Source organism: Streptomyces sp. 2A115 (genome assembly GCF_052245575.1).
Lineage (GTDB): Bacteria > Actinomycetota > Actinomycetes > Streptomycetales > Streptomycetaceae > Streptomyces.
Map to the genome: position 1 here is coordinate 1 of NZ_JBQQCG010000079.1, position 55,840 is coordinate 55,840.

The window sequence follows — 55,840 nt, forward strand, 5'->3', positions numbered from 1 at the left end:
GCCCTCTCGGCACAGGCTTCTGCGCCCCGGAGGCGAACCGAACCCCAAAAAAGAGGCGGCAAAAAAGAGGCGGCCCCGGCACTGGATCGATGCCGGGGCCCCGCTCTGGTACGACAAACGTCAGACGCGTGACGCGCCGACCTCCACGCCGTGCTCGGCGGCGAGGCGGTGCAGGTCGTCGAGCTCGGCCTGCTCGACCTCCGCGAGGAAGTCGTCGCCGGTCTCGCGAGCCATCGTCAGGTCGGACTCGGTCGCCCTTATGCGCTGCAGAAGTCCTGCGGTGAATGCGTCCATGCTGCGCCCCCTCGTCCTGGGTCGTGGGTCGGTGGCACGGGGGTGTGCCGTTCGGAAGGGGCGATCACGTCTCAAGGTGCCCGCCCAGCGCTGCCCGGGCTGGGCGGCGACGGTGCCGGACACCCACGCCCGCCCTGCGGAAAGCGGATCGTGGCGTACCGCATGGTGGTGCGGCACAAGCAGAGCGTGATCGCGGGGTGTAAAGCCGTCCTCCCCGCGCTCCCTTCCACGGAAACCTCAACCGTTCGAGAAAATCTCGCGTCCCTGAGCCCCAGCACCCGTCTTACAGCCGACTTATGGCCGAAAAGGGCAGGATGGAGGTCTCACCTCCCCACTCTCGGCTGCGCCCGAGCGGGGGGACCCCCATCAGCTCCTGCCCGCATGCGCTGAGAAAGCGCTACGCGGGTGGACAGAGGAAGGACAAGCGACGTGCGCGTACTCGTCGTCGAGGACGAGCAGCTGCTCGCCGATGCGGTGGCCACCGGACTGCGCCGGGAGGCCATGGCCGTCGACGTCGTGTACGACGGCGCGGCCGCCCTGGAGCGCATCGGCGTCAACGACTACGACGTGGTCGTGCTGGACCGTGACCTCCCGCTGGTGCACGGTGACGACGTCTGCCGCAAGATCGTCGAGCTCGGCGTGCCCACGCGCGTGCTGATGCTGACCGCCTCCGGAGACGTCAGCGACCGGGTCGAGGGCCTGGAGATCGGCGCCGACGACTACCTCCCCAAGCCTTTCGCGTTCAGTGAACTGACGGCACGCGTGCGTGCCCTCGGCCGGCGTACGAGCCTGCCGCTGCCGCCCGTCCTGGAGCGGGCCGGGATCAAGCTCGACCCCAACCGCCGCGAGGTCTTCAGGGACGGCAAGGAGGTCCAGCTCGCGCCCAAGGAGTTCGCCGTCCTTGAGGTGCTGCTGCGCAGCGAGGGTGCCGTCGTCTCGGCCGAGCAGCTCCTGGAGAAGGCCTGGGACGAGAACACCGACCCGTTCACCAACGTCGTACGCGTCACCGTGATGACCCTGCGCCGCAAGCTCGGCGAGCCGCCGGTCATCGTCACCGTGCCCGGCTCCGGCTACCGGATCTGATCGTGGTGGCCACGACACCCGCGCCGCCCAAGGCGCCCCCGAAGCCCACCTGGGATCCGAGGAAGCCGGAACCGCCGTTCCCCTGGCTGCGCCCGACCATCCGGATACGACTCACCCTGCTGTACGGCGGCATGTTCCTGATCGCCGGGATCCTGCTGCTGTCGATCATCTACCTGCTGGCGGCCCAGGCCCTCCGCGAGGGCAGCGGCCAGACCTTCCAGGTGACCGGCACAAACCTCAATATAACCAGCGACACCTGCCCGCAGCTGAACACAGCCGCGAGCAACGACGAGCTCAACGCGATGCTCAAGGCGTGCAACGCCACCCAGCGCCAGCACGCCCTGGACGGGCTGCTCAGCCGCTCCCTCCTCGCCCTCCTCGGCCTCGCCGTGATCGCGTTCGCCTTCGGCTACGCGATGGCGGGCCGCGTTCTGTCGCCGCTCGGCCGGATCACCCGCACCGCGCGCTCGGTGGCGGGTTCCGACCTGTCCCGGCGGATCGAGCTGGACGGCCCGGACGACGAGTTCAAGGAGCTGGCGGACACTTTCGACGACATGCTGGAGCGGCTGCAGCGGGCCTTCACGGCCCAGCAGAGGTTCGTGGGGAACGCCTCGCACGAGCTGCGGACCCCCTTGGCGATCAACCGCACGCTCCTGGAGGTGCACCTGTCGGATCCCGGGGCACCCGTGGAGCTCCAGCAGCTCGGCAAGACCCTGCTCGCCACGAACGAACGCAGCGAGCAGCTCGTAGAGGGTCTGCTGTTGCTCGCCCGCAGCGACAACCAGATCGTCGAGCGCAAGCCGGTCGACCTCGCCGAGGTCGCCTCGCAGGCTGTCGACCAGGTGCGCGCCGAGGCGGACGTGAAGGGCGTGGAGATCCGCGGAGAGCAGGCTGTCGCGGTTGTCCAGGGCAATGGCGTCCTGTTGGAGCGGATCGCCCTGAACCTCGTCCAGAACGGCGTGCGGTACAACGTGGCGGAGGGGGGCTGGGTCGAGGTCACGACGGAGGTCCAGCACGGGCAGGCGGTCCTCGTGGTGTCCAACACCGGGCCCGTGGTCCCCGCGTACGAGATCGACAACCTTTTCGAGCCGTTCCGGCGGCTGCGTACGGAGCGGACGGGCAGCGACAAGGGCGTGGGCCTCGGCCTGTCGATCGCCCGGTCGGTGGCCCGTGCCCACGGCGGTCATATCTCCGCCGAACCGCGCGAGGGAGGTGGGCTGGTGATGCGAGTCGCCCTACCTATCTGAGACCATGTCGCCGACACGCGGGGATGTTCGCTTTGCGCGGAATTTTCTGGGCATCCAGCCGACGAACCCGTGTGTGATCGATCACAAGGGCGATTTTCTGGCCATCTACTCTCCGTGATCAAGAAGGCTGTCGGAAAGCCGGGAAAATCCGGGTTTTCGGGGGTCGAGATCACGGGAAGTACACCGTGAGACGCCTTTGAAGTGCGGCATTCGGACCGTGTACGGTCCCGTTCGCCATCCAAGCCGATCACTCTTGAGGGATCCGGTTGGGTGTCGATTGAGTAACAGACCTTGATGTGAGGCAAAATCTCCGCCTCGGGTCGGGCACAAGTCCGGCCTCTCACGCGTTACGTGCGCTGAGACACCGCAGACACCCAGAGGGGGAGAGTGACATGGCAACGGATTACGACACCCCACGCAAGACCGACGACGACGTCGACTCGGACAGCCTTGAAGAACTGAAGGCTCGCCGGAACGACAAGTCGACTTCGGCGGTCGACGTGGACGAGTTCGAGGCCGCCGAAGGCCTGGAACTGCCCGGCGCGGACCTCTCGAACGAGGAGCTGGCCGTCCGGGTCCTGCCGAAGCAGCAGGACGAGTTCACCTGCATGAGCTGCTTCCTGGTCCACCACCGCAGCCAGCTGGCCCGCGAGAAGAACGGTCAGCCGATCTGCCGCGACTGCGACTGAGGCAGGGTCGGCCGTGACTGGCTCGACCCCGCCCTGGAAGCGCCGTTTCCGCGACCGGGGAGCGGCCGGTCCGTCTTCGGACGGCATGCACGACGAGCGGGGCCGCCCGGCCTCGCTCGAAGCAGTGGACGCGACAGGCGCCTCCGGTGCGCTGGCGGTGCCGGATTCGAAGGCGCCTGTCGCCAAACGCCGGGTGGCCGCCGTCGGCCACGGAGTCAGGGAAGGTGTCCGCAAGGGCGGCAGCCGGGCCAGGGCGGGCCTGGCGTACCTGACTGACCGGATCATCGAGAACGCCCCGCGCATCCCCGTCCGCGACCTCGCGACACTGCGGAAGCAGTTCCCGGGCCTCGGTCCCGAGCAGCTGGCGGACAAGCTCGTCGCGGGCGCGTGCAACGCGACGGCCACGGTGGGCGCGGGAATCGGCGCCGCCGCGATGATGCCCGTACCCCCGGCGATGCCCACGGAGCTGGCCGCCGAGATCACCGGCGTCGCCGCGATCGAGCTGAAGCTGATCGCCGAGCTGTACGAGGTCTACGGCCTGCGGCCGCCGGGCAACGTGAAAGAGCGCTCCACCGTGTACCTGCACTCGTGGTCGGACGAGCGCGGCATTGACGTGACCAAGCCGTCGACGTTCAACGTGGCCCTCGGGGGCCAGATGAAGCGCGAGCTGCGTCAGCAGATCATGAAGCGCATGGTCAGAAACCTGCCGAACCTGATGCCGTTCATGGTCGGAGCCGCCGTCGGGGCGGTCATGAACCGCCGTGACACGAGAAAGCTCGCTGAGCGAGTCCGCAAGGACCTCCGCAAGGCGCAGGTGCCGTGGGACGCTCTGCCGGCGCTGCCGCCGTTGGAGAAGCCCGCGGACCCGCTGCGCATCGGGGAGATCCCCAAGGAGCTGGGGCCCTGAACCCCCGGGCCCGGAATCCCCGCCGGGCCCGCGAAGCCCGCCAACGCCGCACACCGCGACGGAGACCGACCTCTTCAGGAAGCGCGCGCCTTACGCGGCGCGCACCGCGTCCAGCGCCGCCGCCAGGCCCTCCGGGTCCCGGGTCGACAGGTACACGTACGGGGTCGGGTCCGACGGGTCGGTGATCTCCACTCGGAGGGCCGTGGGGACGTAGGCGCGAAGGAGCATGAAGGCGCGCGGGTCGGCCTTGAACGTGCGCCAGGCGCGGGTCTCTTCGGGGTCGAGGACATGGGCCTCGCCGAGGGCGGAGACAGGGATCTTCGCGTCGCCCGCGATCAACGAGCCGCCCACCACACGGATCCGCACCGAGCCGTACGAGCTGGCCGCCACCGCCGCGACCGCCGTGCCGCCGACCAGGCCGCCCAGCAGAGGCAGCGTGCCGAACGGCAGCAGGATCAGGGCCATCGAGACGCCCACCAGGAGGCTGATGAACCACCAGGAGCGGGGCGCGGTCAGACGTTCTTCGTACGGCGAGGCGGAGGGGTGCATGGAGCCAAGCCTGCCACGGTGCGTACGGGCCGCTGACGCGGAGGTAAGGTCTGCGCCTGTGAGTGGTACATCTTCAGCTCTGCGGCCCCCGGCCGACGCCGTGGCGCCGGTGCGGCACCCCGACGCGCCCGCCCCGGGCGAACTGCTCGGCGCGCACTACGACCAGTGTTTCGGCTGTGGCGGCGAGCAGCCGCACGGGCTGCACCTGGAGGCCCGCGCCGGTGAAGGGGTAAAGATCACCGCCGAGTTCACCGTGAAGGCGGCCCACCAGGGCGCTCCCGGCCTCGCGCACGGCGGAGTCCTCGCGAGTGCCCTCGACGAGACCCTCGGCTCGCTGAACTGGCTGCTGCGCAGCATCGCCGTGACCGGACGGCTGGAGACCGACTTCGTCCGGCCCGTGCCCGTCGGCACCGTGCTGCACCTGGAGGCAGAGGTCACGGCGGTGGCGGGACGCAAGATCTACTCGACCGCCACGGGACGGATCGGGGGCCCCGACGGGCCCGTCGCCGTCCGTGCGGACGCCCTCTTCATCGAGGTGAAGGTCGACCACTTCATCGACAACGGCCGCCCGGAGGAGATCCAGGCGGCCATGAACGAACCGGACCAGGTGCGGCGTGCCCGCGCCTTCGAGGTGAACCCGTGACCCGTAGCCCCGTGGACGTGCTGATCCGGCGCGTCGACCCGGACGTTCCGCTTCCGCAGTACGCGCATCCCGGCGACGCCGGAGCGGATCTGCGGACGACGGAGAGCTGTGAACTCAAGCCCGGTGAGCGGGCCGTTCTGCCCACGGGAGTGTCCATCGCGCTCCCCGAGGGGTACGCGGCCTTCGTGCACCCGCGCTCCGGGCTCGCCGCCCGCTGCGGCGTCGCCCTCGTGAATGCCCCGGGGACTGTTGATGCCGGGTACCGTGGGGAGATCAAGGTGATCGTGGTGAATCTCGACCCGCGCGAGTCCGTGCGGTTCGAGCGCTTCGACCGGATTGCCCAACTGATCGTCCAGCAGGTCGAGAAGGTGCGCTTCCAGGAGGTGGCGGAGCTTCCCGACTCGGCGCGAGCCGCAGGGGGCTTCGGGTCCACCGGCGGGCATGCCGCCGTGGGCCGGACAACGGGTGGGAATCGATACGCTTCGGCCGTATCCGACCGGGAAGGACAGTGACGTGTTCGGACGTCGCAAGAAGGGCAGTGCCGCCGAGGACGCGGCGGGCGAGGCCGAGCAGGTCGTCGACAGTGTCGACACTGAGGCGGACGAGGCGGAGCGCGAGCGCGTGAGGCTCGAGCCGGAGCCGCGCCCCGATGGTCCCTGGGACAGCACCGAGGTCCGTGATCCGGCCGAGGGCCGGGTCGACCTGGGTGGCCTCTTCGTGCCCGGGGTCGACGGCATGGAGCTCCGTGTGGAGGTCGCGGGCGACGCGATCGTGGCGGCGACCGTGGTGCTGAAGGACAGCGCCGTCCAGCTGCAGGCCTTCGCCGCCCCCAAGCGCGAGGGCATCTGGGGCGAGGTACGCGAGGAGATCGCCTCCGGCATCACCCAGCAGGGCGGTGTCATCGACGAGGTCGAGGGCCCGCTGGGCTGGGAGCTGCGCGCGCAGGTGCCGGTGCAGCTGCCGGACGGGACGGGCGGTTTCCAGGTCGTCCGGTTCGTCGGGGTGGACGGTCCCCGCTGGTTCCTGCGCGGAGTGATCTCCGGCCAGGGCGCGGTGCAGCCGCAGGCCGCCGGTCTGCTGGAGCAGATCTTCCGGGACACCGTGGTGGTCCGTGGCGAGGGTCCGATGGCCCCGCGCGACCCGATCGTCCTGAAGCTGCCGGACGACGCGCAGATGGTCGCCGAGAACGTCCAGCAGGAGGAGCAGGCTGGGTCCCGCTTCTCCGGCGGCATGGGCCAGTTGCAGCGTGGGCCGGAGATCACCGAGGTCCGCTAGCCGGGTCGGCGAATTCGGAAGCGGAATCGACCGATGGGCCGCGCTCCCTTGGGGGAGTGCGGCCCATCGGCGTTCTCGGCGTCTCTCGTCGCGTCTCCGGTCAGGCGGCGTCCGGGATCCACGAGCCGTGGATCATCGCCGGTACCCGGCGCGGCAGATGAACCGTGGCGATCGGCGGGACAGACAGGTCGGAGGCGTCCAGGACGAGCAGCCTGGAGGCGTCGGCGTTCAGGTCGCTCACGACGGTCAGCAGATAGCCGGCGTCCTCGTCGGTGGCGTCGGCCGCAAGTACGAACAGGGCCTCGCTGGGCAGCCGGCCGTTGCCCACCGGCAGGAGCTGGCGAGTGCCCTTCGCGCGGTCGTACTTGACCAGCGTGTGGTTGCCGATGCCCAGGTCGTCGGGGAACGAGAGCGCGTACTGGTAGCGGTGCTCGCGGCCGAGGAAAGCGTCGTTGATCGTGGGGAACTCGACGGTGAGGTCGTCGATCTGCTCCTCCTTCACGCGGCCCGCCGCCAGGTCGACCGTCCAGCGCTTCGTACGGGACCCCGAGTTGGGCTCCGCTCCGCGGTCCGGGGCGCCGACCCACCAGTTCCCGGAGCGCTGCCAGCCCTTGCGGCCCACGGTCGGACCCTCGACGACGATCCGGCCGTACGCGTCCTCGTAGGCGTTGGCGAAGTGCATCCCGTACCCCTGGTCGATCTCGAACCAGCGGATGCGGGCCGCACCTTCGGCACCGCGAGGCATGACGCCGATACGCGACTGCTGGGCGTCGCTCCAGCCGTACGGGATGCCCGAGTGCTCGTTCGGGTCGAAGGTGACCGAGCCCTCCAGGAACACGACGTGGTTCTCGGTGATGGCGAAGTCGTGCTTCAGCGCCGCGCTCGCGCCCGGGACCTCCTGGCTGTCGAGGACCTTCCCGTCCGGCGAGGCCACGTGGTGGATGAGGAAGGGCGGGGGAGCGGGGACGAGGCGAAGAAGTGGAGTTCGCCGGTGACCGGGTCCTCTTTGGGGTGAGCGGTCATCGCCCAGGTCAGCTTGCCGCCGAGGTCGTACGCGCCCACGGTCTCCAGGTCGGTCGTCAGCTCGAAGGGCAGGTTCGCCTCGCACAGCGTCAGGAGCCGTCCGGCGTGCGGGCTGAGCACGGGCGGCGCGTACGCCCAGCGCATCAGGGTTCCGTCAAAGACCTCCGCGCTCCCGCTACCCGCCTGATTTGCCGGGATTGTTGGCCGTAAGGTCGACGCAGGGTTCACAGGGCGTTTGAGAAGACAATGGGGCCATGGGACGCGGCAGGCTACGGATCTACCTCGGCGCGGCACCGGGCGTCGGCAAGACGTACGCGATGCTGTCCGAGGCGCACCGCCGTGTCGAGCGCGGCACCGACTGCGTGGTGGCCTTCGTGGAGCACCACAACCGGCCGCGTACGGAGGTGATGCTGCACGGCCTGGAGCAGCTCGCCCGCACGGAGGTCGCCTACCGTGGCACCCTCTTCACCGAGATGGACGTCGACGCCGTGCTGGAGCGGGCCCCGGCCGTCGCCCTGGTGGACGAACTGGCCCACACGAACATCCCCGGCTCGCGGAACGCCAAGCGCTGGCAGGACGTCGAGGAGCTGCTCGCGGCCGGGATCGACGTCGTCTCGACGGTCAACATCCAGCACCTGGAGTCGCTCGGTGACGTCGTCGAGTCGATAACCGGAGTACGGCAGCGGGAAACCGTCCCGGACGAAGTGGTGCGGCGGGCCGGTCAGATCGAGCTGGTCGACATGTCGCCGCAGTCGCTGCGCCGCCGCATGGCGCACGGCAACATCTACAAGCCGGACAAGGTGGACGCGGCCCTCTCCAACTACTTCCGGCCCGGCAACCTCACCGCCCTGCGCGAGCTGGCCCTGCTCTGGGTCGCCGACCGGGTCGACGAGTACCTCCAGCAGTACCGGGGCGAGCACGGCATCCGCTCCACCTGGCAGGCCCGCGAGCGCATCGTCGTCGGCCTGACCGGCGGCCCCGAGGGCCGTACGCTGATCCGCCGCGCAGCCCGGCTCGCCGAGAAGGGCGCCGGCGGTGAGGTCCTCGCCGTCTACATCGCCCGCAGCGACGGTCTGACCTCCGCCTCCCCGAAGGAACTGGCCGTCCAGCGCACTCTCGTCGAGGACCTCGGCGGCACCTTCCATCACGTCGTCGGGGACGACATCCCGTCCGCGCTGCTGGACTTCGCGCGCGGCGTCAACGCCACCCAGATCGTCCTCGGCGCGTCCCGGCGCAAGGGATGGCAGTACGTTTTCGGGCCCGGCGTCGGCGCCACGGTCGCCCGTGACTCCGGGCCGGACCTCGATGTCCACCTGATAACGCACGACGAGGTGGGCAAGGGGCGCGGCCTGCCGGTGGCCCGGGGTGCGCGGCTCGGCAGGTCCCGGACCGTCGCGGGCTGGCTGACCGGTATCGGCGGCCCCGCCCTGCTCACGCTGCTGCTGACCCACGTCGACGCGAATCTCGGCCTCACCAACGACATGCTGCTGTTCCTGACGCTGACGGTGGCCGCCGCCCTGCTCGGCGGACTGCTCCCGGCGCTCGCCTCGGCGGCGGTCGGCTCGATGCTCCTCAACTGGTTCTTCACGCAACCCCTGCACCGCATCACCATCGCCGACCCCAAGAACCTACTCGCGCTGATGATCTTCGTGCTGGTCGCGGCCTCGGTGGCCTCCGTGGTGGACCTGGCGGCCCGCCGCACGCACCAGGCGGCCCGGCTGCGCGCCGAGTCGGAGATCCTCTCCTTCCTCGCGGGCAGCGTGCTGCGCGGCGAGACCAGCCTGGACGCCCTCCTGGAGCGGGTCCGTGAGACCTTCGTGATGGAGTCGGTGGCCCTGCTGGAGCGGGAGAGCGACGTGGACCCGTGGACCTGCGCGGGCAGCGTGGGTCCGCATCCGCCGTCGCTCCCCGAGGACGCGGACGTGGACATGCCGGTCGGGGACAAGCTGGCGCTGGCGCTGTCCGGCCGGGTGCTGCCCGCCGAGGACCGCCGGGTGCTCGCCGCCTTCGCCGCCCAGGCCGTCGTCGTCCTGGACCGACGGCGCCTTCAGGAGGAGGCCGAGCAGGCCCGCGCGCTCGCCGAGGGCAACCGCATCCGTACGGCCCTGCTTGCCGCCGTCAGCCATGACCTGCGGACGCCTCTGGCCGCCATCAAGGCCGCCGTGTCGTCCCTGCGGTCCGACGACGTGGCCTGGTCCGAGGAGGACGAGGCCGAGCTCCTGGAGGGCATCGAGGAGGGGGCCGACCGCCTCGACCACCTGGTGGGCAACCTGCTCGACATGTCCCGCCTCCAGACCGGCACGGTCACCCCGCTGATCCGCGAGATCGACCTCGACGAGGTGGTCCCGATGGCCCTGGGCGGCGTACCCGAGGACAGCGTCGAACTGGAGATCCCCGAGACCCTGCCCATGGTCGCCGTCGATCCCGGCCTGCTGGAGCGCTCGGTCGCCAACATCGTCGAGAACGCCGTCAAATACAGCCCCGCCGGACAGCCGGTCCTGGTCTCCGCGAGCGCGCTCGGCGACCGGGTCGAGGTGCGGGTGGTGGACCGCGGCCGCGGTGTCCCGGACGAGGCCAAGGACCGTATATTCGCGCCCTTCCAGCGCTTCGGAGACGCCCCGCGCGGCGCCGGTGTGGGCCTCGGTCTCGCGGTCGCCCGCGGATTCGCCGAGGCCATGGGCGGCACCCTCGATGCCGAGGACACCCCCGGCGGCGGCCTCACCATGGTCCTCACCCTGCGAGCGGGCCCGGCCCACCCGGAGGGACTCGGAGAAGTCGTGGAACTCGTTCAACCGGAAAGGCAGGCTTCATGACCCGCGTCCTCGTGGTCGACGACGAGCCGCAGATCACCAGAGCCCTCGTGATCAACCTCAAGGCGCGCAAGTACGAGGTGGACGCGGCCTCCGACGGCGCGAGCGCGCTCCAGCTCGCGGCCGCCCGCCACCCCGATGTGATCGTGCTCGACCTGGGCCTGCCCGACATGGACGGCGTCGAGGTGATCAAGGGACTGCGCGGCTGGACCCGCGTACCGATCCTGGTGCTGTCCGCCCGGCATTCGTCCGACGAGAAGGTCGAAGCCCTCGACGCGGGCGCCGACGACTACGTCACCAAGCCCTTCGGCATGGACGAGCTGCTCGCCCGGTTGCGTGCCGCCGTCCGAAGGGCCGAGCCCACCGGGGCCGGTGAGGACGACGTGATCGTGGAGACCGAGGGCTTCACCGTCGACCTGGCCGCCAAGAAGGTCAACCGGGACGGCCGCGATGTGCGCCTCACTCCGACCGAATGGCACCTCCTGGAGGTGCTGGTGCGCAACACCGGCCGCCTGGTCAGCCAGAGACAGCTGCTCCAGGAGGTCTGGGGCCCCTCCTACGGCACCGAGACGAACTACCTGCGGGTGTACATGGCCCAGCTGCGCCGCAAGCTGGAGGCGGACCCGTCGCATCCCCGGCACTTCGTCACGGAACCCGGGATGGGGTACCGGTTCGAGCGGTAGCACGGGGGGTACGTAGCTGTCAGCGCTCCCCGGTACGCTTCAGATATGAGTGCTGTTCCTCGTTCCGAAAAGTCGGCGGGCCGGTTCCGGCGCATGATCGACCGGCTCTCCTCCTCGCAGGGGGACCTGGAGTCGGAGGAGCTGCGCGAGGACGCCGACACCGCGGGATGCACGCGCATCGGGGACTGCCGCGACCGACAGGTGGTCACCGTTACTGGTACCTTGCGCACGGTCACTCTGCGCCCGAGGGCCGGTGTCCCGGCCCTGGAGGCCGAGCTGTTCGACGGTTCGGCCGCCCTGGACGTGGTGTGGCTCGGCAGGCGCTCCATAGTGGGGATAGAACCGGGGCGCAAGCTGATCGCATCGGGCCGGATCTCGATGAGTCGAGGCCGCCGGGTGCTGTTCAATCCCAAATATGAACTCAGACCCCTCGGACGGGAGTAGCCGGTGACGTCGCTCGACAAGCCGACCGAAGACGCCCAGCGGGATTCGCGGGCGGTGACCGAGGCCGCGCTCTTCGAGGCGTTCGGCGGTCTGCGGGGCATGATCGAGACGGTCCTGCCAGGCCTGCTCTTCGTCACGATCTACACGATCAACAAGGATCTGCACTCGGCGGCCATCGCGGCCCTCGGTGTCTCCATCCTGCTCGTCGTGGTCCGCCTGGTCATGAAGGACACCGTCAAGCACGCCTTCAGCGGCGTCTTCGGGGTCGGCTTCGGCGTGGTCTTCGCGATGATGACGGGCAACGCGAAGGACTTCTACCTGCCGGGCATGCTCTACACGCTCGGCCTCGCCCTCGCCTACATCATCACGACCCTCGCCGGAGTCCCCCTGCTGGGCCTGATCCTCGGCCCGGTCTTCAAGGAGAACCTCTCCTGGCGCACCCGCAACCCGGGCCGCAAGAAGGCGTACGCGAAAGCCAGTTACGCCTGGGGCCTGATCCTGCTCGCCAAGTGCGCGATCCTCTTCCCGCTCTACTGGTGGGCCGACACCACCCAGTTCGGCTGGGTTTTGATCGCCCTGAAGATCCCGCCCTTCCTGCTCGCGGTCTGGCTCACCTGGGTCTTCCTCGCGAAGGCGCCCGCGCCCATCGACGTCTTCGCCGAGATGGAGGCCGAGGAAAAGGCGGAGGAGGCGCGCAAGGCCGCCCTCTCCCAGGAGCACGACGAGGCCACGGCCGGCCGTCACCGCCGAGACGCCTAGCTGTCTGTACGCCCGATCGCCTGTACGAGGATGGGTCGCCCGGAGATCTCCGGGCGACCCATCCTCGTACAGGCGGGAACACGCGAAAGAACTAGGTCGCCGCGTCCTCGCGCCGGACCGACAGCAGGTCCTCCAACTGCTCCTCCCGGGCCTGGGCCGCCACGAACAGCAGTTCGTCGCCGGCCTCCAGGGAGTCCTCCCGGGTAGGGGTCAGCACGCGGGTGCCGCGGATGATCGTGACGAGGGACGTGTCCTCGGGCCATTCCACGTCGCCGACCTGCGTGCCGGCGAGGGCCGACTCCGGGGGCAGGGTCAGCTCGACCAGGTTGGCGTCGCCGTGGCTGAAGCGGAGCAGCCGGACCAGGTCGCCGACGCTCACCGCCTCCTCGACCAGGGCCGACATCAGACGCGGGGTGGAGACGGCCACGTCCACGCCCCAGGCCTCGTTGAACAGCCACTCGTTCTTGGGGTTGTTGACTCGGGCGACGACCCGCGGGACTCCGTACTCGGTCTTCGCGAGCAGGGAGACGACGAGGTTGACCTTGTCGTCTCCGGTGGCCGCGATGACCACGTTGCAGCGCTGGAGCGCCGCCTCGTCCAGGGACGTGATCTCGCACGCGTCGGCCAGCAGCCACTCCGCCTGCGGGACGCGCTCGACCGAGATCGCGGTCGGCGCCTTGTCGATCAGCAGGATCTCGTGCCCGTTCTCCAGGAGCTCGCCCGCGATCGAGCGGCCCACCGCACCGGCACCGGCAATGGCGACCCTCATCAGTGACCGCCCTCCTCAGGCCCGTCGGCGAACGCCGCCTCGACCTTCTCGACATCGTCCGTACGCATCATCACGTGCACCAGGTCGCCCTCCTGCAGCACTGTCTGCGAAGTGGGCAGAACCGCCTCGCCCAGCCGGGTGAGGAAGGCCACGCGCACGCCGGTCTCCTCCTGGAGCCGGCTGATCCGCTGGCCCACCCAGGTCTCCGACGCGTGCACCTCGGCAAGCTGCACACCGCCGGTGGGGTCGCGCCACAGCGGCTCGGCGCCCGAGGGCAGCAGCCTGCGCAGCATCTGGTCGGCCGTCCAGCGGACCGTGGCGACGGTCGGGATGCCCAGGCGCTGGTAGACCTCGGCGCGGCGCGGGTCGTAGATACGCGCCGCGACGTTCTCGATGCCGAACATCTCGCGGGCCACACGGGCGGCGATGATGTTCGAGTTGTCACCGCTGGAGACCGCGGCGAACGCGCCGGCCTCCTCGATGCCCGCCTCGCGCAGGGTGTCCTGGTCGAAGCCGACTCCGGTGACGCGGCGGCCGCCGAACCCGGAGCCCAGCCGTCGGAAGGCGGTGGGGTCCTGGTCGACCACGGCGACCGTGTGTCCCTGTTGCTCCAGTGTCTGGGCGAGAGCGGAACCCACTCGCCCGCAGCCCATGATGACGACGTGCACTCGCCCTACCCCGCAGTCCTGGTCAACTCACTGACCTGCGCAAACACCCTGCTCACTTCTCTCTCTCAGTCTGCCGGGCAACGACGAGGCAACAGCAAGCGGCGTTGCCGGAAACGAGCTTATGCCGCAACCGCGGTCTTGCTCTCATCGGCGTAGCCATTGGCGGTGCCGTGCGGGGTGCAGGCGGCACGTCACGGCCTGATCGGAGCGGCCCGGTTTCCGTACGCGGGTTCGGCATGGCCGGTGCGCACGCGAGGATGGTCCGCATGTGTGTGACAAGCGAAGCGAGATGGGGGTCCCCCCGCCCGAAGGGTGGGGGAGGGCGGACTCGATGCGCCGAGGGCCGGTCGATACGGCTGTTCCGCCCCGTGGGGGAGGGGAGGCCGGCATGAGTACGCCGCTGTACCAACTGAAGGCCGAGTTCTTCAAGACGCTCGCGCATCCGGCGCGCATCCGGGTGCTCGAGCTGCTGAGCGAGCGGGAGCACGCGGTCGCGGAGATGCTGCCCGAGGTGGGCATCGAGCCCGCGCACCTCTCCCAGCAACTGGCCGTACTGCGGCGGGCGAACCTGGTCGCGACCCGCAAGGAGGGCTCGACCGTGTACTACTCGCTGACCAGCCCGCACGTGGTGGAGCTGCTGCGGGTCGCGCGGACCATTCTGTCCGGTGTGCTCGCCGGACAGGCCGAGCTGCTCGCCGACCTGCGCGCCGCGCAGACGGGCAACCAACCGCCGTCCTAGCGGCGGCCCTCGACAGGCGGCCGCCTCGCTGTGACTCCGGTCAGCCGGAAGGCGAACAGGCGCCGGAGGCAAGGGAGTCCGGTGGGCGGCGAGGAGCCGGAGCCGTGGTCATCGGAGGGATCCCTCGGCGGCCGTTCGGCCGGACTCGACCCGGGCCGACTGCTGGGCGGGCACGGCGGGCAGTACCCCGGCGCCCTCCAGGTACGTACGGGCGCCCGCGATGGCCTCGGGCGTGGTGGCGTACTCCCGGCCCTCGCTGCACACCAGCCGGAGCGCGCCGACCGATTCGAGGACCTGGCGCTGCCCGGGGCGTACCCCGGACACCATGACGACGATGCCGCGCCGGTTCAGCTTCTCCACCGCGTCCTTGAGGACCAGCGCGCCGGTCGCGTCCATGGTCGTGACGCGGGACAGGCGCAGGATGACGACGCGTACGTCGGCGACCTCGCTCAGTTCCAGGAGGAAGCGGTGGGCGGCGGCGAAGAAGAGCGGGCCGTCGATGCGGTAGGCGACGATGTGCTCGGCCATCAGCGCGTGTTCCTCGGCGGAGTGGTCGCCGTCGTCGAGCGGCACCTGCTCCACGCGGACCTGCTCGGCCACCGCGCGCAGCGCCAGCGCGCCGGCGACGACCAGGCCGATGATCACCGCGTACACCAGGTCCAGGGCGAGCGTGGCGACGGCCGTCAGGACGAGGATCAGCGCGTCCGAGCGGGTGGCCTTCGCCATCGCGCGGAGCGAGCCGACCTCGACCATGCGGATCGCGGTCGCGATGAGCACCCCGGCGAGCGCCGCCAGGGGGATCTTCGACACCAGCGGGGCGGCCGCGAACACGATGGCCGCGAGGATCGCCGCGTGGGTGAGCGCGGCGAGCCGGGAACTGGCGCCGGTGCGGACATTGACCGCGGTCCGCGCGATCGCACCGGTCGCCGGTACGCCGCCGAACAGCGGCGCGGCGATGTTCGCCAAACCCTGGCCGAACAACTCCTTGTCCGGGTCGTGTTTCTGACCCACCGTCATACCGTCCGCGACCGAGGCAGACAGCAGCGACTCCAGGGCCGCGAGGGCCGCCACCGCCACGGCGGGCGCGAGCAGCGAACCGAGCGCCGACGGATCGAGGAAGGCCAGGGACGGGGCGGGCAGACCGGCGGGCAGTTGCCCGATGGGGGCGGCTGCGTCGAGGTCGAGGAACTGCGCGACGAGGGTCGCCGCGACGACGGCGACGATGGAGAAGGGGATGGTGGGCCGCCAGCGCGCCCCGACCAGCATGACCGCGGCCACGGCTCCCGCGAAGGCGACCGCGGTCCAGTTCGGCGTCCTCGCGAACTCCTCGACCGCCTGCCAGGTCACCACCAGCACCTTGTCGCCCTCGGGCTTGGGCACGCCGAGCGCCTGGGGGACCTGTTGGAGACCGATCACACACGCGATGCCCAGCGTGAAGCCCTCGACCACCGGCGCGGGCACGTACTGCATGTACTTCCCGGCCCTCAGCAACGCGAGGGCGACCAGCATGAACCCCGCGATCAGTCCCACGGTGAGCACACCGCCCGGCCCGTACCGCGCGACGATCGGCACCAGGACCACCGTCATCGCACCGGTCGGCCCCGACACCTGGAGATTGGAACCGCCGAACACCGCGGCGAGCGCTCCCGCCACGACGGCGGTCGCCAGCCCCGCCTCGGCTCCGAGCCCCGACGAGACACCGAAGCCCAGCGCGAGCGGCAGCGCCACGATCGCCACGGTCAGGCCCGCGAGCAGGTCCCGGCGTGGGCTGCGCCGCAGCTCCGCCAGGTCGGCACGGGCGGGCAGCAGGGTACGTACCGGGCTCCACGCCCGGTCGATGAGGGAGCTCACTGGGGCGCGACCTCGGCTTCCCGCAACTGGGCGAGCAGTTCGTTCTGTCCGGCGAGCATCTCGGTCAGGATCCGCCGCGCGGCTCGCATCAGGTCGGCGACATCGCCGCCGGCCAGCGCGTAGACGACGGTCGAGCCTTCACGCTTCGAGGTCACGATGGCCGACCGGCGCAACACCGCGAGCTGCTGCGACAGCGCGGCGGGCTCCACCTCGATCGCGGCCAGCAGGTCGCGCACCGGCGTCGGCCCGTCCTGCAGCAGCTCGAGGACCCTTATCCGTACGGGATGGCCCAGCATCCGGAAGAACTCGGCCTTGGCCTGGTACAGCGGAACCGACACAACCCCTCGACTTTCCCGTCGGACGCTCCACCCCACCCCGGGGCACAGCCACCACACCATCTAACGAATTGCAAAATTTCGCAATTAAGCTAGTCGACATCACTTGGCGACGGGGACCGCATGACGCCGGCCAAGTTCCTGAGGAAGACGTGGGGCCGAGCCGCCGGCGTGGCTGTGCGGCGGCCGTGAGGGGTAAGGACCCGGGCAGGACCCGAGGTGAGGACGGATGCGATGACCAGGATTCCCCGCTGGGTTGTCCGGGCGACCGGCCTGCTCGCCGCGCTGGCGATACTGCTGTGGCTGGCGACCCGGCTCGTGGAGAACTTCTGAGCGTTCAGCGGCGGCTGATGCTCCGGACGCTGACGAGAGTCAGGATACCGAGGCCGACGAGTCCGGCGGCGGCGCCGATGAGTTCCGCGGTGGCGTGCATGGGACCTCCAGGAAGGGGTGAGGAACGAGTGAACGAGGGCAGGGGAGGAAGGTTGGACGGGAGTAGGGATTCGGCTTTTTTCATATAGGCATGCGGACCTGGTCAGCCGCGTAATCCGCAACCGCGGGCGCCCTGATTTCACTCGGAGAGCAGACGGCGGGACGGGGCTTCTCCCGCTCGGGACGGTCCGACGGCGGGGGAGGGTGGGCGTGGCCGTGTTCGACCGCTTACGATCCTCTGCGTGTCCAAATTGACCGACGTGCCCAAACGGATCTTGATCGGGCGCGCACTGCGCAGTGACCGGCTCGGAGAGACACTCCTGCCGAAGCGCATCGCACTCCCCGTCTTCGCTTCCGACCCGCTCTCCTCCGTGGCGTACGCACCCGGAGAAGTGCTCCTGGTCCTGTCCATCGCGGGCGTGTCGGCCTACCACTTCAGCCCCTGGATCGCCGTGGCGGTCGTGGTGCTGATGTTCACCGTCGTGGCCTCGTACCGGCAGAACGTGCGCGCCTACCCCAGCGGGGGCGGCGACTACGAGGTGGCCAACACCAACCTCGGACCCAAGTCCGGCCTCACCGTCGCCAGCGCGCTGCTCGTCGACTACGTCCTCACCGTCGCCGTGTCGATCTCGTCCGGCATCGAGAACCTCGGCTCGGCCGTCCCGTTCGTCATCGAGAACAAGGTGCTCTGCGCGATCGCCGTCATCGTGCTGCTGACGCTGATGAACCTGCGCGGGGTCAGGGAGTCCGGAAAGCTCTTCGCGATCCCGACGTACGTCTTCGTGGCGGGCGTCTTCCTGATGATCGCGTGGGGTGCGTTCCGCGGTGTGGTCCTCGACGAGACCATGAAGGCGCCGACCGCCGACTTCGAGATCAGGGCCGAGCACGAGGGTCTCGCGGGCTTCGCTCTCGTCTTCCTGCTGCTGCGCGCCTTCTCGTCCGGCTGTGCCGCGCTCACCGGCGTCGAGGCGATCTCCAACGGCGTCCCGGCCTTTCGCAAGCCCAAGTCCAAGAACGCGGCGACGACGCTCGCGATGATGGGCCTGCTCGCCGTCACCATGTTCTGCGGCATCATCGCCCTGGCCATGACGGCGAAGGTGCGCATGGCCGAGAACCCGGCGCACGACCTGCTCGAGAACGGCGTCGCGGTCGGCGCCGACTACGTCCAGAACCCGGTGATCTCACAGGTCGCCGAGGCCGTGTTCGGCGACGGCAGCTTCATGTTCATCGTGCTCGCCGCGGCCACCGCGCTCGTCCTCTTCCTGGCAGCCAACACCGCCTACAACGGCTTCCCGCTGCTCGGCTCGATCCTCGCGCAGGACCGTTATCTGCCCCGTCAGCTGCACACGCGCGGCGACCGCCTCGCCTTCTCGAACGGCATCGTGCTGCTCGCCGGCGCGGCCATCCTGCTGGTGTGGATCTACGGCGCCGACTCGACGCGCCTCATCCAGCTCTACATCGTCGGCGTGTTCGTGTCCTTCACGCTCAGCCAGACCGGCATGGTCCGGCACTGGAACCGTCACCTGGCCACCGAGAAGGACCAGGCCAAGCGCCGCCAGATGATGCGCTCCCGGGCGATCAACACGTTCGGCGCCTTCTTCACGGGGCTGGTGCTGGTCGTCGTCCTCGTCACCAAGTTCACGCACGGCGCCTGGGTCGCGCTGCTCGGCATGGTGATCTTCTACGCGACGATGTCCGCGATCCGTAAGCACTACGACCGGGTCGCCGAGGAGATCGCCGCGCCCGAGGGTCCCTCCGACGACATCGTGCGCCCCTCCCGTGTCCACTCCATCGTCCTGATCTCCAAGCTCCACCGCCCGACGCTGCGCGCCCTCGCGTACGCCAAGCTGATGCGCTCCGACACCCTGGAGGCGCTCAGCGTCAACGTCGACCCGGCCGAGACGAAGGCCCTGCGCGAGGAGTGGGAGCGGCGCGGCATCGACGTGCCGCTGAAGGTCCTCGACTCGCCCTACCGCGAGATCACGCGGCCGATCATCGAGTACGTGAAGAGCCTGCGCAAGGAGTCTCCGCGCGACGCGGTCTCCGTGATCATCCCCGAGTACGTGGTCGGCCACTGGTACGAGCAGCTGCTGCACAACCAGAGCGCGCTGCGGCTCAAGGGGCGGCTGCTGTTCACGCCCGGCGTGATGGTGACCTCCGTGCCGTACCAGCTGGAGTCCTCCGAGGTCGCGCGGAAGCGGGCCCGCAAGCGGCAGGAGTGGAACGCGCCGGGTGCGGTGCGGCGCGGTCCGGCGGAGGAGCGGTCGAAGGAGTCCGGCCCGCGCAAGGGCTGACGGACTTGTGGTAAGCGGTCGGGTGGCGTCCACGTAGACTGGTGGGCTGTTGTCCGGCCGTTCCCCTTTTCGCATTTGGAGTTACCCCGCCATGCAGGAAGAACCGAAGAAATCGCTGGTGGGGGAGGAGTACGAGGTCGAGATCGGCCCCGTGGCCCATGGCGGCCACTGCATCGCCCGTACGACCGAGGGCCAGGTCCTCTTCGTCCGGCACGCGCTGCCCGGCGAGCGGGTCGTCGCCCGGGTCACGGAGGGCGAGGAGGACTCGCGCTTCCTGCGGGCGGACGCGGTCGAGATCCTGGACCCGTCCAAGGACCGGGTCGAGGCTCCTTGTCCGTACGCGGGCCCGGGGCGCTGCGGCGGCTGCGACTGGCAGCACGCCAAGCCGGGTGCGCAGCGCCGCCTCAAGGGCGAGGTCATCGCCGAGCAGCTCAAGCGGCTCGCGGGCCTCACCCCGGAGGAGGCCGGCTGGGACGGCACGGTGATGCCGGCCGAGGGCGACAAGCTGCCCCCAGGTGAGGTGCCCGCGTGGCGTACGCGCGTGCAGTACGCGGTGGACGAGGACGGCAACGCCGGTCTGCGGCGCCACCGTTCGCACGAGGTCGAGCCGATCGAGCACTGCATGATCGCGGCGCCGGGCGTCAGCGAGCTGGGCATCGAGCAGCGTGACTGGGCCGGCATGGCGTCGGTCGAGGCGATCGCGGCGACGGGTTCGCAGGACCGCATGGTGATCCTCGAGCCCAAGCCGGGCGCCCGACTGCCCCTCGTCGAGCTCGACAAGCCCGTCTCCGTCATGCGCGTCGAAGAGCACGACGGCGGTATCCACCGCGTCCACGGCCGCGCCTTCGTCCGCGAGCGCGCCGACGACCGCACCTACCGTGTCGGCAGCGGCGGCTTCTGGCAAGTCCACCCGAAGGCCGCGGACACGCTGATGAAGGCGGTCATGCAGGGCCTGCTCCCGCGCAAGGGCGACATGGCGCTGGACCTGTACTGCGGAGTCGGCCTGTTCGCGGGCGCGCTCGCGGACCGGATCGGCGAGAAGGGCGCGGTCCTCGGCATCGAGTCCGGCAAGCGTTCGGTGGAGGACGCCCGGCACAACCTCGCCGCGTTCGACCGCGTCCGCATCGAACAGGGCAAGGTCGAGGCGGTCCTCCCGCGCACCGGCATCACCGAGGTCGACATCATCGTCCTCGACCCGCCCCGCGCGGGCGCCGGCAAGAAGACGGTCCAGCATCTGGCTTCGCTGGGGGCACGCAAGATCGCTTATGTCGCGTGTGATCCGGCGGCGTTGGCGCGGGACTTGGGGTATTTCCGTGAGGGCGGGTATCGGGTGCGGACGTTGCGGGCGTTCGATCTGTTTCCGATGACCTCGCACGTGGAGTGCGTGGCGATTCTTGAGCCTGTCGCGAAGGGCCTTTGACCTGCCGGGCCGGCACCGACATCGCCACCCGCGCCAAGGACGTCCAGGACGGCATCGCCGACATCATCACCGTCGGCACGATGGCCCTCGCCAACCCCGACCTCGTCGAGCGCGTACGCACCGGCGCGCCCGTCAACACCCCCGATCCCGAGACCTTCTACGGCGGCGGCGAGGCCGGCTACACCGACTACCCCACCCACACCGCCTGACAAACCCCGGCCATACCGGTCCTGGTGCAGGAGGACGTAGTCGGTGTCGGCGTCGACCGGTTCGCACCAGATCCCCGGACGCCACCGGGTCCACCTCCCGAAAGGTGACGCCTTCCGGCTCCCGCGCCATGAGGAACGTACGAGGTCCTGACCGGCGAGGACGAGGAGTTCGCCGCCCGCGTCAAGGACGCCGGAATCGACACGGCGACCGTGGTGCTCCCGGGAGGCCGGCACTCGTACCTCTACGGCGCAGGCCGCATTCCGGAGACCGACGCCGCCATCACACAGTGGCGACCGGCAAGGGCTACCACGACTACCCGACCAGACCCGGCCTGCGCGCGCCCGGTTCCCTCGACGTCGCCGGCATATCGACCGCACCCGGACACGGTGTCCCGGACTCGGCTCCCCACCAGCAGGGTGCTCCGAACGCACCACGAAGGGAAGCCCCAGCCCTCATAGGGTCAGGTCAATGGTCCAGGTGTGACGAGTCGTGGGGGTGCTCGCGCAGCTCATCACAGTCATCGTTGCGGGGAGATCATCGGTCACCGAGCCACCTGATGGTGCGTCAGCGCCAGGTGGCGCACGGCGGTCACGAGGGCGCACTGTGGACGTCACCGCCCCCCGAAGGGGTCACCCACGGCCGGATGGAAGCAGGGGACCTCGGCGGCGGCTCACTCCTTGGCCTTGTCCTGTGTGCCGCGGATGAGTTCCGCCTCGTCGGGTGCCAGATGCCGGCCGTTCTCGGCTGCGACCTGGGCCAGAAGGAGTTCTCCGGTGTGCGCCACGTGCCGTCGCATCGCCTCGGCGGCCGCGGCCGGGTCGCGATCGGCGAGCGCGTCGAGGATGGGCAGGTGCTCGGCGGCGATGTCGGCGAGTGAGCGGGTGCGGTCGACGGTGGAGGCGCCGACCGTGGCGATGGTGTCGCGCAGATTGGCGACTGTCGTGACGAGCAGCGAGTTGCCCCCGGCGGTGAGGATGTGCGCGTGGAAGGCTCGATCGTGGGCCATGAAGCGGGCTTCGTCGTGGTCGGCTGCCGCCGCACCCATGTCCGCCAGTTCCCGCCGCAGGCCGTCGATCAGGGCGGGATCGACGTGCTGGGCCGCCAGTCGGGCGGCGGGCACCTCCAGCAACAGACGCAGGTGGAAGACCTCGGCGATCTGGCGGGGCTCGCGCCGCACGACCCTGAAGCCGCGGTTGCGCTCGATCCGCACCAGGCCGAGATCGGCCAGTCCCAGCAGCGCCTCGCGTGCCGGGGTACGGGAGACGTTCAGCCGGTCCGCGAGTTGGCTGACGGAGTACAGCTCACCTGGCCGCATTTCTCCGGTGACTATCGCTTCCTTGACCACCTCGGCGATCTGCGTACTCAGATTCGCGTTACCGGCGATCTCCCGCACCCTGGGCCTCCTGCTCGCTCGTACTCCCGGCGCCTCGCTACGCCGCACCTGACATGTTACGTGTGACATGCCCGGGCCGGTGTTGACGTGAGCGCGCAGCCCGAGCCGCATCACTCGAGGCGGGATGCGAGAAGTTCGGCCAGGTGGACACCCTCGCGGGCTCCGAGGTCGGACAGCTGAGTGCGGCAGGAGAACCCGTCGGTCAACACCACGGCGTCGGGACCCGCTTCGCGTACGGCCGGCAGCAGGGCGCTCTCGGCGATGGCAACGCTGACGTCGTAGTGGCCGCGTTCGGCGCCGAAGTTCCCGGCCTGTCCGCAGCAGCCCCCGACTCTCCGTACCGTGCTCCCAGCCCTTGTGAGCAACTCGCGGTCGTGCTCCCAGCCCATGACGGCATGCTGGTGGCAGTGCGGCTGGGCGACCACACGCACGCCGTCCAGGTTCGGTGGTTCCCACCCGGCGCGCGGGGCGAGGTGCTCGGCGAGCGTCCGGACGCCACCCGCCACCTCCTGTGCGGCGGGATCACCACCGAGCAGTTCGAGGGCGTCGGAGCGGAAGACGGCGGTGCACGACGGTTCCAGGCCCACCACGGGTATGCCGTCCGCGACCAGCGGACGCAGCTCCGCCACAGACCGGCGCAGTATCCGCCGTGCCGTGTCCAGACGGCCGGTGGAGATCCAGGTCAGGCCGCAGCACAGCTTCTTGCGGGGAATGCGGACCGCGAATCCGGCATGCTCCAGCACCCGTACGGCGGCGATGCCCACCTGCGGGGTGAAGTGGTCGGTGAACGTGTCGACCCACAGGAGCACCGGATCGCCCGGGTCGCCGACGCGACCGCGTTCGCGCCGGTGCTCGCTGAACCAGCGCCGGAAGGTCTGGCGGGCGAACGGCGGCACATCGCGGCGCGGGTCCACTCCCGCCATGCGCTTGCCCGGTGCGGCCAGCGGACCGGACATGGCACGGTTGACCAGTCCCGGCGCGAGGGAGGCGAGCCGCGACCAGGTCGGCAGGCTTCCCAGCGCGTAGTGCGCCGGCGGTCGTGGACGATGACGATATGCCTGGTAGAGGGCCTCGGCCTTGTACATGGCCATGTCGACGCCGGTCGGGCAGTCCGACGCGCAGCCCTTGCACGCCAGGCACAGATCCAGCGCCTCGCGTACGGCCGGCGCCCGCCAGTCGGGCACCAGTGAGCCGACCGCCATCTCCTGCAGCACTCGCGCGCGGCCCCGCGTGGAGTCCTTCTCGTCCCGGGTGGCCCGGTAGGAGGGGCACATCACCTCACCGTCCCCCGTCGGATCGGCGCGGCACTTGCCCACTCCGGTGCAGCGGTGAACCGCGGCGGTGAAATCCCCGGCGTCCTCCCGGTAGCCGAAAGCCAGGTCGGTGCGGATCGAGTGGGCCGCCGGGGTCCGCAGATCGGCGTCGAGCGGGCGGGGACGCACGATGACCCCGGGGTTCAGGACGCCGGCCGGGTCGAACACGTCCTTGACGGCGCTGACCGCCCTCAGGGCCGCTGAGGAGTACATCAACGGCAGCAACTCGCCCCGGGCCCGCCCGTCCCCGTGTTCGCCGGACAGGGAACCGCCGTACCGGGCCACCAGCTTGGCCGCCTCGAGCAGGAACTCTCTGAAGACCGCCGGACCGCGCGGCTCGGTCAGGGGGAAGTCGATACGGACGTGCACGCAGCCGTCACCGAAATGCCCATACGGTGTACCGGTCAGCTCGTGATCGGTGAGCAGAGCCTCGAACTCGCGGAGATAGGCACCGAGCCGCTCCGGCGGGACGGCGGCGTCCTCCCAGCCGGCGTGCGCGGCACGGCCGCGTTGTGAGCGGGCGGCCAGTCCGGCGCCGTCCTCTCTGATCCGCCACAGCGCGGCGGCCTGCGCCGGGTCGGTGATGATTCGGTGACCGCTCGCACCCGTGTCCGCCGCCACCACGGCGGACTGCCGCACGGCGAGGGCGCTCTCGTCGTCGTCGGACAGTTCGACGAAGAGCCAGCCGCGCCCCTCGGGCAGCGGTGGCACCGCCCCGTCACCGCGCCGGGCGCGTACAACGTCCACGATGCGGGCGTCCAGCCCCTCCACCGCGACGGGCGAGTGCGTGAGGATGCGCGGGACGGCGTCGGCGGCCGACGCCAGATCCGGGTAGCCGAGGACGACCAGGGAGGTCCGCGCCGGGACCTGCACCAGCCGGACTGTGGCGCCGAGCAGCACTCCGCACGAGCCCTCGGTGCCGACCAGTGCGCGCGCCACGTCGAATCCGCGCTCCGGCAGCAGGTGTTCCAGGGAGTAACCGGAGACCTGCCTGCCGAACCGGCCGAACTCGGTACGGATGGTTGCGAGGTTGGCGCGCACCACCTCGTGCAGTGCCGACAGCGTCGGGGAGGAACGCGGGTCGGCGGATCGGACGGCGGTGAGTCGCTCGCCGCCACCGGTGAGCACGTCCAGTTCGACGACGTTGTCGGCGGTGCGGCCGTAGCCCAGAGCGCGTGAACCGCAGGCGTTGTTGCCGATCATGCCGCCGATCGTGCAGCGGCTGTGCGTCGAGGGGTCGGGACCGAAACGCAGTCCGTGGGCGCCCGCGGCCCGCTGGAGATCGTCGAGTACGACGCCCGGTTCGACCACAGCCGTCCTGGACCCGGCGTCCACGTCGCGGATGCGGGTCAGGTGCCGGGAGAAGTCCAGCACCACGCCGCTGCCCACGGCGTTGCCGGCGATCGACGTGCCGGCGCCCCGTGCCGTCAGGGGGACGCCCAGATCGTGGCATACCGCCAAGGCGGCCGCCACGTCATCGGCCCCCCTCGGGAAGGCGACGGCGGCGGGTACGACCCGGTACAGCGAGGCGTCGGTCGCGTATTCGGCTCTCCGGCGCGTCGAGGCGTCCACCTCCGTCACGCCCGCCGCGCGCAGGGCGGCGACCACCTCCTTCGGATCCATCTCGACCGTGTGCATGTCCGAGGGGGCTCCTGATGTCTCGTGGGGGGCCTTTGATGTGGGCAAGCAGTGCGTCCCAGGGGCGGGGGTGGCCAAGGACGGGGCGCCCGCTGTCAGAGTCCGCTGCACTGGCGGCCACGTGGGGGAGATCGGTCGTCGGGCTGTGCGCGACCGGTCACAGGCTCGGGGGTGGGGTGGGTTCGCCGCCCTGGCCGGGTGGCTGACCGTGCGTGTGGCCGGGACCATGCGTGTGGCCGTGGCCGTGGCCGTGAGTCTGGGTGTGGGGGTGGCTGTGGACGTGGGTTTCTCCAGCGCCCACGCCGGGCACCGGGTCGCCGGCCCGCAGCGGTCGCTGCTCGAAACGTCCCTCGTGTGCCACGATCGGCCGGCGGTCGCCGGCCAGCTCCGGGTGGGCGTCCTCCAGACGCCGGCGGGCCTCGGCTGTGCGCCGCAGGTGGGTCACGTAGTCCCGATCGCCTTCGTAGGTGCCACGCCAGGTCTGTGGCATCGACTCCGCGGACGGCGGCAGCTTCGCGGCGCCCGCGAGACCGAAGACGCTGGGAACCTTGGACGTCGGCGCTCCGCAGACCGGGCAGTCGGGCAGGGGCGCGGTGAAGGACTGGATGACCTCGTGGCGGTGGCCGGACGGACACTTCAGATCGTAGATGGCCATGGCCGCCTCACCAGTTGTCCAGCGAGCGGACGAGGATCCGCTCGATGTCCTCGTCCGTGACCGGCCGGGGAGCGGTGGCGAGCAGCCTCTGCTGCTTCATCGCCCCCTCGACCAGGTCGGGGACGTCCGACGTGGTGTAACCGACGCCGCCGATACCGTTCGGGATGCCGATGTCCTGCATGAGCTCCGTCAGCATGGCGGGCAGGAAGTCGGCGAGGTCCTTCGGCCTGGCGGCGGTCGGGTCAAGCAACTCGGCGGCGCGCACGTGCCGTTCCGGCCGGGCGGAGAAGGTGAACCTGAACGCCTCCGGTGCGGTGAGCGACACCGACATGCCATGGGGCACCATCGGCTCGTGCACCGCGTAGCCGGGCGGCCGGAACTCCTTGACCCGCCCGGCGATCGGATAGGCGTTGGCGTGCGGGATGTGGACTCCGGCATTGCCGAACCCCAGTCCGGCCATCGTCGCGGCCAGTGCCATGTCCACGCGCGCCGCCACGTTCTCGCCGTCGCGCACCGCCGACCGGAACGAGCGGCACAGCAGTCGGAGGGCCTGCTCGGACCACATGTCGGAGATGGGGTTGGCACCGCAGTAGGGCACCCGCTGCTCGGGAGTCTTGCGGTCGTAGGAGTCGTACGGTCGAGCGGTGTAGCTCTCCAGCGCGTGGCAGAGGATGTCCATCCCGGACGCAGCGGTGACCTCGGGGGGTTGGGTGACCGTGAGCGCCGGGTCGACGACCGCCAGCGTGGGCCGCAGCCAGGCGTGACTGATGCCGGTCTTCACCTTCAGTGCGAGCACGTCCAGCACGCAGATGGTGGTGCTCTCCGAACCGGTACCGGTCGTGGTGGGCACCGCCACCAGCGGCTTGAGCGGTTGGGCGGGCGCCTTGGCAGCGCCCACGGGCGCGTTGATGTAGTCCATCAGCTCACCGGTGTTGGTGGTGAGCAGGTTGACGGCCTTGGCGGTGTCGATGCTGGAACCGCCGCCGACGGCCACGAACGCGTCCCAGGGCCCCGAACCTCGGGCATGGTCGATGGCCTGCCGCAGGCTGGCGTCCGTGGGCTCGACGTGTACGCCGTCGAACACGTGGGCTTCGACACCGAACTTCGCCATCTGTTCGGCGACCCGCTGAGGGTGCCCGGTGGCGGCGATCTGGGGATCGGTGACGATCAGGACCCGCTTGGCCCCCAGGCGGGCCAGATCGAACCCGATCTCGTCGCTGGCTCCCGCCCCGAACTTCAGGGCTGGCGAGCCGTAGGTGAAAACCGTCTCCGTGGACGTGTCCGGAATCATGAGTAGTAGCCGTCCGGGGCCCGGCGCATGGAGCGCAACTGCTCGGCGTCATGGCCGAAGACCACCTGGGCGTTCGACTGCTCGGCCAGGCCTCGGATCTTCTCGACCGAGCCGTACCAGGCCGACAGGTCGTTGACGATGGCCGCCGGTGTGGCAGGGGGGCCGTAGGAGTCGCCCATGTAGACGGCGTCCGACGTGAAGATCATCGAACCGGTCTCCGGCAGGTCCACCTTCATCGCCATGGTCCCCGGTGTGTGCCCCGGGGCCTCGATCAGGGTGACCCCCGGAAGGATCTCGGTGTCGCCCGAGACGGTCTCGAAGTCGAGTCCCTCGTAATCCGCCTTCAGGTGTGCCCCGTTGAAGGCGCCCTCGTAGCCGAAGGCCCACTTCTGTTCTTCCGAGTGGCACACCAGCCGCGCGCCGGTGCCGGCGAACATGTTCACGTTCCCGGCGTGGTCGAAGTGAAGGTGTGACAGCACGACGTAGTCCAGCCGCTCGGGGCTTACGCCGAGCCGGCCCAACTGGGCGTCGAGGTACTGATCGTCACTCACCTGGTCGTAGGGGAAGAACTCCTGCAGCCCGGTCGGTTCCCACCGGGTCTCCCAGTCGCGCGGGCAGCTGGTGTCCCAGAGCAGTGTGCCTTCCGGTGTCTCCACGAGAACGGCGTGGGTCGTGCAGGGATACCACTCGACCGGCCGGTCGCGGTCGGCGCGGGAGCGCATGGTGCGGCCCGGCTTCAGCAGCAGCCAGGACAAATCGCAACTCATGGCCCCGCAGTCCAGGACATGCACTTTGGTCGGCGCCATCGGACCTCCTTGTTGTCCTTGTTGTCCGATCCGTACGAATGGGTTGAGTGTGATGTGTTGCATGCAACACGTCAAGTGCCCAAGCCGACTTGGATTTCTGTTGATCTCGGACGGGGTCTCTCCCGGGCCGCTGATCAAACTGCGGGGCCGCGGCGCGGTTGACCCACTCGTAGTCGTCGGTGACCAACGCCGGCATTCCCGGCAGCGCGTCGGGTGCGGTCATCAGACCCAGTTGACCGTGCGCTGCCGCAACCGGGACGGTGACCGGCTCATTCCTGCGCGCCGCTGCGAGGAAGTCGCGGGTCAGGACGCCCGCCAGGACCAGGGTCTCCCGTATTCCGAGCGCGCCGGCCGAAGCCGGCCCGTCGGTGAAGGGGCACTGGGCTACCGCGGCACGCAGTTCTGGATGCCGGGCGGCGACGGCGATGGCGTGGCCCCGCCGAGCGAACTGCCCCACGCCGCGACCCGTTCCCGGTCGGCTTCGGGGAGATTGGCCGCGTAATCGAGGGCGGCGTCCCAGTCGGCCAGTTGTCTGGTCATGGACAAGACCTGGCGCGGTTCGCCGTCGCTGTCGCTGTCGCCGAGACTGCGGTAAGTGAATACGAGCACCGCCAGCCCGATGGCGGCAAATCGTTCGGCGTAGGGCGCCAGCCCCATCTCCCGGGTGGCGCCGAGGCCGTGCCCCATCACGACCACCGGCACGGGCGCGGCGGAGGCGGTGTCCGGCCCGTACAGCCAGGCCGAGCGGTACGAGTGACCCGAGGTGAACTGCACGGTGCGCCGGCTGAACTTCGTGGCCGCCTTGTGTGTCATGCGGTCACTTCCTCTTTGCCTGTCGCGGCGTCTCCGCGCTGGAGGGCGGCGGCATAGCCGCCGGGCTGATACAGCGGCAGCTCACCGTTCTCCGCGGTGTCGCGCAGGTAGCCCTTCATGAGTTCCTGCGCCTTCGGCTGCGGCAGGGAGGCGAGGAACTCGGAGCGTTCGAGGTGCAGCCCGTCGGCCATCGACAACGAGCCCCGCCGCTACGAGTACCACCTGACCGCCAAGGGCGAGGCCTTCGCCTCGGTGCTGCTCGCCCTGCGGGCCTGGGGCGAGACGTGGTGCAAGGAGCCCGGGGAAGGGATTGCCGTCCATCACCTCCACAAGACCTGCGGGCGCGAGGTGGGCCTGAGCGGCACCGTGTGTGAAGGGTGCGGCGAGCCCTTCACCATGAACGAGGTGACGGGTGAACTCAGCGCCGCCTTCGCACAGGAACGCGAGGACAGGAGCACGGCCGCCAGGCAGGATGCCGAAATCCGCTCAACCTGATCTCTCCGTTCCACTTGGGGACGGCTGGCTCCGGACGGGAAATACGCAAGCGCGTTCCTGACCTGGTCCGATGAGCCTTGCTGAGGCTTGGCAAGCCGGTCGACGGAATCGCCAGGCGCAGGCACGATCCACCGGCCGCTCCATAGCGGGGGTCCGTCGTGGTCAGCCGGCGGGGGAGGAGGCCGGCAGGTCCTGGTCTGCGGCCCAGGAGGCGAGGATGCGCAGGCGTTCGTGGGTGGGGGAGCCGGGGGCGGCGGTCCAGACGGTCAGGTGCTGGTCGGGGTCGGTGTTGGCGGTGAGGGTGTCCCAGTCGAGGACGAGTTCGCCGACGACGGGATGGTTGAGGGTTTTCGTGCCCACGGTTCGGGCGGCGACGTGGTGCTCGCCCCACCAGCGGGCGAACTGCTTGTCCCGCATGGACAGTTCACCGACCAGCTCGATCAGGCGCGGGTCCTGCGGATACTTCGCGGCCTCCATGCGCAGTTGTGCCACGGCGATCTGGGCGGAGGTGTTCCAGTCGGCGTACAGGGGGCGCATGGCCGGATCCGTGAAGATGAGTCGCGGGTAGTTGCGGTGCTTTTCCGGGACCCGGGAGAAGTCGGTGACCAGGGCGGCGGCCAGCGCGTTCCAGGCCAGGATGTCCCCGCGCCTGCCCTGCACGATGGCGGGGGTGGCGGTGAGGTCGTCCAGGACTCGCTGCAGCTGCGGCTGGACCGTCTGCCGGCCGCGCCGCCGGGTGCGGGTGGTGGTCTTGCCCGCGAGCTGGAAGAGGTAGCCCCGCTCGTCGTCGTCGAGATGGAGTACGCGGGCGAGGACGTCCAGCACCGGTGCGGATGCCTGCATGCGGCCCTGCTCGAGCCGGGTGTAGTAGTCGGTGCTGATGCTGGCCAGCTGGGCGACCTCCTCGCGGCGCAGCCCCTCCACCCGGCGGGGCCGGTCGCTCTCGGGCAGTCCGACCGTGCGTGGACTCAGCTCCGAGCGGCGCTTTTTGAGGAATTCTCCCAGCTCATTGAGGGGGACGTTGGCGGTCATGCTTCCCAGCATGACACCGATTTCACCCGTGAAAGGGGGGACATTTTACTCCCAGGATGTTCCCCTCCCGGGATGAATTTCTCCGCTTTTCGCGTCTGCCCTCGGGTGTGAGGCTCGACATCGAGCAGTCGAGCCCGAGCCCGGCTGCGGCTCACCGATCCCCGCACCGAAGGAAACACCCCATGCGCGGAGCAGTCATCTACGCCCCCGGCGACGTGCGCTTCGAGAACCTCGACGACCCGAAGATCATCAATCCGACAGACGCGGTGATCCGCACGGTCGCCACCTGCGTGTGTGGCTCGGACCTGTGGCCCTACCGCGGCGCGGAGCCGGTGGCCGTGCCCCATCCGATGGGGCACGAGTACGTCGGCATCGTCGAGGAGGTCGGCAGCGAGGTCACCAACGTCAGGCCGGGTCAGTTCGTGGTCGGCTCCTTCGCCACCTCCGACAATACCTGCGTGAACTGCCTGGGCGGCTGGCAGTCCTCCTGTCTGCACCGCGAGTTCATGAGCACCTGCCAGGCCGACTACGTGCGCATCCCCAACGCCCACGGCACCCTCGTCGCCACCGACGAGCACCCGGACGCCGAACTGGTACCGAGCCTGCTCGCCGTCTCCGACGTGATGGGCACCGGCTGGTACGCCGCCCTCGCCGCCGAGGTCAAGCCCGGCTCGACGGCCGTCGTGGTCGGCGACGGAGCCGTCGGCCTGTGCGGTGTCATCGCCGCGAAGGAACTCGGCGCCGAGCGGATCATCGCCATGAGCCGCCACGACTCCCGCCAGAAGCTCGCCCTCGAATTCGGCGCCACCGACATCATCAGCGAACGCGGCGACGAAGGCATCGCCCGTGTCAAGCACCTCACCGGCGGCATCGGCGCCGACTCCGTGCTGGAGTGCGTCGGCACCGCCGAGTCCATGCGGCAGGCCCTGCACTCCACCCGCCCCGGCGGCAACGTCGGCTTCGTCGGCGTCCCGCACGACGTGGCGATCGACGGCCAGGAGCTGTTCTTCTCCCACGTCGGCATGCGCGGCGGCCCCGCCCCCGTGCGCCGCTACCTGCCCGACCTCATCGACCGGGTCCTGTCCGGCCGGATCAACCCGGGCAAGGTCTTCGACCTCACCCTGCCCCTGGACCAGGTCGCCGAGGGTTACCGGGCCATGGACGAGCGCCGCGCCGTCAAGGCCCTCCTCAAGCCCTGACCGCAAACGCGTCCACACCGGGGCCGCACCCAGGCGGTGCGGCCACAGGACCGGCAACCACCCCGGCTCACACAAGGACCGACCATGACGACCTTCGCCCTCGTCGGCGCCGGCCCGGGCCTCGGGCTCGCCACCGCCCGCCGCTTCGGAGCCGCCGGCCACACCATCGCCCTCATCGCCCGGGACGCGGAGAAGCTGGACGGCCTGACGGCCGACCTCGCCCGTGACGACCTCCAGGCCCGCGGCTACACGGCCGACGTCCTCGACATCGAGTCCCTGACCGCGGCCCTGTACGCGGCCGCGGCCGACCTGGGGCCCATCGAGATCCTCCAGTACAGCCCGGTGCCGCGCGCCGACTTCATGAAGCCGGTCCTGGACACCAGCGCGGACGATCTGGACGCCCCGCTCGCCTTCTCCGTCAAGGGCCCCGTCACCTGCGTGAACGCCGTCCTGCCCGGCATGCGCGCCCTCGGCCGCGGCACCCTGCTGTTCGTCAACGGCTCCAGCGCCGTACGACCCAACCCGAAGGTCGCCGGCACCTCGATCGCCTTCGCCGCCGAAAGTGCCTACGCCCGCACGCTCCACGACGCGCTCGCCCCGGAGAACATCCACGCCGCGCAGCTGATCATCCCCGGAGCCATCCGGCCCGACGCCGAGCACAACGGCCCCGACGTGCTGGCTCAGCGCCTGTACGACATCCACGTCAAGCGGGACGGCTTCCGCCACTACTCCGAGCCCCTGCCCGACCAGCCACAGGACGCCCCCGTGAACTCGGCAGCCCTTCGCGCTCTCGCCCGCGCCTCCATGGCCACCACTGTCCTGCTGGCCGCGGCGGCCTGCGGCGACACCTCGTCGGCCTCCCCGCACAAGACATCCGCCGCATCCTCCGCCCGGCAGCAGACACCGACGGCCGAGGCACGCACCACACCGTCCGACAGGAACACCGCCATGGACATCCGGGTCACCCTCGACGGCCGCCCCGTCGACGCCGCCTTGAACGACAGTCCGGCTGCCGGTGACTTCGCCGAACTGCTCCCGCTCTCCCTGGATCTGGAGGACTTTCACCAGACGGAGCGGATCGCCGACCTGCCGCGCAGGCTGACCACCTCGGGCGCTCCCGAGCCGCGCGCGCCGAAGGCCGGCGACCTGACCTACTACGCGCCCTGGGGCAACTTGGCACTCTTCTACCGCGACGGCGACTCCGCCAACGCCGACCTGCTCATCCTCGGCCACATCGACGCCGACGCCGACCGACTTGCCGGGGCCGACCGGATCACCATCCAAGCCGCGCCCTGACCCGCCCCACCGCTCGCCCCTCACGGGAGGCCCCGCAAGAAGGGGGAGGAGATCCTCCCCTTTTTGTCCGGTTCGGCTCATGGAACCTCCCACGCCGGGCTGCTGATCACCGCGTTCGCCATCGGCGTGATCGTCGGCGCACCGACCATGGCCATGGCGACAATGCGCCTTCCGCAACGCCTGACGCTGATCCTGGCCCTGTCCGTGTTCTGGCTCGGACATCTGGTCGCCGCGCTCAGCACGTCCTCCACGATCGTCCTCATCGCCCGCGTCGTCACGGCCGTGGCCACCGGAGCGTTCTGGTCCGTCGGCTTCGTCGTCGCCACCGCCGCCGCAGGCCCGCACGAAGCCACCCGCGCCACGGGCGTCTTCACCACCGGCCACGCCCTGGTCGTCGACGGCGGCCAGATCGTCTGACCGCGGCGCGGCAAGGCACCCTGCCGCCGTAGCCCATCCAGACAGCTCCGACACCAGTCGCGCCACCACACCTCTGCACTCGAATGGAGACCACGACGTGAACCCCACGTACGACTTCACCGGCCAGGTCGCCCTCGTCACCGGGGCCGGCGCCGGTATGGGCCTGGCGACCGCCCGCGCCTTCGCCGCGGCCGGAGCCGCCGTCGCCCTCACCGACATCGACGAAGCGGCCTTGAACGCGGCCGCGAAGGAACTCACCGACGCCGGCCACCAAGTCCTCGCCCTCACCTGCGACGTCAGTGACGAGGACCAGGTCGCCGCCGCGGTCGATCGCACCGTGGAGACCTTCGGCCGCCTCGACATGGCCTACAACAACGCCGGCATCCAGGTCCCGCCCAGCGACGCCGCCGACGAACCCGCCGAACGCTTCGACCGCGTCAACGCCATCAACCTCCGCGGTGTCTGGGCCTGCATGAAACACGAGCTGCGGCACATGCGCGCCCAGGGCAGCGGAGCCATCGTCAACTGCTCCTCCCTCGGCGGCCTCGTCGGCCTCCCCGGTCGCGCCTCGTACCACGCCTCCAAACACGGAGTCATCGGCCTGACCACCAGCGCCGCCCTCGAATACGCCCCGCGCGGCATCCGCGTCAACGCCGTCTGCCCCGGCACCATCGACACCCCCATGGTCAGCGACATGATCGCCAAGGGAGAACTCGACCGGGCGGAGGCCGAGGCGAATCAGCCCGTCAACCGCCTCGGCACCGCCGAGGAGATCGCCCAGGCGGTCCTGTGGCTGTGCAGCCCCGGGGCGGGTTTCGTCATCGGCGTCGCCCTCCCCGTGGACGGCGGCTACGTCGCCCGCTAGGGACAGCCGGCCCACGCACAAGGAGACCCGAGAGACACCGTCGAATTCGTCAAGCAGCAGCCCGGCAGCAAGGCCCCCGCGGGCTGGTTCACCGGCGACGCCTGGGGTGGGACGTCATCGCCTCCACGAGCTGTTCGTCGAGAATGACGATGCGGCAGACAGTCTCGATCGGGGTGCCTTTCTCGACGAGCTCGCGGGCCCTGGCGGCGATCCGGAGACAGCTTCAACCGGACGCGCACAAGGCCGTCCTCAGTGCGTGGGAGCGCCTGGACGCTCCGCTGACCGCTGCCGATGGGCGTAGAGATCGTCCTGACCTCTGGCTCCCCCTCGACGAGCGGAGGCCAGACAGCCAACCGAGCGGACAGGCCGCCTGAGCACGTCCCGTCACGTGTCCGGGCACCGCACGTGACCCTGATCGTCTTTCAGTCAGCACCGTTCGGGAGCTCGGTGGATTCGTGTGAGAACACAGTGCTCGGCGGAATTCAGGTACCCCGAACAGGCGGCGACCAGGGGCGTGAGGGTGGCGATCAGGAGCGTACTGACCTTGTAACGGGCGCCAGTTCGCCCTCGCGATGCCGGTGTTCGGCCTGGCAGAGTGGATGGGTAGGGCGCACCGTGGCGGGGGAGGCATGGCAGACATGACGGCGACTATCTCCGTGAAGATCGAGGGGCCGGTCGGGCTGGACGACCCGGCGGAACTCCTGGAAGAGCTCGGGCAGGCGACGGGGCTGGCCTGGCGGCTGGAGCCGGCCGGGCGGGACGGCACCCTCAACGGGAGTCTCGCCGAGACGATGCTGCAGGCCGTGCTCGGCGGTGCTGCCGGGGCCGCGGTGCAGGTCGCCACGCAACTGGCGATCGACAGCTGGCGGGGCCGGAGGCTCGACCCGCCGTCCGTCACCATCGTCGTCGTCCGGCCCCCACAGGCTCCGCAGCCCCCACAGCCCCCGCAGGACCCGGAGCCTCCGCAGGACCCACAGCCCCCGCACGATCCACAGCCCCCGCACGATCCACAGCCCCCGCAGCGCCCCGACGACTCCGACGGGAGCTGACGGGCATGGCATCCCGGGCGTTGGTGGTCGGGGTCGGGGCGTACGACGACGACTCCGGCATACACGGATATCCGACGATCGAGGCGAGCGCCCGCGCGTACGGGGCCGCGTTGGCCCGGGACCCGCGATGGGGCACCGCCGCCCGGTCCCCGGTGTTGGAGCCCCACCAGTCGCGGACCCCGGACGACGTGATGCGCGCCCTCCACGAGGCAGCCGCCGCCGCCGAGGGACCGGAGGACACCCTGCTCGTGGTGTACGTCGGGCACGGCGCGTACTGGCAGGACGTGCCGGGCGGCCAGGTCCACTTCGCGGTCGGCTCCTCCCGGATCAACGAGCCCTGGACATGGCTGTCCGCCTGGTACGTGTACCGGGCGATCAGGAAGAGCAAGGCCGGCCTCAAAGTGCTGATCGCGGACTGCTGTTACTCCAGCATGCTGCCCCACCTCGGCCCCGAGTCCGCCCTGCCCGGTGTGCTCGGCACCCGCTCCCAGGGCACCTGCGTGCTCACCGCGGTCGGCGGCAACGTCCACAACGCGTGGGCGGGCGCCTGCGCGAACCTTCCCCACCCTCTCGACGACTGCACGCCGTTCAGCGGCCACTTGCTGAACGTACTGGGGCAGGGCATGCCCGACCACCCCGACGACCTCACGCTCGGCGCGCTCCGCGCCGGCATCGACGAGGGCATGCAGGAGTGCGGCGTCCACCACACGCCGCGGATGCTGCTGAACGACGCGTCGGAGGCGGCTCAGCTGTTCACCAACCACGCGAAGGGCCGCCGCCCCCGGACGCGCGCACTGGACACGGTCGACGCGTGGGTCCGCGAACTCCTCCTCAACGGAGAGCGCAGCCTGCCCGATCTGATGCGCCGCCCGGGCCTCGCGGGCCGCGTGGTGGTGCGGTTGAAGGCTGGGGACGAGCAGAGCCGCGACCTGGCCCGCCGCGTCGACCGGAGAGCCGGCGAACTGCTGCCCGACCCGGTCGACTTCGTCAGGTACTGGGGTGAGATCGAACCCGCGATGCTGGGCGGCGGATGACCGGCACCAACAGCGCCGACGGCGCCAAAGCCGCCCGCCGCACGGAGCACTTGTTCCAGCTGGACCTGGCCGAGTCGCTCAACGAGGCGTACGCCTGGGTGACCCGGACTCAGGTCCGGCAGTTCGTACAGATCCTGCGCAGAATGCGGGAGGAGCACCGCGAGGCCATGGCCATGCGTGCCCTGCACGCCTTCGCTCTGCGCCGCCCGGTCGACGAACTGGTCGAACTCGCACACCACTTCGACCGGCGGGACGCGGTCATGCTGATGGCGACGGCGGCCCTGTCACGGCCCGTCGGGGAGGCCGCCGAGCTGGCCGTGATGCAGCAGGAGGCGGAGTCCCGCAGTGAGCGTGCCCCGATCACCGCGAGCATCGTGCACGACGTGGCCTGCCAGCGCACGGCGTTCGACGTGGCGGTGTTCGTGCGAGTTCTCGAGGAGCGGCAGTCGGCGCTCGCGAAGCGCACCGTGAAGGTGTTCGCGGGTTCCGGCTCCGGTCGCACCAACCTCGACAAGGCGCTGCTGCACACCGCGCTCCGCGACGAGGGCTGCCACCGTGAGGCCGACCGGCTGCTCGGGCTGACCTTGCGGGCGATCGCCGACAGCACGCCGGGTGCCGCCGGGGCGGGCGAGGAGGGCGAGGAGATCGCCGACCTGGCGGGCGCGTTCCAGCACCTCAGCCCGGCCGGGCGGGTACTGGAGTGTTGGGTCGAGGAGAGGCTGAACGCCTCGGACGCGACCGAGGTGGAGGGGACTCGGCAACTGGTGGCGAGGCTGATCGCCCGGCGTGGCGCCGGCCACGACGCCCTCGCCGAGCACATCGGCCGCACCGCGCTGCCCCGTCACGTGGTGAAGCTCTGCGCGCTGCTGGCGAAGGTCGAGGCGTCCCCCGCCAAGTGCGCGCTGGTGCGGAAATACGCGGCCGGGCACAAGAACGTCCAGGAGCTGGCCGTGCTCGTGGCGTCCTGGCACAAGGAGCCGGCCCTGACCCGCACCACCCGGGAACTGCTGACCGACATCGTGGCGGGCGCCGCCGACCCCGGCGTCGCTCCCCGCCCCCTGGAGGAGCTGATGCAGCTGGACGGTTGGCTGCGCGAGGCGGACGCCGACCCCGAGTGCTCCCGGCTGCTGCGCTACGCCGCCGCCGTACGGATCGAGGGACGCTCCGGTGCCGACCTGGTGGATCTGCTGGGCCGCGTCGAACGCAGCCGTGACCGGACCCGGGCCGCGCACACGGTGGGACGCCGACTGGCCATGGCCGTCATGCGTCCCGACGCGGACCGGGACCGGTTCGTGGGCTGCCTGGGCGCGCTGCACGACGCCAAGCACTTCGTCGCCGTACGCGCCGCCTCCCGTGAACTCTCCGATCCATCCCATGAGTTGAGGGTCGACGCCGCGCTGGTCGCCGATGTCGCGGGACGTCTGGACCGGGCCGAGCTGCACCAGGTGTCCTGGACTCTGCTCGAACGCTTCCTGGAGAACGAGCAGTTGGTGTCTCCGGCCGATGTCGTCGAGGTCGTCGGCCGGGTGCTGGACTTGCGGCTGCCGGACGCGGAGCTGCTGCTGAGGGCCACCGTGGGCCGGTGGTCGGACGTGGGGCACCGCGACGACGCGGTGGCCGAGCTACGGGCGGCCGGGCAGTGCGAGGCGGCCGACTGGGTCATCAAGTCCCTGCGCTGACGGGCGGCTTCGCCTCCGGCTCTTGACGGGGGGTGGGGAGGGTGGGGGTTACGGCCTCCATGTAGAGGCGGCAGGCCTGGACGAGCAGGGGGAATACGACGGCTGCGGACAGGGCGACGATCGGCAGCGTCACCAGGTCCACGTTGTCGTAGTGCTTCGCCAGGGCATCCCGCAGTCTTGTGCACAGCACGAGCACCGACAGGTGCGCGAGGAACAGCAGCACGGGCCGTACCGCGGGGTCGCGGGGTGTGGCGGCGAAGCGGGAGATGTGGTCCCGGGCGTCGTAGCGCCGCAACAGGCGCCCCACGAAAGGCAGGTCGAGGCGCGCGAGCCGCGGCAGGCCGAGCAGCAGGGCCGAGCCGATTCCCACGGCGGCCATGGCCTGCCACACGTCGTCCCATCCCGCCTCGTGGATCACCACGGCGATCGCGACGAACGCGGTGTAGGAGAGAGCCAGATGCACCATGTGGCGCGTTCTCCCGAACGTCGGCCGTTTCAGTGCCACCAGGACGACACCAGGCATGGCGTACACCACCAACGTCAGCACGCTGTTGAGGGCTACCAGTTTTCCCCAGTTGCCCTGCACCACGGCGAGCATCGTCAGGCCGATGACGAAGTTGACCAGGAGGATCATCCAGTACGCGTCGATCTCGGCACCCCGGAAGCGGAACGAGGCCCGGCGTGCCGTCTGCAGTCCCCGGTGGGTGAGGTGAGCGCGGCTCAGCGCGGCGACCTCACGGGTCAGCGCATGGGTGAAGACGATGCCGGCGCCCATGGGGGACAGCACCGCGTTCATGAAGATCAACCAGGCCAGCCACAGCATTCCAAGTCCCGTGGCGAACTGGGCGTACGGTGATTCGAGAATGTTCGTGTTGAGCCCGCCGCAGTGCTTGCCGAACACCCACTGCAGGGCCGTGTACAGCAGGAACGCGCCGACGAGGGTGCCGTACACCGCCCACCGCAGCCGAGCCGCCTCCCCGATGCCGCGCCGTTTGACGTTGCCGGCGGAGTCGAGCGGGGCCTGGAAACCGATGTACGCGTAGATGACGGCGCCGCCCAGTACCAGATGCAGCGGCAGGCGATCGCTCGGGCGCTCCGCGTCCCCCCTGAAGTACTTGGCGTCCTCTCTCGTGCAGTTCTCGATCTCGCCGAACTTGTCGAACCAGTCGAACCCGAGGAGGACGACGATCAGTATCGGGATCAGGACCTTCACCACGGTGACGTAGACGTTCAGCCTGATCAGCCGACGCGGCGGCAGCAGGTTGAGCGCCATGATCAGCGTCATGAACGCGACAGCGCACAGCCAGCCTGTGCCGGAGAGGTCGTAGGGCTGTGCCAGGGTCGAGGCCGTGAGTTCCTTGGCCTGTTCCAGGTCGTCCCCGTTCGCCATCAGCGAGGGAAACCAATACGCCAGCCCGCGGACCATGGCCGCCGCCTCGCTCGCCGGGTTCGCCGCGTAGGCGATCCACAGTCCGGCGGCAGCGACCGTGGCCAGGAGCGGCCCGGCGGCTTGCAGCGGGAGGAAGATCAGCCCGCCCGTCTTGGGGGCGGCGATTCCCAGTTCGACCATGACGGCGGCGATCAGCAGCATCAGCGCACCGCCGATGACCCACGCCCATATGGCGTTCTCGTCGGCCTCCCAGTAGACCTGAGCGGCGGCCAGCAACCACCCGGAGCCCACGACACCGCCGGCCGCGAGGCCCACGAGATCCAAGGTGGACAGCCGACGCCGCTCGTCCGCGTCCTCCAGCGAGCCCGCCCGTGCCCCGCCCCGGCTGCCCAGCCACCCCAACTTCTCCCCCTGTCACCGGAGTTCCGGTGGAAGAACGCTATCCGCGCGGGGACGAGGGAAACAGGGGACGCGCCGGTGATCCGGCGGGTCCAGAGACGAGGGCCGTGCCGCCTCGGGGGCGTCAGCGCTCTGGTGTGCCCGCCGGTGTGGAGCATCGCGCTCGGGTGATGCGTTGGATTCGTGTTCGTGGGGCGTCGATGATCCTGCGAAGGCCGAGGTGTACAGCTGACGGTCGGCGCGGGTGTAGTTCAGCGTGACGCTCTCGGCACCTGACGCTCCGGCGTAAGGCACCCGCGGTGAGCCGCAAGGAGTAGGTGCGCCCCTCGATGCCCCACTCGCCGGTCCGTGGCCTCAGCCCGGCGTCCATCGCCCGCAGGGTGGGCCGGCCGATGTGGGCGTAGACCAGCCGTCGCACCCCGTGCCGTACGGCCTGCTCGGCGACCGTGTGTGCGCTGGCATGGCCGCCCACGCCGCCCCGGAACCGTATCGGCCGGTCCCAGGAGGCGGCCTCGGCGAACATCAGGTCCGCCCGCGCGGCCCAGGTCGGGAACTCCCAGAACTCCGGCGCCCACACCACCGCAAGGCCGCCCGCCTCGATGCGGTAGCCGTACGCGGGATGCGAGGTGTGCGCCACCGGTCGGCACCGCACCCGCACCCGGCCCAGCTCCAGATCACCGGCCCGCAACCGGACGCACCGCGCGGCGGCCTGCCGGCGCAGGGCGGATCGCAGCTCGGCCTGCTCGTCGGTGACCAGCCAGGCGTCCAGCCGTCCGGGCGGCGGCTCGGCGCCGGGTCCGCCGTCAAAGGCCACGCGGTACCCGGCGCACCGCAGCAGCAGACCGGCGGGGGCGAACCGTGGCGAGTTCATCGCCCCCACGCCCAGCAGCGTCAGCCGCAGCCAACGGTTCATCGGCCGCTCCGGCTCCCGGGTGCGGGTGCGGTGGCGGGATGGATCAGTCTCAGCGCACCGTCGGGCTCCAGGTCGATGCCCGCGCCGCTGCCGATCCGGGTGAGGGTTGCCCGCAGCCAGGCGCGGTCCTCGTCCGTCGCGGGCTCCAGCCGCATCCGCCGACTGCGCAGGGGCACCATGCGCAGGCCGACGAGACGGCCGGTGTCCGCCTCCACCGAGACGAGGTGGGCCAGTCGAAGGTCGTCGCGGTACTCCTCGTAACCGGAGATCCCTTCGTAGTCGTCGATGAAGTCGCCGCAGCCGTAGAGGATCAGCCGGTCGCGGTACACCTCGACGGGGCGGGGATGGTGCGAGGAATGCCCGTGTACGACATCGACGCCGCCGTCTACCAGGGCGTGAGCGAAGCTGGTCTGATCCCGTGCGACGCGGTAGCCCCAGTTGGAGCCCCAGTGGACGGAGACGACCACGATGTCGCCCGGGCGCCTCGCCCGCCGCACGCGCTCGACCGTTGCGGCGGCGGTTTCGGCCGACGCGTCCGGGGCGTAGGCGACACCGGCCAGGTCCGCGGTCGCCGCCCAACTCTGCGGGACGCCGCTGGACGGCATCCCGAGGGCGAAGACCAGCACACGGCTGCCGTGGCCGAGGAGGATGACGGCGGGTGCGTACGCCTCGTCGGCGTCGCGTCCCGCGCCCGCGGTCCGCAGGCCCGCGCGGGCCAGTGAACCGAGCGTCTCGTGGAGGCCCGGGCGGCCGAAGTCCAGCACGTGGTTGTTGGCCAGGACGCAGACGTCGGGCCGGGCCGCCGCCAGGGCCGGGACGTTGGCCGGGTGCATCCGGTAGTGGATCCCCTTGCCCGCCGCGAACGTGTCACTGCGCGTGACGGCCGTCTCCAGATTGATGATCCTGGCGTCCGGCGCGGCCTCCTCCAGCACTCGCAGTGCGGCGCCCCAGGGCCACGAGGGGGCGACAGGCGCGGGAATCGGGCCGTTGACCGCCTCCACCGCCCGGACATAGGACCGGGCATCCTCGACGTAGTCCTCCCGCAGCACCGGATCGCCGGGGCGCGGGAGGATCTGGTCGACGCCGCGCCCGAGCATCACATCGCCGCACAGGAACAGCGTCACCGTGCCGCCCATACCCTCACTGTAGGTCCCGTACGGCCGTAGCGGTCAGCGGTCCCGGACGGCCGTAGCGTCCGGCGGTGCGGTCAGCGCCGCGCGGGCGTTCGAAGCGTCCACTTGGGCATCACGACCGTTCAGCGGGTAGGCGTCTCCCGGAGCGGACGGGCTGTCTCCCGGAGCAGACGGCTGCTGCGCCGGACGGAGCACGTGGCCTTGCGCCGCCGGAAGGCCGGGGCACAGGCTCGTTGTGTTCCGGCGCGACCTCGGTCCGCCCGTCTCGGGAAACTGCTCGGGAAACTGATGGAGGGATGTCCCATGGCGGTGTGCGAAGTATGCGGAAACGACTACGAGTTGGCTTTCGAGGTACGGGCTGCTGGAGCGGTCCATGTCTTCGACAGCCTGGAGTGCGCGGCCCAGCGAATGGCTCCGATCTGCGACAACTGCAGCTGCCGGATCCTGGGACACGGGCTGCAGGCGGACGGGGAGTTCTACTGCTGCGCCCACTGCGCACGGCAGAAGGGCCACGCCCAACTGGTCGACCACGGCTGAACTGCGGGCACCGGCTCGCCGACTGACTGACTGACTGACTGGCTGGCTGGCTGTCTGTCTGGCTGATTGACTGTCTGGCTATCGCGCGACGGCATGAACTCGGGGGCGCGTCAGCAGTCGACCCCGCCGCGCCCCTTCCCAGTCCGCCCGTCCGCCCGTCCGCCCGTCCAAGTCAAGCGGGTCGTCGACGGCATCGCCTGGGAGCGGCCACAGCCGGACGTACGTTCCTGGCCTTTAGGAGCGCGGCCAAGGGCGCCCGTCGCAACGCTCGATGTCGCGGTTCAGGCGGCTGAGCAGAGTGGCGAACTCAGCCACCTCCTCCGGCGACCAGTCGGCCATCACCTTCTCCAGTCCGTCGACGTTCTCGGCGCGATGCGCGGTCAGGCGGCGCTCGCCCTCGGCGGTGACGGCGAACTTGCGGGCGATTCTCCCGTCCGGATCGGGGATGCGCTCGACGATGCCGGAACGCAGCATGGCCGCGGTCTGCCGGTTGAGGGTGGACGCGTCCAGGCCGAAGGCGGTGCTGAGCCCGCCGATGGTCATCGGCCCCTCCGCCTGGAGGCGGCTGAGCAGGAGACAGGCACTGCGGTCGAGCCGCCCGCGGAGCCCCCGTGCGCGTGCGGTGAGCGGGTTCAGGTGGCGCCCGAGCAGCGTGGCCTCGAATTCGATCAGGTCTGTGGGCTTGGCGGACTTGGTGGGATTGTCGGGCTCTGCCGGCTTGTCCACGCGAGGGCTCCTTCGGCTCCTTGCTTGGCTTCCCGCTGGGGGAGCGACCTCCCGCACATACGTCCAGTGCGATGTGTATGATGCATGAGACTTGCATGATGCACATTCTATGTACGATGCAAGTCGACTGCATGAGGCAAGTCGGTTGCACGGTGCAAGTCAGTGCGTGGCGCAGCGCGCCATGGTCCGGAAGCACATGGGCGCCAGTACGTGAACGCCAAGCGCATGAGCGCGAACGCATGAGGGAGTACCCGTGGAAAGACCCAAGCTCGAAGGCCGCTCCGACGGTGTCGTCGGCATCCTCGCCTTCGCGGGCATCGTCGCCGCGATTACGCAGACCCTGGTGGTGCCGCTGATCGGTGAACTGCCGAGGCTGTTCGACACCAGCGCCTCGAACGCTTCGTGGGTCATCACCGCCACGCTGCTCGCGGCGGCCGTCATCACCCCCGTCGCCGGTCGCCTCGGTGACATGTACGGCAAGAAGCGCATGCTTCTGGTCTCCCTGGGGCCGCTCGTCCTCGGCTCCGTCGTCTGCGCCCTGTCCTCCTCGGTGGTCCCGATGATCGCCGGACGCGGTCTGCAGGGCCTCGGCATGGGCGTGGTGCCCCTCGGTATCAGCCTCCTGCGCGACGTCGTGCCGGCGGAGAAGCTCGGCTCGTCCATCGCGATCATGAGCGCGTCCATGGGCGTGGGTGGTGCGCTCGGCCTGCCGTTCGCCGCGGCGATCGCCGAGAACGCCAGCTGGCGCGTGCTGTTCTGGGTCGTCGCCGCCCTGGCCCTCGCCGTCGCCACCCTGATCTGGATCTTCGTACCCGCGGGCCATGAGAGCACCGCCAAGGGCGGCTTCGACCTGCTCGGTGCGTTCGGCCTTGGCGTCGCCCTGGTCTGCCTGCTCCTCGGCGTCTCCAAGGGTGCCGACTGGGGCTGGGGCAGCGGCAGCACGCTCGGACTGCTCGCCGCCGCGATCGTCCTGCTGCTGGTCTGGGGCTGGTGGGAGCTGCGTACCGCCGAGCCCCTGGTCGACCTGCGTGTGACTGCCCGTCCGCAGGTACTGATGACGAACGTGGCCTCGATCCTGATCGGGTTCGCGATGTACGCCCAGTCCCTCGTCGTGCCGCAGCTGCTCCAGCTGCCCAAGGCCACCGGCTACGGCCTGGGCCAGTCGATGCTGGCCATGGGCCTGTGGTTGGCCCCGGCGGGCCTGATGATGATGGTCATGTCGCCGATCGGCGCCAAGCTCTCCGCCGCCAAGGGCCCCAGGGTCACCCTGGCCGTCGGAGCCGCCGTCATCGCCCTCGGCTACGGCATCTCCCTGCCGATGATCGGCACCGGTTCCCTCTGGGGTCTGCTCGTCGTGACCATCGTCGCCAACACGGGTGTCGGCTTCGCCTACGGTGCGATGCCCGCCCTGATCATGGGCGCGGTTCCGCAGTCGGAGACCGCCTCGGCCAACAGCTTCAACACGCTGATGCGCTCCATCGGCAGCTCCGTCTCGGCCGCTGTGATGGCCGTGGTGCTCGCCCAGATGACCACGAACTTCGGCGGCTTCGCCCTGCCCTCCGAGGACGGTTTCCGCGTCGCCATGCTGATCGGCTGCGGCGTGGGCATCGCGGCAGCGATCGTCGCCTTCTTCATCCCGGTCCCGAAGCGGACCGCCGAGCCGGCGCCCGAGCCCGGCACGGCCCCGGACTCCGCTCCCGAGGTATCCGAGGTTCAGGTCAAGGCCTGATGGGAGCTGTCGGTCGTAGAGACTCGATGCCGTAGCCGCCAGTAGGTGAGCACTTTCGAGGCCGGAAGCAATCGACTTCTGAGGTCAGACCGTGCCCCTGCTGGTCGGCCGGAAGGCCAGACCGTTGACGGGATGGCGTGCCCGCCGGGCAGTGGGGCGGCCGTCTGTCTTGGTGCCCGCGGTCTCTCGGCGAGCCGGCAAGCTTTGTCCCGCCGAACCGCACCTGCCATGGATAATCACTCGACACATTGCAGATGCGAGACTGAGCGGCTTAATCTGTCGCATATGCAGTCCTACACCATCGGTCAGGCGGCACGCCTGCTGGGCGTCAGCCCCGACACCACGCGCCGCTGGGCGGACGCCGGCCGGGTCGCGACCCACCGTGACGAGGGCGGCCGTCGCCTCATCGACGGCCGGGACCTGGCAGCCTTCTCCGTCGAGCTCGCACAGAGCGGCACGGGTGGTACCAGCGGCTCCGGCGGCTCCGGCGAGGAGGAAACCCCGTACACCTCGGCCCGTAACGCGTTCCCCGGCATCGTCACCGCCATCAAGCTCGGCGACGTCGCGGCCCAGGTGGACATCCAGGCGGGCCCGCACCGGCTGGTCTCCCTGCTGACCCGGGAGGCCGTCGAGGAACTGGGCCTGGAGGTCGGTATGCGGGCCACCGCCCGCGTGAAGTCGACCAACGTGCACATCGACCGCACCTGACCGACCGGCCGGCCGCATCCCAGGAGCCCCACGCCATGCCCGACCCCATGCTTCACGCCACGCCCCACCCGGTGACCCGCCTCATCACCCGGCGCCGCGCAGCCGCCGCTGCCCTGACCACCGTCCTGCTCGTGTCGCTCGCGGCCTGCGGTGACGACGACGGCGGCGCGGACGGTGGCGCGGAGGCCGCCGGTACTTCGAAGACCGAGCTGACCGTGCTGGCCGCGGCCTCGCTGACCGATGTGTTCAAGACCGCGGGTGCGGCGTACGAGAAGGAGCACCCGGGGACGAAGGTGACCTTCTCCTTCGCCGGGTCCCAGGAACTGGCCGCCCAGGTCAAGCAGGGTGCCCCCGCCGACGCGCTCGTCACCGCCGACACCAGGACCATGGACGGGCTCGGGTCCGACACCGGCACCCCGACCGTCATCGCGAAGAACCGCCTGGTCATCGTCACCGACAAGGGCAACCCGGAGAAGATCGAAAGCCTCGAGGACCTCGCCGACACCAAGCTGAAGGTCGTGCTCGCGGCCCCCGAGGTCCCGGTCGGCCGCTACAGCGAGCAGGTCCTCGACACCCAGGGGATCACCGTGAAGCCGGTTTCCGAGGAGGCCAGCGTCCGGGCGGTGCTCAGCAAGGTCGAGCTCGGCGAGGCGGACGCGGGCATCGTCTACAAGACCGACGCGGCCACGGCGACCGACAAGGTCGACACCGTCACGATCCCCGACGACCAGAACGCCATCGCCTCCTACCCGGCGGCGACCCTCAAGGAGTCCGGCCACTCCGCGGCGGCCAAGGCCTTCGTGACCTGGCTGTCCACGGAAGAGGCCCAGAAGATCCTGCGTGACGCGGGTTTCGAGAAGCCGTAAAGGCGTAACGGATCGAGAGGCCGTAACGGATCATGAAAGGCGTACGCCCCAGCGAGCCGAACCACGAAACCAGGCGCTCCCGTGGCCCGCGTGGCTCCCGCTCCCATGACCCCCATGAACCCCGTGGCCTCCGTACGCCCATGCCGCTGGCCCTCCCCGCCCTGCTCGGCATCGCCTTCCTGGTGCTCCCGCTGGCCGGCATCCTGGCCCGCACCAGCTGGGGCGAGCTCGGCGACCATCTGACCAGCCCCGGCACCAGTCAGGCGCTGAAGCTGTCGCTGGTGGTCTCCTTCTGGTCGCTCGGGCTGTCCCTCGTACTCGGCGTCCCGCTGGCCTGGCTGCTCGCCCGGGTGCCGTTCCCCGGCAAGGCACTGGTCCGCTCGCTGGTGCTGCTGCCGATGGTGCTGCCGCCCACCGTCGGCGGTGTCGCGCTGCTGCTCGCGTTCGGCCGGCGTGGGCTGCTCGGGCCCTGGCTGGACGACACCTTCGGCATCACGTTGCCGTTCCACACCTCGGGCGCGGTCCTCGCCGCGACCTTCGTCGCGATGCCCTTCCTGGTGATCAGCCTCGAGGGGGCGATCGCGGGGCTGCGGCCGAGTTACGAGGAGACCGCGGCCTCCCTGGGCGCCTCGCCCGTACGGGTCTTCGCGACGGTCACGCTGCCCATGGTGGCCCCGGGCCTGATCGCCGGCGCCGCGCTCACCTGGGCCCGTGCCCTCGGCGAGTTCGGCGCCACCATCACCTTCGCGGGCAACCTTCCGGGCACCACCCAGACCCTGCCCCTCCAGGTCTATCTGCTCCTCCAGGAGAACCCGGAGGCCGCCACCTCCGTCTCCCTCCTCCTGCTCGCCATCGCCATGGCGGTCCTCGTCGCCCTGCGCGGCCGCTTCACGGGGACACCGGGCGGCAGGCGCTTGTACGCGGTACCCAAGTCCCCTGCGGAGGACGGCAGTTCACCGGCGCCCGTCAGTACGGAACCGGCCGTCCCCGACAGCGACAGCGAACCCTGGTCCCTGCACGCCGAGGTCTCCGGCTTCAACCAGCTCGTCCTGGACGCCGAACCGGGCACCACGATCGCCGTGGTCGGCCCCAACGGAGCGGGAAAGACCACCCTGTTGCGGGCGCTGCTGGGCCTCACCACGCGCGCGCACGCCAGTCTCCGCCTCGGTGAGAACGACGTCACCGGCCTGCCCCCGCACCGCCGCGGGGTCGCCTGGGTCCCGCAGGACGGCGCCCTCTTCCCGCACCTCACCGCGCTCGCCAACACCGCGTACGGACTCCGGGCCCAGGGCGTGCGCAGGGCCGAGGCCCGGACGGTCGCCCAGGAGTGGCTCGACCGGCTCGGCGTCGGTCATCTCGCGCACCGCAAACCGGCCCAGGTCTCCGGCGGCCAGGCCCAACGCGTCGCTCTGGCAAGGGCGTTGGCGGCCCGGCCCCGGCTCCTGCTCCTCGACGAACCCCTCGCCGCACTCGACCAGACGACCCGCGCCCAGGTACGCCACACTCTGCGCCGCCACCTCGACGGCTTCGGCGGAGTCTGCCTGATCGTCACGCACGACCCGGTCGAGGCCGTGTCCCTGGCCGACCGCGTCCTCGTACTCGACGACGGCCGTACACTCCAGGACGCCACCCCCACCGAAGTCACCCGCCACCCCCGCTCGCCCTGGGTGGCCCGCATGCTCGGCCGCAATGCCTGGCCCGGCACGGCCATCGCAGGGGGACTTCAACTCGCCGAAGGCAACGGCCAGTTGGTGATCGCGGACCCGCTGCCCGAGGGCACCGAGGCCCTGGCGATCATCGCCCCGGAGGCCGTCTCCGTACACCGGGACAAGCCCGGCGGCAGCCCCCGCAACGTATGGCCGGGCACCGTACGGGAGATCACCGCCTCGGGCAGCCGGCTGCGCGTCCTGATCACCTCGGACCGGGCGCCCGACCTGGTCGCCGAGATCACTCCGCAGGCCGCCGCCGAACTCGGACTGGCCGACGGCACCGCGGTATGGACGAGCGTGAAGGCAACGGAGACGACGGTGGTGACTCTCTGAAACCGGCGTGACCCTCTGAAACCGGCTTGACCCTCCGAAACGGGCGTGACTCTCTGAGAAGGGCCTGCCCCTTGGAGAAGGGGCCCCTCTCAGCGGTCGATATCAGTTGAGTGGTCGAGATCAGTACACGTCCCGGACGTATCGCTTCTCCGCGGCGAGCTGCTTGACGTACGCGGCGGCCTCGGTCTCGCCCAGGCCGCCGTGCGCGACGGCGATGTCCCGCAGCGCCCGGTCGACGTCCTTCGCCATGCGGGAGGCGTCTCCGCAGACGTAGAAGCGGGCGCCGGTCTGGAGCCAGGACCACAGTTCGGGCCCGTGCTCGCGCATCCGGTCCTGGACGTAGACCTTGGCGCGCTGGTCGCGGGAGAACGCCGTGTCCAGGCGGGTGAGGGTGCCGTCGTCGAGGAAGCCGGTCAGCTCGTCCTCGTAGTAGAAGTCGGTGGCCCGGTGCTGCTCGCCGAAGAGCAGCCAGTTGGGCGCGCGGTGGCCGAGCGCCCGCCGCTCGTCGAGGAAGCCGACGAACGGTGCCACTCCAGTGCCGGGCCCGACCATCACCATCGGTGTCGCCGGGTCCGCCGGCGGCCTGAAGTGCGGGGAGCGCTGCACGAACACCGGCACCGGAGTGTCCTGTTCGGCGTCGGCGAGGAAGGGCGAGCAGACGCCGCCGCGTGCCCGTCCGCCGAGGTTTTCGTACCGCACGACGGAGACCGTCAGCGACACGAGACGCGGGTCGACGAGCGGGCTCGACGATATGGAGTACAGGCGGGGCTGCAGCGGCTTGAGGATCCCGGCCCATTCCTGGGCGCTCGCCCGCACAGGGTGTTCGGCGATCACGTCGACGGCCTGCCGTCCCCAACTCCACTTCGCGAGCCCGTCCTTGTTGTCCGGACGCATCAGCCTCTTCAACTCCCGGTTGTCACCGGTGCGTTCGGCGACGAAACGGAGCAGGTCCGAGGTGATTCTGGTGATGTCGAGATGCCGTCCCAGCGCCTCGGCGAGGGAGGTCTCGCCGACTCCGTTCACTTCCAGAGTGGTCGAGGCGTCCAGTCCGGTCACCTCCAGCCATTCCCGCACCAGAGCGGGGGAGTTGACCGGTCGCACGCCGAGCGCGTCCCCGGCCTCGTAGGTCAGCGGCGTCTCACTCTCTCGCGTGTCGAAGGTGAACCGGCGGACCTCCTTGCCCGCGCCGGGCAGGCTGAGCAGCCGGTTGCCGGTGAGCCGGGCGGTGACGGGGGCGGGCTTCCTCTGCCTGGGAGTGCTCGGGGCGTTCGGCGCATTCGGAGTGCTCGGGGCGTTCGGAGCGCTCAGGGCGTTCGGAGCGGGCTGCGCGGCGGGTGTCCGGTCGGGGGCCTCGCCGGGGGCGAGGGCGGTGAGCACCTGGTCGAGCCAGGCCTCGGCCGATGGCTCGAAGTCCGGCTCGCAGTCCGTCCGCGGAGCGAGCCGGACGGCCCCCAACTCGTCCAGCCGCTGGTCGAGTCGGCGGCCGTGTCCACAGAAGTCGTCGTACGAGGAGTCGCCGAGGGCCAGTACGGCATAGCGCACCCCGTCCATGCGCGGCGACTCGGACGTGTCCAGCGCCGCCCAGAAACCGGAGCCGTTGTCGGGCGCGTCGCCGTCGCCGAACGTGCTGGTGATCAGCAGCAGGTCCGCGCCCGGCGGCAGCGCGCGCGGGTCGGCGTCGTCCATGCCGACGAGCGTCGCCCGGTGCCCGGTCGCGGCGAGGCGCTCGGCGGCCGCGGTCGCGAACTCCTCGGCGTTGCCGGTCTGCGAGGCCCAGAGGACGACGACTTCGCGCAGAGGAGTGGCCGGGGTCGGGGCCGGGACCTGCGGGGTGTCGCCCGCGCGGGAGTACATCCCGGCGAGGACACCGTTCACCCACAGAGCGTGGTCGGGGTCGAACGGAGCGTCCGGCGGCAGTACCGGCACGCCGGGGGCGCCCGCGGGAAGCCCGGCGAGAAAGCCGGTGAGGTACTGCCGTTCGTGGGCGCTGAGAACGGGCGGCGGGGTGGGCTCAAGGCCGAAGACGTTCCCCGCCGGGCTCTGGGTGACAGCCGTCGGTGTGATCGCGTCAACGAGCTTCGACTCCATCGGAGCCGAAGCCGAAGCCGAAGCCGGAGCCGGAGCCGGTCCCGCGACCCTCGCCAACGCCACCGCGCACACCTTCAACTCCGGCTGGAACGACACCGGATCCACCGCGTCACTGGTCACCGCGTTGACGCTCAGATACTCCCCGAACAGATCGTTCCAGTGGAACGGAGCGAAGAGACACCCGGGCTGAACCCGGTCGGTCACCACCACGGGCAGCACGGCCCGCCCCCGCCGCGAGGCGACCTCGACCCGGTCGCCGTCGGCCACCCCGAGTTCGGCGGCGTCCTGCGGGTGCACCTCCACGAACGGCCCGGGATTGAGCTTGTTGAGCTTGGCGACCTTCCCCGTCTTGGTCAGCGTGTGCCACTGGTGCTGAAGCCGTCCGGTGTTCAGTACGAAGGGAAAGTCGTCGTCGGGCATCTCAGCGGCGGGCATGTGCGGCCGAGCATGGAACACGGCCCGCCCGCCGGCCGTGGGAAACACCGGCCCCCTGTCCGCCGCGTCCCCGACCCCGGAGTCCACGTACCGGATCGGATTCCGGTCGGGCCCGTCCTCCCGCGCGGCGGGCCACTGCACGGAGACGTCCCGCAGCCGCTCGTACGTCACACCCCGCAGATCCCACCCGGTCTTCGGATTCCACGCGCGCTTGATCTCCTCGAAGACCTCTTCCGCGCTCTCGTACGAGAACCCCTTCTCGTACCCCATCGCGCAGGCCACCCGCGCGATCAGCTGCCAGTCCGCGAGCGCCTCGCCGGGCGGTTCCACGGCGGGCCGTGCGAGCGTGAGGTTGCGCTCGCTGTTGATGAGGACACCCTCGGTCTCGGTCCACATCGCGCCGGGGAGCACGACATCGGCGTACGCGTTGGTCTCGGTCTCGGCGAAGACGTCCTGTGTGACGACGAACTCGGCCGCCTCGAGCCCTTCGATCACCGTCTTGCGATTGGCCACCGAGGCGACGGGATTGGTGCAGATGATCCAGCAGGCCTTGATCTCGCCGTCCGCCATCTTCTGGAACATCTCGACCGTGCCCTGCCCGACCCCGTCCTTGCGGAGGGTCTGGGGCGGCAGCTCCCACAGCTCCTCGACGAAGGCCCGCTCGTCGTCGACGAGAACGGACCGCTGCCCTGGCAGACCGGGGCCCATGTACCCCATCTCACGACCGCCCATGGCATTGGGCTGCCCGGTCAACGAGAAGGGGCCGGACCCCGGGCGGCAGATCGCTCCGGTCGCGAGATGCAGGTTGACCAGGGCGTTCGTGTTCCAGGTGCCGTGCGTGGACTGGTTGAGGCCCATGGTCCACAGGCTCATCCACTCACCCGCTCGGCCGATCAGCTGCGCGGCCTCACGGATGTCGGCCTCCGGGATGCCGGTGATCTCGGCGGCGGCGGCGGGCGCGTAGTCGGCGAGGAAGCCCGGCATCGCCTCCCAGCCCTCGGTGTGGGCGGCGATGAAGTCGGGATCCGTGTGCCCGTTCTCGTGGAGCAGATACAGCAGCCCGTTCAGCAGGGCCAGGTCCGTTCCCGGCTTGATCTTCATGAACAGATCGGCCTTGTCGGCGGTCGCCGTGCGCCGCGGATCGACGACGATCACCTTCGCGCCCGCCGTCTTGACCCGGTCCATCATCCGCAGGAACAGAATCGGATGGCAGTCCGCCATGTTCGAGCCGATGACGAGGAAGACGTCCGCCTTCTCGAAGTCCTGGTACGAGCCGGGCGGACCGTCGGCGCCCAGCGACAGCTTGTATCCGGCGCCCGCGCTCGCCATGCACAGCCGGGAGTTGGACTCGATCTGATTAGTCCGTACGAAGCCCTTGGCCAGCTTGTTCGCCAGGTACTGGGCCTCCAGGCTCATCTGTCCGGAGACATAGAAGGCGAAGGCGTCCGGGCCGTACTCATCGATGATCGCCCGCAGCCGCCGCGCGGTCTCGGCGATCGCCGCGTCCACGGACGCGGGCACCGGCTCCTCCCCGCGGTCGTCCCGTACGAGAGCGGTGGACAGCCGCCCCGGAGCGGCGAGCATGTCGGCAGTGGTCGCACCCTTGGTGCACAGCCGGCCGAAGTTCGCGGGGTGCGCCTTGTCCCCGGACGCCTTCAGGACCGTACGCCGCCCGTCGGGCCCCATCCCGATGTCCAGGACCATTCCGCAGCCCACGCCGCAGTACGAGCAGACCGTGCGCACCTGCGTCGTGGGGGTGGTCGTGGTCACGCGCTGCCTTTCTCCGGCCTTCTCCGAGCGTCTCCTCCGAACGGAACCTCGGTCCGTGAGCGTACGAATTGCCCGTTACGCCTGTGTCACGCGACGCGATCATGAGGCGTTACACCCGTCACACAGCCGCCGCCGAGGCGCTGTGAGGGAGCCCCAAGGTGATTCTGAGATACACGATCGGGTTTGCGGTCCGTGTCGCTATTGGGCCGAACGGGTGACCATGCGCAAGAATTGGCCGGTGCAGGCAATCAGTGCGAGTCAGGTCGGGGGGAGCCGGTGAACAGCCACGACGTCACCGATGAACAGTGGGAAGGGCTCGCCCAGGTCGTACCGCTGCGAGGCCGTGATGCCTGGCCGTCGGCGGTCGACCACCGGTCGATCCCCGAGGCGGAGACCGAGGCGCGGCGCCGTTTCATGGTGCTCAGGATCAACGTCTTCGCGGACGCCCGCGAGGTCGCCGAGACCCTGATGGCCGGCATCCCGGTCCTTCTCGACCTCACCGGCGCGGAGACGGACGTCGCCAAGCGTGTACTCGACTTCAGCACGGGCGTCGTCTTCGGCCTCGCGAGCGGGATGCACCGGGTCGACCGGAACGTGTTCCTTCTCACGCCGCCGGGCACCGAGGTGCGGGGCCTGATGGAGGGGGCGGGGATTCCCGGGGCCTGACCGACCTTCCGACTCCTGGGTTCGATCCCTGGTCCGATCCCTGGGTCGGATCCCGGGTCGGATCCCTCGATCGTAGGAAGGTCTCCCGGGTGAAACGGTTCGGCCCGAGGGGGAGTCCTACCTTCCGGATATGACTCCGGATATGACCGCGTCATCTCTCGGGACCTGCGAGGAGACCGAGGCACGTCCGGACCGGCCGAGCGTCACCGAACTGCGGCTCTCCGCGTTCGCCGCGCACCGCCGCGCCGCGTTCCCACTCGGGCCGCTCAGCCTCTTCGCCGGGCCCAGCGGCAGCGGCAAGTCGAGTGCCCTGCGGGCGTACGAGGCACTGGCCCGGCTGGGCGGCGGCGCCGAGCTGGGCGAGGTGTTCCGGGACCCGGTCGCCTGCGTGCCGCAGCGGGCCCGGCCCGACGCCCAGCGGCGGCGCGGCTTCCGCATCGGCTGCACGGTGGACGGCCCGGAGGGCCCCGTACGACTCGATGTCGCCGTGCAGGCCGAACCCGAACTGCGCATCGTGGGCGAGCGGTTGACGACGGGCGGGCGGACGCTGCTGGAGACGGCCCTGCGTGACCCGAGCCGGCGTGCCGTCCAGGCGGCCTGGCACACGGGGGGCTCGTCCCCGGTGACCCGGGCCCCGCTCCCGGACGACCGGCTCGGCACCGCGCTCCTTCCGCTGCGCGTCGCCGGCAAGACCGACGGCCAGCGCCAAGTCCTCGCCGCCGCCGAGCAGATGGTGGTCGCCCTGCGGTCCGTCTTCACCTGTGACCCGCAGCCCCGCTCCATGCGCACCGCCGTGCCGCTCGGCGCGGGACGGCTGCTGAGCGGCTGCGACAACCTCGCCGAAGTGCTGTGGCGTACCCGGTCGGAGTGCGGACGCCGACACGCGCTCCTGGTCGACGCTGTGCGCGCGGGGTGCGTGGGTCCGGTCCACGACGTGCTGGCCGAGCGGTCGGCCGACGGGATGGCCGGAACGGTACGGGCGGTGCTCGACCGGGGTGACGGGCCGCGTACGCCTCTCGGGCTGCTGGGGGACGGGGAATTGAGGTATCTCGCGCTGGCCCTGGTGCTGCTCACGGGTCCTGGTGTGCTGGAGGTCGACCCGGCCGGGGAGGTGCCCGCGGCGTTGCAGACGCTGACCGTGCTCGCCGACGGGTTCGACCGCGATCTGGACGCACGACAGCGGGAGGGGCTCGTACGCCTGGCGGCGCGGATGTGCGAGCGCGGGCACATCCGGCTGGTGGGGGCCGTGAGTGACGCGTCCTGGGCGGCGGGAGTGGGCGGGGTGACGGTGGTAGACCTGGAGCCGTGACTGAACTTGATGTGGCGACGCTGCAGCGCAGGCTGGCCGAGTTCGCGGCCGCACGGAACTGGCAGCCCTATCACACGCCCAAGAACCTCGTCGCCGCGCTCAGTGTCGAGGCGTCCGAACTCGTCGAGATCTTCCAGTGGTTGACGCCCGAGGAGTCGGCCCGAGTGATGGACGACCCGAAGAGAGCGCCCCGCGTGACGGACGAAGTCGCGGACGTGCTGGCCTACTTGCTGCAGCTGTGCGAGGTGCTCGGTATCGATCCGCTGGCGGCGCTCGACGCGAAGATCGACCGGAATGAACGAAGGTTTCCGGTGGGGGAGGAGTCCTGACCGTCCCTGGAAGCACTCTGAGCCTTCCGGAAGAGGACTTCGGAACCCAGCTTGTCACTCTCCGGAGTCATGGATCTGTCCCCATCCAATTCATTGTCCACAGATTTCAGGCTTCCTCTGGCTTTTCGTCCCGAGGCACTTCACTCTGGGTAGTGGACAGGCGGAGTTCGGGCAGGCGTGTGAAGAGCGCGTCGGGACAGACGGGGGCAGCGCATGGACGCGGTGCGGCTCATCGGCGCGAGCAGGGGTTCCCTGGCCGGGAGCAGTGATGCTGCCGGGATCATGGCGGAGGCCTGGCAGGTGCAGGCCCTCGCCCAGGCGATAGGCAGCTACGTGGCGGTCTCCGGGCCTCCCGAACTGCGCGGCGAGGCGCTGGGGTTGACCGAGCTGGCCGGTCGGGGCTGCGGGGTTCTGGACGCGCCTTTACTCGACGCGGGGAGCTTACGCGCGGCCCAGCTCACCGAACTCGGCGATGCCCGCCGGGCCCTTTTCGACCTCGGCAACCTCCTCGGCGAGGTCGGCATCGCGCTCGTCGGGATCGCCTCCGCGTCGGACGACGAGGGGACGTACTGGCAGTGCATGGAAGCCATCGACGCGGCGGACGAGTCCCGGGACCGGGTGCTGGAGATGCTGCGAAGACTCGCGGTGCGGGATCAGGGGGCGGCGGCGGGGTAGCGGGGGGCGGGGGGGGGGGGGGGGGG

Annotated in this window: 50 protein-coding genes and 4 pseudogenes; 33 read left to right on the plus strand and 21 right to left on the minus strand. The window is 70.3% G+C overall.

Features of this window, described 5'->3' with window-relative positions:
• Positions 1-120 precede the first annotated feature (120 nt).
• Positions 121-294, minus strand: a complete 174-nt coding sequence (locus ACTWQR_RS43415; RefSeq protein ID WP_189841132.1) for a hypothetical protein — start codon at positions 292-294, stop codon at positions 121-123.
• Positions 295-723: 429 nt separating this feature from the next.
• On the opposite strand from ACTWQR_RS43415, the gene ACTWQR_RS43420 reads away from it, so the two are divergent.
• The 4 genes from ACTWQR_RS43420 (at position 724) to ACTWQR_RS43435 (ending at position 4,220) form a co-directional block, all read left to right on the plus strand.
• Positions 724-1,377, plus strand: coding sequence for a response regulator transcription factor (locus ACTWQR_RS43420; RefSeq protein ID WP_443232803.1), 654 nt, complete (start codon positions 724-726; stop codon positions 1,375-1,377).
• Between the two features lie 5 nt (positions 1,378-1,382).
• Positions 1,383-2,624: a sensor histidine kinase gene (locus ACTWQR_RS43425; protein ID WP_443232804.1), complete on the plus strand. Its 1,242-nt coding sequence runs from the start codon at positions 1,383-1,385 to the stop codon at positions 2,622-2,624.
• A gap of 392 nt (positions 2,625-3,016) precedes the next feature.
• Entirely contained in the window at positions 3,017-3,313 is a 297-nt protein-coding gene (locus ACTWQR_RS43430) for a DUF4193 domain-containing protein (RefSeq protein ID WP_005481602.1), read from the plus strand.
• 13 nt (positions 3,314-3,326) lie between these two features.
• The gene (locus ACTWQR_RS43435; RefSeq protein WP_443232805.1) at positions 3,327-4,220 is read left to right on the plus strand and encodes a hypothetical protein; all 894 of its coding nucleotides are present in this window, start codon (positions 3,327-3,329) and stop codon (positions 4,218-4,220) included.
• A gap of 90 nt (positions 4,221-4,310) precedes the next feature.
• Here the strand turns inward: ACTWQR_RS43435 and ACTWQR_RS43440 are convergent, their stop codons facing one another.
• Positions 4,311-4,769: a DUF3093 domain-containing protein gene (locus ACTWQR_RS43440; RefSeq protein WP_443232806.1), complete on the minus strand. Its 459-nt coding sequence runs from the start codon at positions 4,767-4,769 to the stop codon at positions 4,311-4,313.
• Positions 4,770-4,827: 58 nt separating this feature from the next.
• On the opposite strand from ACTWQR_RS43440, the gene ACTWQR_RS43445 reads away from it, so the two are divergent.
• The 3 genes from ACTWQR_RS43445 to ACTWQR_RS43455 are packed head-to-tail and all read left to right on the plus strand — an operon-like array spanning position 4,828 to position 6,687.
• Positions 4,828-5,412, plus strand: coding sequence for a PaaI family thioesterase (locus tag ACTWQR_RS43445; RefSeq protein WP_443232807.1), 585 nt, complete (start codon positions 4,828-4,830; stop codon positions 5,410-5,412).
• Entirely contained in the window at positions 5,409-5,924 is a 516-nt protein-coding gene (dut, locus tag ACTWQR_RS43450) for a dUTP diphosphatase (protein WP_443232808.1), read from the plus strand. Before ACTWQR_RS43445 ends, dut begins: the two co-directional genes overlap by 4 nt.
• Position 5,925: 1 nt before the next feature.
• Positions 5,926-6,687 (plus strand): DUF3710 domain-containing protein, encoded by a 762-nt coding sequence (locus ACTWQR_RS43455; protein ID WP_443232809.1) that lies wholly within the window; start codon positions 5,926-5,928, stop codon positions 6,685-6,687.
• A 100-nt stretch (positions 6,688-6,787) separates the two neighbouring features.
• Here the strand turns inward: ACTWQR_RS43455 and ACTWQR_RS43460 are convergent.
• Positions 6,788-7,854, minus strand: a pseudogene (locus ACTWQR_RS43460) (carotenoid oxygenase family protein).
• A 110-nt stretch (positions 7,855-7,964) separates the two neighbouring features.
• On the opposite strand from ACTWQR_RS43460, the gene ACTWQR_RS43465 reads away from it, so the two are divergent.
• From ACTWQR_RS43465 to ACTWQR_RS43480, 4 genes are read left to right on the plus strand one after another with little or no spacing between them, the layout of a single operon-like run.
• Positions 7,965-10,523, plus strand: a complete 2,559-nt coding sequence (locus ACTWQR_RS43465; RefSeq protein ID WP_443232810.1) for an ATP-binding protein — start codon at positions 7,965-7,967, stop codon at positions 10,521-10,523.
• Positions 10,520-11,203: a response regulator gene (locus ACTWQR_RS43470; RefSeq protein WP_443232811.1), complete on the plus strand. Its 684-nt coding sequence runs from the start codon at positions 10,520-10,522 to the stop codon at positions 11,201-11,203. The genes ACTWQR_RS43465 and ACTWQR_RS43470 overlap by 4 nt, the downstream gene beginning before the upstream one ends.
• Before the next feature lie 45 nt (positions 11,204-11,248).
• Positions 11,249-11,647 (plus strand): OB-fold nucleic acid binding domain-containing protein, encoded by a 399-nt coding sequence (locus ACTWQR_RS43475; RefSeq protein WP_443232812.1) that lies wholly within the window; start codon positions 11,249-11,251, stop codon positions 11,645-11,647.
• Between the two features lie 3 nt (positions 11,648-11,650).
• A complete protein-coding gene (locus tag ACTWQR_RS43480) occupies positions 11,651-12,406 on the plus strand; it encodes a DUF3159 domain-containing protein (RefSeq protein WP_443232813.1) in 756 nt (251 codons plus the stop codon).
• Positions 12,407-12,497: 91 nt separating this feature from the next.
• Here the strand turns inward: ACTWQR_RS43480 and ACTWQR_RS43485 are convergent, their stop codons facing one another.
• Together ACTWQR_RS43485 and ACTWQR_RS43490 are read right to left on the minus strand one after the other, a co-directional pair.
• The gene (locus tag ACTWQR_RS43485) at positions 12,498-13,175 is read right to left on the minus strand and encodes a potassium channel family protein (RefSeq protein ID WP_443232814.1); all 678 of its coding nucleotides are present in this window, start codon (positions 13,173-13,175) and stop codon (positions 12,498-12,500) included.
• Positions 13,175-13,843 (minus strand): potassium channel family protein, encoded by a 669-nt coding sequence (locus ACTWQR_RS43490; protein WP_443232815.1) that lies wholly within the window; start codon positions 13,841-13,843, stop codon positions 13,175-13,177. Before ACTWQR_RS43490 ends, ACTWQR_RS43485 begins: the two co-directional genes overlap by 1 nt.
• 388 nt (positions 13,844-14,231) lie before the next feature.
• Between ACTWQR_RS43490 and ACTWQR_RS43495 the strand changes: the two genes are divergently transcribed.
• On the plus strand, positions 14,232-14,582 hold the full coding sequence (locus ACTWQR_RS43495) for an ArsR/SmtB family transcription factor (RefSeq protein ID WP_443232816.1): 351 nt from the start codon (positions 14,232-14,234) through the stop codon (positions 14,580-14,582).
• A gap of 108 nt (positions 14,583-14,690) precedes the next feature.
• Here the strand turns inward: ACTWQR_RS43495 and ACTWQR_RS43500 are convergent, their stop codons facing one another.
• Together ACTWQR_RS43500 and ACTWQR_RS43505 are read right to left on the minus strand one after the other, a co-directional pair.
• On the minus strand, positions 14,691-16,433 hold the full coding sequence (locus ACTWQR_RS43500; protein WP_443232817.1) for a SulP family inorganic anion transporter: 1,743 nt from the start codon (positions 16,431-16,433) through the stop codon (positions 14,691-14,693).
• Positions 16,430-16,771: an ArsR/SmtB family transcription factor gene (locus ACTWQR_RS43505; protein ID WP_443232818.1), complete on the minus strand. Its 342-nt coding sequence runs from the start codon at positions 16,769-16,771 to the stop codon at positions 16,430-16,432. Before ACTWQR_RS43505 ends, ACTWQR_RS43500 begins: the two co-directional genes overlap by 4 nt.
• 671 nt (positions 16,772-17,442) lie before the next feature.
• Here ACTWQR_RS43505 and ACTWQR_RS43510 point away from each other — a divergent pair.
• The 3 genes and pseudogenes from ACTWQR_RS43510 to ACTWQR_RS43520 form a co-directional block, all read left to right on the plus strand.
• Positions 17,443-19,494 (plus strand): APC family permease, encoded by a 2,052-nt coding sequence (locus ACTWQR_RS43510; protein WP_443232819.1) that lies wholly within the window; start codon positions 17,443-17,445, stop codon positions 19,492-19,494.
• Positions 19,495-19,585: 91 nt separating this feature from the next.
• Positions 19,586-20,914, plus strand: coding sequence for a class I SAM-dependent RNA methyltransferase (locus ACTWQR_RS43515; RefSeq protein WP_443232820.1), 1,329 nt, complete (start codon positions 19,586-19,588; stop codon positions 20,912-20,914).
• A 5-nt stretch (positions 20,915-20,919) separates the two neighbouring features.
• Positions 20,920-21,123, plus strand: a pseudogene (locus tag ACTWQR_RS43520) (alkene reductase); the annotation flags it as partial.
• 671 nt (positions 21,124-21,794) lie between these two features.
• Here the strand turns inward: ACTWQR_RS43520 and ACTWQR_RS43525 are convergent.
• The 7 genes from ACTWQR_RS43525 to ACTWQR_RS43555 all read right to left on the minus strand — a co-directional run bounded on the left by ACTWQR_RS43525 (position 21,795) and on the right by ACTWQR_RS43555 (position 29,152).
• On the minus strand, positions 21,795-22,517 hold the full coding sequence (locus tag ACTWQR_RS43525; protein WP_443232821.1) for a GntR family transcriptional regulator: 723 nt from the start codon (positions 22,515-22,517) through the stop codon (positions 21,795-21,797).
• Between the two features lie 110 nt (positions 22,518-22,627).
• Positions 22,628-25,468 (minus strand): FAD-binding and (Fe-S)-binding domain-containing protein, encoded by a 2,841-nt coding sequence (locus ACTWQR_RS43530; RefSeq protein WP_443232822.1) that lies wholly within the window; start codon positions 25,466-25,468, stop codon positions 22,628-22,630.
• 157 nt (positions 25,469-25,625) lie between these two features.
• Entirely contained in the window at positions 25,626-26,123 is a 498-nt protein-coding gene (locus ACTWQR_RS43535) for an FmdB family zinc ribbon protein (protein ID WP_443232823.1), read from the minus strand.
• A gap of 7 nt (positions 26,124-26,130) precedes the next feature.
• Positions 26,131-27,414: a hydroxyacid-oxoacid transhydrogenase gene (locus ACTWQR_RS43540; RefSeq protein ID WP_443232824.1), complete on the minus strand. Its 1,284-nt coding sequence runs from the start codon at positions 27,412-27,414 to the stop codon at positions 26,131-26,133.
• Complete coding sequence (locus ACTWQR_RS43545; RefSeq protein WP_443232825.1) at positions 27,411-28,220, minus strand: N-acyl homoserine lactonase family protein; 810 nt, start codon at positions 28,218-28,220, stop codon at positions 27,411-27,413. Before ACTWQR_RS43545 ends, ACTWQR_RS43540 begins: the two co-directional genes overlap by 4 nt.
• A 384-nt stretch (positions 28,221-28,604) precedes the next feature.
• Positions 28,605-29,033: an alpha/beta hydrolase gene (locus ACTWQR_RS43550; RefSeq protein WP_443232826.1), complete on the minus strand. Its 429-nt coding sequence runs from the start codon at positions 29,031-29,033 to the stop codon at positions 28,605-28,607.
• Positions 29,030-29,152, minus strand: coding sequence for a hypothetical protein (locus ACTWQR_RS43555; protein ID WP_443232827.1), 123 nt, complete (start codon positions 29,150-29,152; stop codon positions 29,030-29,032). Before ACTWQR_RS43555 ends, ACTWQR_RS43550 begins: the two co-directional genes overlap by 4 nt.
• On the opposite strand from ACTWQR_RS43555, the gene ACTWQR_RS43560 reads away from it, so the two are divergent.
• Positions 29,151-29,528, plus strand: a complete 378-nt coding sequence (locus tag ACTWQR_RS43560) for a winged helix-turn-helix transcriptional regulator (protein WP_443232828.1) — start codon at positions 29,151-29,153, stop codon at positions 29,526-29,528. The two genes, ACTWQR_RS43555 and ACTWQR_RS43560, sit on opposite strands and share 2 nt — an antisense overlap.
• Positions 29,529-29,690: 162 nt before the next feature.
• Here ACTWQR_RS43560 and ACTWQR_RS43565 read toward each other — a convergent pair whose 3' ends face one another.
• Positions 29,691-30,572 (minus strand): helix-turn-helix domain-containing protein, encoded by an 882-nt coding sequence (locus ACTWQR_RS43565; RefSeq protein ID WP_443232829.1) that lies wholly within the window; start codon positions 30,570-30,572, stop codon positions 29,691-29,693.
• Positions 30,573-30,742: 170 nt separating this feature from the next.
• Here ACTWQR_RS43565 and ACTWQR_RS43570 point away from each other — a divergent pair, with 170 nt between their 5' ends.
• The 5 genes and pseudogenes from ACTWQR_RS43570 to ACTWQR_RS43590 all read left to right on the plus strand — a co-directional run bounded on the left by ACTWQR_RS43570 (position 30,743) and on the right by ACTWQR_RS43590 (position 34,337).
• Positions 30,743-31,759 (plus strand): zinc-dependent alcohol dehydrogenase family protein, encoded by a 1,017-nt coding sequence (locus ACTWQR_RS43570; RefSeq protein ID WP_443232830.1) that lies wholly within the window; start codon positions 30,743-30,745, stop codon positions 31,757-31,759.
• 84 nt (positions 31,760-31,843) lie between these two features.
• Positions 31,844-32,503, plus strand: a pseudogene (locus tag ACTWQR_RS43575) (SDR family NAD(P)-dependent oxidoreductase); the annotation flags it as partial.
• A 204-nt stretch (positions 32,504-32,707) separates the two neighbouring features.
• Positions 32,708-33,055 (plus strand): cyclophilin-like fold protein, encoded by a 348-nt coding sequence (locus ACTWQR_RS43580; protein ID WP_443232849.1) that lies wholly within the window; start codon positions 32,708-32,710, stop codon positions 33,053-33,055.
• Between the two features lie 63 nt (positions 33,056-33,118).
• Positions 33,119-33,472, plus strand: a complete 354-nt coding sequence (locus tag ACTWQR_RS43585) for an MFS transporter (protein WP_443232831.1) — start codon at positions 33,119-33,121, stop codon at positions 33,470-33,472.
• 97 nt (positions 33,473-33,569) lie between these two features.
• Entirely contained in the window at positions 33,570-34,337 is a 768-nt protein-coding gene (locus ACTWQR_RS43590; protein ID WP_443232832.1) for a glucose 1-dehydrogenase, read from the plus strand.
• A gap of 88 nt (positions 34,338-34,425) precedes the next feature.
• Here the strand turns inward: ACTWQR_RS43590 and ACTWQR_RS43595 are convergent.
• Positions 34,426-34,554 (minus strand): annotated as a pseudogene (locus tag ACTWQR_RS43595) (MerR family DNA-binding transcriptional regulator); the annotation flags it as partial.
• Between the two features lie 421 nt (positions 34,555-34,975).
• Here ACTWQR_RS43595 and ACTWQR_RS43600 point away from each other — a divergent pair.
• From ACTWQR_RS43600 to ACTWQR_RS43610, 3 genes are read left to right on the plus strand one after another with little or no spacing between them, the layout of a single operon-like run.
• On the plus strand, positions 34,976-35,386 hold the full coding sequence (locus ACTWQR_RS43600; RefSeq protein ID WP_443232833.1) for a hypothetical protein: 411 nt from the start codon (positions 34,976-34,978) through the stop codon (positions 35,384-35,386).
• 5 nt (positions 35,387-35,391) lie between these two features.
• A complete protein-coding gene (locus ACTWQR_RS43605) occupies positions 35,392-36,420 on the plus strand; it encodes a hypothetical protein (RefSeq protein WP_443232834.1) in 1,029 nt (342 codons plus the stop codon).
• A complete protein-coding gene (locus tag ACTWQR_RS43610; protein ID WP_443232835.1) occupies positions 36,417-38,099 on the plus strand; it encodes a hypothetical protein in 1,683 nt (560 codons plus the stop codon). Before ACTWQR_RS43605 ends, ACTWQR_RS43610 begins: the two co-directional genes overlap by 4 nt.
• On the opposite strand, the gene ACTWQR_RS43615 is transcribed toward ACTWQR_RS43610, so the two are convergent.
• From ACTWQR_RS43615 to ACTWQR_RS43625, 3 genes are all read right to left on the minus strand, one after another.
• Positions 38,083-39,891, minus strand: coding sequence for an APC family permease (locus tag ACTWQR_RS43615; RefSeq protein WP_443232836.1), 1,809 nt, complete (start codon positions 39,889-39,891; stop codon positions 38,083-38,085). The two genes, ACTWQR_RS43610 and ACTWQR_RS43615, sit on opposite strands and share 17 nt — an antisense overlap.
• 121 nt (positions 39,892-40,012) lie before the next feature.
• Complete coding sequence (locus tag ACTWQR_RS43620) at positions 40,013-40,801, minus strand: hypothetical protein (RefSeq protein WP_443232837.1); 789 nt, start codon at positions 40,799-40,801, stop codon at positions 40,013-40,015.
• Complete coding sequence (locus tag ACTWQR_RS43625) at positions 40,798-41,937, minus strand: CapA family protein (RefSeq protein WP_443232838.1); 1,140 nt, start codon at positions 41,935-41,937, stop codon at positions 40,798-40,800. The genes ACTWQR_RS43620 and ACTWQR_RS43625 overlap by 4 nt, the downstream gene beginning before the upstream one ends.
• Before the next feature lie 300 nt (positions 41,938-42,237).
• Here ACTWQR_RS43625 and ACTWQR_RS43630 point away from each other — a divergent pair, with 300 nt between their 5' ends.
• Positions 42,238-42,471 carry a hypothetical protein gene (locus ACTWQR_RS43630; RefSeq protein WP_443232839.1) on the plus strand — a complete coding sequence of 78 codons (234 nt, stop codon included), beginning with the start codon at positions 42,238-42,240 and terminating at the stop codon, positions 42,469-42,471.
• Positions 42,472-42,705: 234 nt separating this feature from the next.
• Here the strand turns inward: ACTWQR_RS43630 and ACTWQR_RS43635 are convergent, their stop codons facing one another.
• The gene (locus ACTWQR_RS43635; RefSeq protein WP_443232840.1) at positions 42,706-43,197 is read right to left on the minus strand and encodes a MarR family winged helix-turn-helix transcriptional regulator; all 492 of its coding nucleotides are present in this window, start codon (positions 43,195-43,197) and stop codon (positions 42,706-42,708) included.
• Positions 43,198-43,450: 253 nt separating this feature from the next.
• Between ACTWQR_RS43635 and ACTWQR_RS43640 the strand changes: the two genes are divergently transcribed.
• From ACTWQR_RS43640 to ACTWQR_RS43655, 4 genes are all read left to right on the plus strand, one after another.
• Positions 43,451-44,926, plus strand: a complete 1,476-nt coding sequence (locus tag ACTWQR_RS43640; protein WP_443232841.1) for an MFS transporter — start codon at positions 43,451-43,453, stop codon at positions 44,924-44,926.
• Positions 44,927-45,211: 285 nt separating this feature from the next.
• Positions 45,212-45,634 carry a TOBE domain-containing protein gene (locus tag ACTWQR_RS43645; RefSeq protein ID WP_443232842.1) on the plus strand — a complete coding sequence of 141 codons (423 nt, stop codon included), beginning with the start codon at positions 45,212-45,214 and terminating at the stop codon, positions 45,632-45,634.
• A 35-nt stretch (positions 45,635-45,669) separates the two neighbouring features.
• Positions 45,670-46,500 carry a molybdate ABC transporter substrate-binding protein gene (gene modA, locus ACTWQR_RS43650; protein WP_443232843.1) on the plus strand — a complete coding sequence of 277 codons (831 nt, stop codon included), beginning with the start codon at positions 45,670-45,672 and terminating at the stop codon, positions 46,498-46,500.
• A gap of 140 nt (positions 46,501-46,640) precedes the next feature.
• Positions 46,641-48,542, plus strand: coding sequence for an ABC transporter permease (locus ACTWQR_RS43655; RefSeq protein WP_443232844.1), 1,902 nt, complete (start codon positions 46,641-46,643; stop codon positions 48,540-48,542).
• A gap of 120 nt (positions 48,543-48,662) precedes the next feature.
• Here the strand turns inward: ACTWQR_RS43655 and ACTWQR_RS43660 are convergent, their stop codons facing one another.
• Positions 48,663-52,769 (minus strand): molybdopterin-dependent oxidoreductase, encoded by a 4,107-nt coding sequence (locus ACTWQR_RS43660; protein ID WP_443232850.1) that lies wholly within the window; start codon positions 52,767-52,769, stop codon positions 48,663-48,665.
• A gap of 342 nt (positions 52,770-53,111) precedes the next feature.
• On the opposite strand from ACTWQR_RS43660, the gene ACTWQR_RS43665 reads away from it, so the two are divergent.
• The 4 genes from ACTWQR_RS43665 (at position 53,112) to ACTWQR_RS43680 (ending at position 55,814) form a co-directional block, all read left to right on the plus strand.
• Positions 53,112-53,501 (plus strand): cell division protein SepF, encoded by a 390-nt coding sequence (locus ACTWQR_RS43665; protein ID WP_443232845.1) that lies wholly within the window; start codon positions 53,112-53,114, stop codon positions 53,499-53,501.
• Between the two features lie 142 nt (positions 53,502-53,643).
• On the plus strand, positions 53,644-54,810 hold the full coding sequence (locus ACTWQR_RS43670; RefSeq protein WP_443232846.1) for an ATP-binding protein: 1,167 nt from the start codon (positions 53,644-53,646) through the stop codon (positions 54,808-54,810).
• Positions 54,807-55,139 (plus strand): nucleotide pyrophosphohydrolase, encoded by a 333-nt coding sequence (locus ACTWQR_RS43675; protein ID WP_443232847.1) that lies wholly within the window; start codon positions 54,807-54,809, stop codon positions 55,137-55,139. Before ACTWQR_RS43670 ends, ACTWQR_RS43675 begins: the two co-directional genes overlap by 4 nt.
• A 213-nt stretch (positions 55,140-55,352) precedes the next feature.
• Positions 55,353-55,814: a DUF6099 family protein gene (locus ACTWQR_RS43680; protein ID WP_443232848.1), complete on the plus strand. Its 462-nt coding sequence runs from the start codon at positions 55,353-55,355 to the stop codon at positions 55,812-55,814.
• The last annotated feature ends 26 nt before the right edge of the window (positions 55,815-55,840 follow it).

Coding starts and splice junctions, on each gene's coding strand:
- ACTWQR_RS43415 (WP_189841132.1), bottom strand. CDS start 294: ATGGACGCATTCACCGCAGGACTTCTGCAGCGCATAAGGGCGACCGAG.
- ACTWQR_RS43430 (WP_005481602.1), top strand. CDS start 3,017: ATGGCAACGGATTACGACACCCCACGCAAGACCGACGACGACGTCGAC.
- ACTWQR_RS43440 (WP_443232806.1), bottom strand. CDS start 4,769: ATGCACCCCTCCGCCTCGCCGTACGAAGAACGTCTGACCGCGCCCCGC.
- ACTWQR_RS43465 (WP_443232810.1), top strand. CDS start 7,965: ATGGGACGCGGCAGGCTACGGATCTACCTCGGCGCGGCACCGGGCGTC.
- ACTWQR_RS43470 (WP_443232811.1), top strand. CDS start 10,520: ATGACCCGCGTCCTCGTGGTCGACGACGAGCCGCAGATCACCAGAGCC.
- ACTWQR_RS43475 (WP_443232812.1), top strand. CDS start 11,249: ATGAGTGCTGTTCCTCGTTCCGAAAAGTCGGCGGGCCGGTTCCGGCGC.
- ACTWQR_RS43485 (WP_443232814.1), bottom strand. CDS start 13,175: ATGAGGGTCGCCATTGCCGGTGCCGGTGCGGTGGGCCGCTCGATCGCG.
- ACTWQR_RS43495 (WP_443232816.1), top strand. CDS start 14,232: ATGAGTACGCCGCTGTACCAACTGAAGGCCGAGTTCTTCAAGACGCTC.
- ACTWQR_RS43515 (WP_443232820.1), top strand. CDS start 19,586: ATGCAGGAAGAACCGAAGAAATCGCTGGTGGGGGAGGAGTACGAGGTC.
- ACTWQR_RS43530 (WP_443232822.1), bottom strand. CDS start 25,468: ATGCACACGGTCGAGATGGATCCGAAGGAGGTGGTCGCCGCCCTGCGC.
- ACTWQR_RS43535 (WP_443232823.1), bottom strand. CDS start 26,123: ATGGCCATCTACGATCTGAAGTGTCCGTCCGGCCACCGCCACGAGGTC.
- ACTWQR_RS43540 (WP_443232824.1), bottom strand. CDS start 27,414: ATGATTCCGGACACGTCCACGGAGACGGTTTTCACCTACGGCTCGCCA.
- ACTWQR_RS43545 (WP_443232825.1), bottom strand. CDS start 28,220: ATGGCGCCGACCAAAGTGCATGTCCTGGACTGCGGGGCCATGAGTTGC.
- ACTWQR_RS43550 (WP_443232826.1), bottom strand. CDS start 29,033: ATGACACACAAGGCGGCCACGAAGTTCAGCCGGCGCACCGTGCAGTTC.
- ACTWQR_RS43560 (WP_443232828.1), top strand. CDS start 29,151: ATGAGTTCCTGCGCCTTCGGCTGCGGCAGGGAGGCGAGGAACTCGGAG.
- ACTWQR_RS43555 (WP_443232827.1), bottom strand. CDS start 29,152: ATGAAGGGCTACCTGCGCGACACCGCGGAGAACGGTGAGCTGCCGCTG.
- ACTWQR_RS43565 (WP_443232829.1), bottom strand. CDS start 30,572: ATGCTGGGAAGCATGACCGCCAACGTCCCCCTCAATGAGCTGGGAGAA.
- ACTWQR_RS43570 (WP_443232830.1), top strand. CDS start 30,743: ATGCGCGGAGCAGTCATCTACGCCCCCGGCGACGTGCGCTTCGAGAAC.
- ACTWQR_RS43580 (WP_443232849.1), top strand. CDS start 32,708: ATGGACATCCGGGTCACCCTCGACGGCCGCCCCGTCGACGCCGCCTTG.
- ACTWQR_RS43600 (WP_443232833.1), top strand. CDS start 34,976: ATGACGGCGACTATCTCCGTGAAGATCGAGGGGCCGGTCGGGCTGGAC.
- ACTWQR_RS43605 (WP_443232834.1), top strand. CDS start 35,392: ATGGCATCCCGGGCGTTGGTGGTCGGGGTCGGGGCGTACGACGACGAC.
- ACTWQR_RS43610 (WP_443232835.1), top strand. CDS start 36,417: ATGACCGGCACCAACAGCGCCGACGGCGCCAAAGCCGCCCGCCGCACG.
- ACTWQR_RS43620 (WP_443232837.1), bottom strand. CDS start 40,801: ATGAACCGTTGGCTGCGGCTGACGCTGCTGGGCGTGGGGGCGATGAAC.
- ACTWQR_RS43625 (WP_443232838.1), bottom strand. CDS start 41,937: ATGGGCGGCACGGTGACGCTGTTCCTGTGCGGCGATGTGATGCTCGGG.
- ACTWQR_RS43630 (WP_443232839.1), top strand. CDS start 42,238: ATGGCGGTGTGCGAAGTATGCGGAAACGACTACGAGTTGGCTTTCGAG.
- ACTWQR_RS43645 (WP_443232842.1), top strand. CDS start 45,212: ATGCAGTCCTACACCATCGGTCAGGCGGCACGCCTGCTGGGCGTCAGC.
- modA (WP_443232843.1), top strand. CDS start 45,670: ATGCCCGACCCCATGCTTCACGCCACGCCCCACCCGGTGACCCGCCTC.
- ACTWQR_RS43655 (WP_443232844.1), top strand. CDS start 46,641: ATGCCGCTGGCCCTCCCCGCCCTGCTCGGCATCGCCTTCCTGGTGCTC.
- ACTWQR_RS43660 (WP_443232850.1), bottom strand. CDS start 52,769: ATGGTCCTGGACATCGGGATGGGGCCCGACGGGCGGCGTACGGTCCTG.
- ACTWQR_RS43670 (WP_443232846.1), top strand. CDS start 53,644: ATGACCGCGTCATCTCTCGGGACCTGCGAGGAGACCGAGGCACGTCCG.
- ACTWQR_RS43680 (WP_443232848.1), top strand. CDS start 55,353: ATGGACGCGGTGCGGCTCATCGGCGCGAGCAGGGGTTCCCTGGCCGGG.